This window comes from Streptomyces sp. NPDC052043, assembly GCF_044548235.1.
Lineage (GTDB): Bacteria > Actinomycetota > Actinomycetes > Streptomycetales > Streptomycetaceae > Streptomyces.
Genome location: NZ_JBIUBT010000015.1, coordinates 54,940 through 109,445 on the forward strand (window position 1 = coordinate 54,940; position 54,506 = coordinate 109,445).

General features: G+C 70.8%; 55 protein-coding genes and 1 tRNA gene (2 of these 56 only partly in view). 32 read left to right on the forward strand and 24 right to left on the reverse strand.

The features are described from left to right. The 6 genes from ACIHCX_RS31070 to ACIHCX_RS31095 form a co-directional block, all read left to right on the forward strand. Positions 1–10, forward strand: the 3' end of a protein-coding gene (locus tag ACIHCX_RS31070) for a winged helix-turn-helix domain-containing protein (protein ID WP_400035347.1). The gene continues 866 nt to the left of window position 1, outside the view; only the last 10 of its 876 coding nucleotides appear in the window; the start codon falls outside the window, past its left edge; its stop codon occupies positions 8–10. A 316-nt stretch (positions 11–326) separates the two neighbouring features. Next, on the forward strand, positions 327–2,444 hold the full coding sequence (locus tag ACIHCX_RS31075) for a phosphotransferase family protein (protein WP_400035348.1): 2,118 nt from the start codon (positions 327–329) through the stop codon (positions 2,442–2,444). 102 nt (positions 2,445–2,546) lie between these two features. Further along, positions 2,547–3,431 carry a hypothetical protein gene (locus ACIHCX_RS31080; protein WP_400035350.1) on the forward strand — a complete coding sequence of 295 codons (885 nt, stop codon included), beginning with the start codon at positions 2,547–2,549 and terminating at the stop codon, positions 3,429–3,431. 87 nt (positions 3,432–3,518) lie between these two features. Then, complete coding sequence (locus ACIHCX_RS31085; protein ID WP_400035353.1) at positions 3,519–4,043, forward strand: helix-turn-helix domain-containing protein; 525 nt, start codon at positions 3,519–3,521, stop codon at positions 4,041–4,043. Positions 4,044–4,139: 96 nt separating this feature from the next. Then, entirely contained in the window at positions 4,140–4,820 is a 681-nt protein-coding gene (locus ACIHCX_RS31090) for a hypothetical protein (RefSeq protein ID WP_400035356.1), read from the forward strand. 172 nt (positions 4,821–4,992) lie between these two features. After that, positions 4,993–5,337 carry a DUF2516 family protein gene (locus ACIHCX_RS31095; RefSeq protein WP_400035586.1) on the forward strand — a complete coding sequence of 115 codons (345 nt, stop codon included), beginning with the start codon at positions 4,993–4,995 and terminating at the stop codon, positions 5,335–5,337. Between the two features lie 17 nt (positions 5,338–5,354). Here ACIHCX_RS31095 and ACIHCX_RS31100 read toward each other — a convergent pair whose 3' ends face one another. The 3 genes from ACIHCX_RS31100 to ACIHCX_RS31110 all read right to left on the reverse strand — a co-directional run bounded on the left by ACIHCX_RS31100 (position 5,355) and on the right by ACIHCX_RS31110 (position 9,102). Beyond that, a complete protein-coding gene (locus ACIHCX_RS31100) occupies positions 5,355–6,683 on the reverse strand; it encodes a PP2C family protein-serine/threonine phosphatase (protein ID WP_400035358.1) in 1,329 nt (442 codons plus the stop codon). A 328-nt stretch (positions 6,684–7,011) separates the two neighbouring features. After that, positions 7,012–8,124 carry a C40 family peptidase gene (locus ACIHCX_RS31105; protein ID WP_400035360.1) on the reverse strand — a complete coding sequence of 371 codons (1,113 nt, stop codon included), beginning with the start codon at positions 8,122–8,124 and terminating at the stop codon, positions 7,012–7,014. Positions 8,125–8,316: 192 nt separating this feature from the next. Continuing rightward, positions 8,317–9,102 carry a class I SAM-dependent methyltransferase gene (locus tag ACIHCX_RS31110; RefSeq protein WP_400035362.1) on the reverse strand — a complete coding sequence of 262 codons (786 nt, stop codon included), beginning with the start codon at positions 9,100–9,102 and terminating at the stop codon, positions 8,317–8,319. 388 nt (positions 9,103–9,490) lie between these two features. On the opposite strand from ACIHCX_RS31110, the gene mshA reads away from it, so the two are divergent. Both mshA and ACIHCX_RS31120 read left to right on the forward strand, forming a co-directional pair. Next, positions 9,491–10,828 carry a D-inositol-3-phosphate glycosyltransferase gene (gene mshA / locus ACIHCX_RS31115; protein ID WP_400035364.1) on the forward strand — a complete coding sequence of 446 codons (1,338 nt, stop codon included), beginning with the start codon at positions 9,491–9,493 and terminating at the stop codon, positions 10,826–10,828. Beyond that, positions 10,821–11,348, forward strand: a complete 528-nt coding sequence (locus ACIHCX_RS31120) for a YbjN domain-containing protein (RefSeq protein ID WP_400035367.1) — start codon at positions 10,821–10,823, stop codon at positions 11,346–11,348. The genes mshA and ACIHCX_RS31120 overlap by 8 nt, the downstream gene beginning before the upstream one ends. 12 nt (positions 11,349–11,360) lie before the next feature. Here the strand turns inward: ACIHCX_RS31120 and ACIHCX_RS31125 are convergent, their stop codons facing one another. Continuing rightward, positions 11,361–12,152, reverse strand: coding sequence for a helix-turn-helix domain-containing protein (locus tag ACIHCX_RS31125; RefSeq protein WP_400035368.1), 792 nt, complete (start codon positions 12,150–12,152; stop codon positions 11,361–11,363). Between the two features lie 49 nt (positions 12,153–12,201). On the opposite strand from ACIHCX_RS31125, the gene ACIHCX_RS31130 reads away from it, so the two are divergent. After that, a complete protein-coding gene (locus tag ACIHCX_RS31130) occupies positions 12,202–12,678 on the forward strand; it encodes a DUF2000 family protein (RefSeq protein ID WP_400035370.1) in 477 nt (158 codons plus the stop codon). 59 nt (positions 12,679–12,737) lie between these two features. On the opposite strand, the gene ACIHCX_RS31135 is transcribed toward ACIHCX_RS31130, so the two are convergent. Next, the gene (locus ACIHCX_RS31135) at positions 12,738–14,003 is read right to left on the reverse strand and encodes an MDR family MFS transporter (RefSeq protein ID WP_400035373.1); all 1,266 of its coding nucleotides are present in this window, start codon (positions 14,001–14,003) and stop codon (positions 12,738–12,740) included. A gap of 176 nt (positions 14,004–14,179) precedes the next feature. Between ACIHCX_RS31135 and ACIHCX_RS31140 the strand changes: the two genes are divergently transcribed. Next, positions 14,180–14,941, forward strand: a complete 762-nt coding sequence (locus tag ACIHCX_RS31140) for a phosphoglyceromutase (RefSeq protein WP_400035375.1) — start codon at positions 14,180–14,182, stop codon at positions 14,939–14,941. 78 nt (positions 14,942–15,019) lie between these two features. On the opposite strand, the gene ACIHCX_RS31145 is transcribed toward ACIHCX_RS31140, so the two are convergent. The 8 genes from ACIHCX_RS31145 to ACIHCX_RS31180 form a co-directional block, all read right to left on the reverse strand. Further along, complete coding sequence (locus tag ACIHCX_RS31145; protein WP_400035377.1) at positions 15,020–16,255, reverse strand: tyrosine-type recombinase/integrase; 1,236 nt, start codon at positions 16,253–16,255, stop codon at positions 15,020–15,022. Between the two features lie 76 nt (positions 16,256–16,331). Next, positions 16,332–16,577 carry a helix-turn-helix domain-containing protein gene (locus ACIHCX_RS31150; protein WP_400035379.1) on the reverse strand — a complete coding sequence of 82 codons (246 nt, stop codon included), beginning with the start codon at positions 16,575–16,577 and terminating at the stop codon, positions 16,332–16,334. Between the two features lie 459 nt (positions 16,578–17,036). Continuing rightward, positions 17,037–18,512 carry an ATP-binding protein gene (locus ACIHCX_RS31155; protein ID WP_400035381.1) on the reverse strand — a complete coding sequence of 492 codons (1,476 nt, stop codon included), beginning with the start codon at positions 18,510–18,512 and terminating at the stop codon, positions 17,037–17,039. A gap of 2 nt (positions 18,513–18,514) precedes the next feature. Further along, on the reverse strand, positions 18,515–19,375 hold the full coding sequence (locus ACIHCX_RS31160) for a bifunctional DNA primase/polymerase (protein ID WP_400035383.1): 861 nt from the start codon (positions 19,373–19,375) through the stop codon (positions 18,515–18,517). A 95-nt stretch (positions 19,376–19,470) separates the two neighbouring features. Continuing rightward, complete coding sequence (locus tag ACIHCX_RS31165) at positions 19,471–21,258, reverse strand: MarR family transcriptional regulator (protein WP_400035385.1); 1,788 nt, start codon at positions 21,256–21,258, stop codon at positions 19,471–19,473. Positions 21,259–21,508: 250 nt separating this feature from the next. After that, positions 21,509–21,874: a DUF6251 family protein gene (locus ACIHCX_RS31170; RefSeq protein WP_400035387.1), complete on the reverse strand. Its 366-nt coding sequence runs from the start codon at positions 21,872–21,874 to the stop codon at positions 21,509–21,511. Continuing rightward, a complete protein-coding gene (locus ACIHCX_RS31175; protein ID WP_400035389.1) occupies positions 21,844–22,215 on the reverse strand; it encodes an RRQRL motif-containing zinc-binding protein in 372 nt (123 codons plus the stop codon). Before ACIHCX_RS31175 ends, ACIHCX_RS31170 begins: the two co-directional genes overlap by 31 nt. Then, the gene (locus tag ACIHCX_RS31180; protein WP_400035391.1) at positions 22,215–22,565 is read right to left on the reverse strand and encodes a hypothetical protein; all 351 of its coding nucleotides are present in this window, start codon (positions 22,563–22,565) and stop codon (positions 22,215–22,217) included. The genes ACIHCX_RS31175 and ACIHCX_RS31180 overlap by 1 nt, the downstream gene beginning before the upstream one ends. A gap of 1,015 nt (positions 22,566–23,580) precedes the next feature. Between ACIHCX_RS31180 and ACIHCX_RS31185 the strand changes: the two genes are divergently transcribed. Both ACIHCX_RS31185 and ACIHCX_RS31190 read left to right on the forward strand, forming a co-directional pair. After that, positions 23,581–23,865 (forward strand): hypothetical protein, encoded by a 285-nt coding sequence (locus ACIHCX_RS31185; protein ID WP_400035393.1) that lies wholly within the window; start codon positions 23,581–23,583, stop codon positions 23,863–23,865. Between the two features lie 277 nt (positions 23,866–24,142). Next, positions 24,143–24,520 (forward strand): hypothetical protein, encoded by a 378-nt coding sequence (locus ACIHCX_RS31190; protein ID WP_400035395.1) that lies wholly within the window; start codon positions 24,143–24,145, stop codon positions 24,518–24,520. A gap of 105 nt (positions 24,521–24,625) precedes the next feature. Here ACIHCX_RS31190 and ACIHCX_RS31195 read toward each other — a convergent pair whose 3' ends face one another. Both ACIHCX_RS31195 and ACIHCX_RS31200 read right to left on the reverse strand, forming a co-directional pair. Beyond that, complete coding sequence (locus tag ACIHCX_RS31195; protein ID WP_400035397.1) at positions 24,626–24,796, reverse strand: hypothetical protein; 171 nt, start codon at positions 24,794–24,796, stop codon at positions 24,626–24,628. A 1,947-nt stretch (positions 24,797–26,743) separates the two neighbouring features. After that, positions 26,744–27,427, reverse strand: coding sequence for a hypothetical protein (locus ACIHCX_RS31200; RefSeq protein ID WP_400035399.1), 684 nt, complete (start codon positions 27,425–27,427; stop codon positions 26,744–26,746). 584 nt (positions 27,428–28,011) lie between these two features. Between ACIHCX_RS31200 and ACIHCX_RS31205 the strand changes: the two genes are divergently transcribed. The 3 genes from ACIHCX_RS31205 (at position 28,012) to ACIHCX_RS31215 (ending at position 30,632) form a co-directional block, all read left to right on the forward strand. Further along, entirely contained in the window at positions 28,012–28,521 is a 510-nt protein-coding gene (locus ACIHCX_RS31205) for a hypothetical protein (RefSeq protein ID WP_400035401.1), read from the forward strand. A gap of 207 nt (positions 28,522–28,728) precedes the next feature. Continuing rightward, positions 28,729–30,180, forward strand: a complete 1,452-nt coding sequence (locus ACIHCX_RS31210; protein ID WP_400035403.1) for a flotillin family protein — start codon at positions 28,729–28,731, stop codon at positions 30,178–30,180. A gap of 185 nt (positions 30,181–30,365) precedes the next feature. Then, entirely contained in the window at positions 30,366–30,632 is a 267-nt protein-coding gene (locus tag ACIHCX_RS31215; protein ID WP_400035405.1) for a hypothetical protein, read from the forward strand. 20 nt (positions 30,633–30,652) lie between these two features. On the opposite strand, the gene ACIHCX_RS31220 is transcribed toward ACIHCX_RS31215, so the two are convergent. From ACIHCX_RS31220 to phoU, 3 genes are all read right to left on the reverse strand, one after another. Further along, on the reverse strand, positions 30,653–31,153 hold the full coding sequence (locus ACIHCX_RS31220) for a lamin tail domain-containing protein (protein ID WP_400035407.1): 501 nt from the start codon (positions 31,151–31,153) through the stop codon (positions 30,653–30,655). A gap of 428 nt (positions 31,154–31,581) precedes the next feature. Beyond that, on the reverse strand, positions 31,582–31,737 hold the full coding sequence (locus ACIHCX_RS31225; protein WP_199836638.1) for a hypothetical protein: 156 nt from the start codon (positions 31,735–31,737) through the stop codon (positions 31,582–31,584). A 175-nt stretch (positions 31,738–31,912) separates the two neighbouring features. Beyond that, positions 31,913–32,602, reverse strand: a complete 690-nt coding sequence (gene phoU / locus ACIHCX_RS31230; RefSeq protein WP_400035410.1) for a phosphate signaling complex protein PhoU — start codon at positions 32,600–32,602, stop codon at positions 31,913–31,915. Positions 32,603–32,837: 235 nt separating this feature from the next. Here phoU and ACIHCX_RS31235 point away from each other — a divergent pair, with 235 nt between their 5' ends. Next, positions 32,838–34,103 carry a sensor histidine kinase gene (locus ACIHCX_RS31235; protein ID WP_400035412.1) on the forward strand — a complete coding sequence of 422 codons (1,266 nt, stop codon included), beginning with the start codon at positions 32,838–32,840 and terminating at the stop codon, positions 34,101–34,103. Next, positions 34,100–34,780 (forward strand): response regulator transcription factor, encoded by a 681-nt coding sequence (locus ACIHCX_RS31240; protein WP_030342036.1) that lies wholly within the window; start codon positions 34,100–34,102, stop codon positions 34,778–34,780. Before ACIHCX_RS31235 ends, ACIHCX_RS31240 begins: the two co-directional genes overlap by 4 nt. A 118-nt stretch (positions 34,781–34,898) precedes the next feature. Here ACIHCX_RS31240 and ACIHCX_RS31245 read toward each other — a convergent pair whose 3' ends face one another. Further along, on the reverse strand, positions 34,899–35,447 hold the full coding sequence (locus tag ACIHCX_RS31245; protein ID WP_400035414.1) for a copper chaperone PCu(A)C: 549 nt from the start codon (positions 35,445–35,447) through the stop codon (positions 34,899–34,901). A gap of 691 nt (positions 35,448–36,138) precedes the next feature. Here ACIHCX_RS31245 and ACIHCX_RS31250 point away from each other — a divergent pair. The 7 genes from ACIHCX_RS31250 to ACIHCX_RS31280 all read left to right on the forward strand — a co-directional run bounded on the left by ACIHCX_RS31250 (position 36,139) and on the right by ACIHCX_RS31280 (position 43,125). Then, positions 36,139–36,621, forward strand: a complete 483-nt coding sequence (locus ACIHCX_RS31250; RefSeq protein WP_003953493.1) for a CarD family transcriptional regulator — start codon at positions 36,139–36,141, stop codon at positions 36,619–36,621. A gap of 307 nt (positions 36,622–36,928) precedes the next feature. Further along, positions 36,929–37,693, forward strand: coding sequence for a 2-C-methyl-D-erythritol 4-phosphate cytidylyltransferase (gene ispD / locus ACIHCX_RS31255; RefSeq protein WP_400035416.1), 765 nt, complete (start codon positions 36,929–36,931; stop codon positions 37,691–37,693). Then, positions 37,683–38,177 carry a 2-C-methyl-D-erythritol 2,4-cyclodiphosphate synthase gene (gene ispF / locus ACIHCX_RS31260; protein ID WP_400035418.1) on the forward strand — a complete coding sequence of 165 codons (495 nt, stop codon included), beginning with the start codon at positions 37,683–37,685 and terminating at the stop codon, positions 38,175–38,177. Before ispD ends, ispF begins: the two co-directional genes overlap by 11 nt. A 90-nt stretch (positions 38,178–38,267) precedes the next feature. Further along, the gene (locus tag ACIHCX_RS31265; RefSeq protein WP_400035420.1) at positions 38,268–38,672 is read left to right on the forward strand and encodes a PPOX class F420-dependent oxidoreductase; all 405 of its coding nucleotides are present in this window, start codon (positions 38,268–38,270) and stop codon (positions 38,670–38,672) included. An 85-nt stretch (positions 38,673–38,757) separates the two neighbouring features. Further along, entirely contained in the window at positions 38,758–40,158 is a 1,401-nt protein-coding gene (gene cysS, locus ACIHCX_RS31270) for a cysteine--tRNA ligase (protein WP_400035422.1), read from the forward strand. A gap of 97 nt (positions 40,159–40,255) precedes the next feature. Continuing rightward, positions 40,256–41,197, forward strand: coding sequence for a 23S rRNA (guanosine(2251)-2'-O)-methyltransferase RlmB (rlmB, locus tag ACIHCX_RS31275; protein WP_400035425.1), 942 nt, complete (start codon positions 40,256–40,258; stop codon positions 41,195–41,197). A 149-nt stretch (positions 41,198–41,346) separates the two neighbouring features. Then, a complete protein-coding gene (locus tag ACIHCX_RS31280) occupies positions 41,347–43,125 on the forward strand; it encodes a DoxX family protein (protein WP_400035427.1) in 1,779 nt (592 codons plus the stop codon). A 45-nt stretch (positions 43,126–43,170) separates the two neighbouring features. Here ACIHCX_RS31280 and ACIHCX_RS31285 read toward each other — a convergent pair whose 3' ends face one another. The 3 genes from ACIHCX_RS31285 to msiK all read right to left on the reverse strand — a co-directional run bounded on the left by ACIHCX_RS31285 (position 43,171) and on the right by msiK (position 46,030). Continuing rightward, entirely contained in the window at positions 43,171–43,902 is a 732-nt protein-coding gene (locus ACIHCX_RS31285) for an NDP-sugar synthase (protein ID WP_400035429.1), read from the reverse strand. A gap of 291 nt (positions 43,903–44,193) precedes the next feature. After that, positions 44,194–44,649, reverse strand: a complete 456-nt coding sequence (locus tag ACIHCX_RS31290) for a hypothetical protein (protein WP_400035431.1) — start codon at positions 44,647–44,649, stop codon at positions 44,194–44,196. A gap of 244 nt (positions 44,650–44,893) precedes the next feature. Continuing rightward, positions 44,894–46,030, reverse strand: a complete 1,137-nt coding sequence (msiK, locus tag ACIHCX_RS31295; RefSeq protein ID WP_400035433.1) for a diacetylchitobiose ABC transporter ATP-binding protein MsiK — start codon at positions 46,028–46,030, stop codon at positions 44,894–44,896. Positions 46,031–46,263: 233 nt separating this feature from the next. Between msiK and ACIHCX_RS31300 the strand changes: the two genes are divergently transcribed. Then, a tRNA-Thr gene (locus tag ACIHCX_RS31300) sits at positions 46,264–46,341 on the forward strand. Between the two features lie 50 nt (positions 46,342–46,391). Here ACIHCX_RS31300 and ACIHCX_RS31305 read toward each other — a convergent pair. Beyond that, positions 46,392–48,038: an FAD-dependent oxidoreductase gene (locus ACIHCX_RS31305; RefSeq protein ID WP_400035435.1), complete on the reverse strand. Its 1,647-nt coding sequence runs from the start codon at positions 48,036–48,038 to the stop codon at positions 46,392–46,394. Positions 48,039–48,278: 240 nt separating this feature from the next. Between ACIHCX_RS31305 and ACIHCX_RS31310 the strand changes: the two genes are divergently transcribed. From ACIHCX_RS31310 to ACIHCX_RS31340, 7 genes are read left to right on the forward strand one after another with little or no spacing between them, the layout of a single operon-like run. Beyond that, positions 48,279–49,421 carry a SchA/CurD-like domain-containing protein gene (locus ACIHCX_RS31310; protein WP_400035437.1) on the forward strand — a complete coding sequence of 381 codons (1,143 nt, stop codon included), beginning with the start codon at positions 48,279–48,281 and terminating at the stop codon, positions 49,419–49,421. 42 nt (positions 49,422–49,463) lie between these two features. Continuing rightward, positions 49,464–49,889, forward strand: coding sequence for a cupin domain-containing protein (locus ACIHCX_RS31315; protein WP_400035439.1), 426 nt, complete (start codon positions 49,464–49,466; stop codon positions 49,887–49,889). Beyond that, positions 49,886–51,154, forward strand: coding sequence for a beta-ketoacyl-[acyl-carrier-protein] synthase family protein (locus tag ACIHCX_RS31320; protein ID WP_400035441.1), 1,269 nt, complete (start codon positions 49,886–49,888; stop codon positions 51,152–51,154). The genes ACIHCX_RS31315 and ACIHCX_RS31320 overlap by 4 nt, the downstream gene beginning before the upstream one ends. Further along, positions 51,151–52,401 (forward strand): ketosynthase chain-length factor, encoded by a 1,251-nt coding sequence (locus tag ACIHCX_RS31325; RefSeq protein WP_400035443.1) that lies wholly within the window; start codon positions 51,151–51,153, stop codon positions 52,399–52,401. Before ACIHCX_RS31320 ends, ACIHCX_RS31325 begins: the two co-directional genes overlap by 4 nt. A 55-nt stretch (positions 52,402–52,456) precedes the next feature. Continuing rightward, complete coding sequence (locus ACIHCX_RS31330; protein ID WP_400035445.1) at positions 52,457–52,714, forward strand: acyl carrier protein; 258 nt, start codon at positions 52,457–52,459, stop codon at positions 52,712–52,714. Between the two features lie 2 nt (positions 52,715–52,716). Continuing rightward, positions 52,717–53,199, forward strand: coding sequence for an SRPBCC family protein (locus ACIHCX_RS31335; RefSeq protein ID WP_400035447.1), 483 nt, complete (start codon positions 52,717–52,719; stop codon positions 53,197–53,199). Between the two features lie 19 nt (positions 53,200–53,218). Further along, complete coding sequence (locus ACIHCX_RS31340; RefSeq protein ID WP_400035449.1) at positions 53,219–53,542, forward strand: TcmI family type II polyketide cyclase; 324 nt, start codon at positions 53,219–53,221, stop codon at positions 53,540–53,542. Positions 53,543–53,674: 132 nt separating this feature from the next. On the opposite strand, the gene ACIHCX_RS31345 is transcribed toward ACIHCX_RS31340, so the two are convergent. Then, on the reverse strand, positions 53,675–54,506 hold the 3' portion of the coding sequence (locus ACIHCX_RS31345; protein WP_400035451.1) for a methyltransferase. 197 nt of this gene lie beyond the right edge of the window; 832 of the gene's 1,029 nt are visible here — the last part of the coding sequence; its start codon lies off the right edge, out of view; its stop codon occupies positions 53,675–53,677.

Consider the following 54,506-nt stretch of genomic DNA (forward strand, 5'->3'; position numbering starts at 1 on the left):
GTCCGAGTGACTGCGGGCCGCCCCAGTGCCGTGCTGTAGCATGCCCGCACCTGGTGAGCAACAGCTCCGTTTCACAGGTGGAGCACGCAAGAGGTGGCGCGCAAGGCGACCTCGACGGTGCGACGCAGGCCGGACGCACTGGTAGGGGCACACCACCCGTTGTGCCGACGGCAGGCGTACTTCGGTCGTGTCTGATTTGACGTTTAGCGTACCTTTTGTCATACCGATGTTCTCGCCTGAGCACTTGAGCAACTGGAGCGGCCGTGGCTGCACCTCCTCCTCGTCCCCCCCTTGGGGAACGCGCCCTCCGTGACGTTCGAGCATTCGTGCGGCTTGCCGCCGAACTGGGCGAGTACAGCAGCGGCTACCACAACCAAAACCATGTGCTCCCCCTGACGGACCACATGGCGCGGCTACTGCGCACGAAGGCCGGCACGTCCGTGACCGTTCGGATCCGCCGTGCCCAGGCGCTGCCCGTGGTGATCAGAACTTGGGAGAACGAGGCCGCGATCCTCGACGCCGTCAGAGGGGCGCTGCCCAACGTTCCCGAGTGCCTGGTCAAGCAGGACTCCTTCGCGATCCACAGATACGTCGAGGGTGTGCCCCTCTCCAGCGTCTGCGGCAACGGCAAGCCGGTCGACAGCCTGCTGGTCAAGGCGCTGGCGGGCCTGCTTGCCCGGATGACGCAGGTCCGTAGGGAGGCGTTGCCGCCGCTCCCCCCGCAGTGGCCGCGCAACGACAAGGACAGCCAGGCGTTTCTGCAGACGCTGGCGAGGCTTGCGGATCGGCAGATCAGGCAGCCCAATTGGTATGCCTTCGGTGGCCTGTTCGTCGCCTTAGGCATCCCCGATGACGCCCTGACCCAGCTGGCTGCGCGCGTGCCCGCCATGGCAAGGCGGCCGTACAGCCTGCTCCACGCGGACCTGCACCGCGACAACCTGATCATGGCGTCCGGCGACGATCCGGCCCTCTTCTGCGTCGACTGGGAACTGGCGACCTACGGCGACCCGCTGCACGATCTGGCCACGCACCTCGTCCGTATGCGCTACCCCCGACATCAGTGGGCCGAAGTGATCGATGCCTGGGCCGGAGCCATGGACCGGATCCGTCCCGCGGCCGTCAATGGCCTGGCCAGGGATCTGCGGCACTACGTCGCCTTCGAGCGGGCACAGTCCGTCTACCCGGACGTGATGCGGGCGGCGCAGGCCCTGGAGGACGGGCCCGACCAGGAGAGCCTGGACGAGGCGACGACGAGTGTGCGCCGGGCACTGGAGGCGGGTGCCGAACCACTCGGGCTCAGAAACGTTCCGGACACCGCGGAGATCGAGCGTGTCCTGTTCCGATGGCGGGCCCCCCGGGCGGCGGTGCGCAGCGGTGGCGCGGTCCGGGCGGGCGGGGCGATCTCGTGGTCGGCGGACCCGCGCCTCCCGGAGCGGCGCGATTTCCCCGCCTCCGCCATCGATCACGCCCTGCTCGCCGAGGGGATGGCCTTGGCCAGCCGGGTGTTCAAGGGCACCGCACACCTCAACTCGGTGGTACGAGTGCCGGGGTTCGACTCCCCGGTCGTGGTGCGCCGCAAGCTGGCAAACGTCTGCCGCCGCGAGCCCAGATTCCTCAGCGAGCACGCTGTACTGCGGGCCATCGAGCAGTCGGGCGTTGCGGTGGAGGCACCGAAGGTCCTCGCCCTGGGCCGCAGCCACCAGGGCGAGCAGTACGCCATCCACACGTATGTCGGCCCCGAGGACACCGACCGTCCGCCCAGCCACCCGGAGCTCGGCCTGCGGCCACACGAGGCGGACGCGCTCGTCGACCAGTTGTGCGCGTTGACGCGTGTGGGCTACGGAGAGCTCGACCCGGTGGCGGGCGAGGGGACCTTCTTCAACTGGCTGTGCGACCAGTTGGTGCTCATGGTGGGCAAACTGCCCAAGGAATCGCGGCAGCTGGCCCGGTTTCTCGGCTTGCCCGACGCCCCCCGGCTCCAGCAGATCCTCACCCGGTACTGGATCAGCCCCCGCCGTCCGGCGCTCCTGCACGGCGACCTGAACCCGTGGAATCTCGTCCGACGTGACGACGCCCGCGCTCTCACCATCATCGACTGGGAGATGGCCCTGATCGGTGACCCGTTGTACGACCTGGTCCGGCACATGCATCTCACGCCGACCCGTCCGGAGATCCGCGAACGCATGTTCAACCGTTGGGAGCGCCGTCTGCCCGCCGAGTACACGACCGGCTGGCAGCAGGACTGGCGCGTGTACCACCGGCTCGAGACCGTCCGCTCCGCCTACGTCGACCTGGACCGCCTGGTGACGGGCGCGAGCCTGGACGCCCCCAACGTCCGCCGCGCCGTCGAGTCGTACGCGATGACCCTCGCGGCGGCCATCGGGTCACTCGGACTCACCGTCCGCGCCGCGGCGAACCCCTATCTTGCCCGCGCTCTGGCTTGACGAGACCATGGCAGGACGGGAGGACGGGACCGGGAGCCGGTCTGTCCGCGGTCGTGCGGCGCCCGGTCGGGCCGGTCGACGCGGGGCGGGGGAGGGTTGCGGATGGCCGCAGGGACCAGACCACCGGACGAGGGCGGCGTCGGACGGCTGCGCCGACTGCAGGAGCGCTACGAACCGCTGATCACGCGCGTCCTGCTGCTCGGCATCTTCGCCACCGGCCTGATCGCCCAGTTCGTCAAGCCCGTCGGAGACGCCCTGGAGGACAAGGCCTACCTGGGCGGCGCGCTGCTCAGCCTCGTCGGCTACGTGCTCTACGACCAGATCAAGGAGTTGAGCGCGGCGGTCAAGGTGCCGGCTCGCGTACTGGTGAACTCCAGTGAACTGGGGACCTTCGTCGGTGAGGCCTTCCGGGCCCGCAAGGTCGAGATCAGCTTCCTCGGTTACACGGGCGAGACGCTCTACAACGCGCTCTACCACCGTCTGGAGGACCTCTTCGACGACCCCGGACCCATCCGGCGCGTCTCCATCCGGATGCTGGTGCCCGACTTCGGCCTGCCGATGACGGTGCCGTCCCGGGTCGGCGTGGGCGACACGCCGGAGGACGACGCCGACTTCCGCAGGCGCATGGAGGAACGCTGCCGCGAGTACGACGGCATCCTGTCCGAGCTGTCCGAACGGCTCACCGCGACCAGCAGGGTGCTCGTCGAGTGCGAGTACCGTCTCTACCCCGGCATCCCGCGGGACAAGATCTGCATCTTCAACCGGCAGCGCGTCCTGCACGGCCTGTACGACCTCTCCGCGCGGATGCGGCTTCAGCACTTGGGCCCGGAGTTCTACGACCCCAAGGGCTTCAAGACCGACCTCAACGTCTGGTCGCGCGAGGGCACGACCGCGGCCGAGGTGGCCGTCGCCACCTGGAACAAGCACTTCGACGACCTGTGGGCCCTCGCCAAGGTCCCGCCCTGGCGCCGGCAGCCGCCCCGCTGACCCGGAAGCCCGGCTCCCGGGCGGTGGAGCTCGCTCTTGCAAGCGGGTTGCTTGCAATTGTTAGCAGGGGTGGTGCAAGGTGGAGGCATGGCATCGCTCAACGTCGGCAATCTCGGTGAGTACCTGCGCGAGCAGCGGCGCAACGCGCAGTTGTCGCTGCGGCAGCTCGCCGACGCCGCCGGGGTGTCCAATCCGTACCTGAGCCAGATCGAGCGCGGCCTGCGCAAGCCGAGCGCGGAGGTGCTCCAGCAGGTCGCCAAGGCGCTGCGGATCTCCGCCGAGACGCTGTACGTGCGGGCCGGGATCCTCGACGCCGAGCGGGACCGGGACGACGTGGAGACGCGCGCCGTCATCCTCGCCGACCCGTCGCTGAACGAGCGGCAGAAGCAGGTGCTGCTCCAGATCTACGAGTCCTTCCGCAAGGAGAACGGGTTCGGGACCTCCGAGACGGACGGTCCCCGTGAGCGGGCGGCCCAGGACGGCGGCACCGACGGCGGCTCCATACCCGTCCGGCCCGCCGCCGAGGCGGACGGCGGCCGGCCCGCCCCCGCCGAGCGGGGCCGTACCCGCACGTCCGGCGGTGACGCCGATCCGCGGGAGGCGGCGGGCTGATCCCAGCGAGCGCACGGTCAACGGGCCGGGCGCCCGGCCCGACCACCGCGGAAACCCACAACCCTCAGCCACAAGCGACCCGGGAGGACCCACACCATGGCCATCACCGACGACTTGCGCAAGACCTTCAGCGACCCCACGCCGCTCTACTTCGCCGCGGGCACCGCGGACCTGGCCCTCCAGCAGGCCAAGAAGGTGCCCGCCCTGATGGAGCAGCTGCGCGCCGAGGCCCCGGCCCGTATCGACGCGGTGCGCAACACCGACCCGAAGGTCGTCCAGGCACGGGCCACCGCCCGCGCCAGGGAGGCCGGTGTCCGGGTCAAGGAGACGCAGGAGACCCTCCAGACCAAGGTCACCGACTTCCTGACCTACCTCGACACCGACCTGAAGAAGCTCAGCACGAACCTCGACGCCGACCTGAAGAAGCTCGGCGAGAGTGCCCAGGACCTCGCCCTGCGCGGCGTCGGCGTCGCCGCCGAGTACGCCGTCAAGGCCCGCGAGACCTACGAGAAGGTCGCCGAGCACGGCGAGCAGACCGTGAAGACCTGGCGCGGCCAGGCCGCCGAGGGCATCGAGGACTTCGCCGGTGGGGTCGAGGAACTCGCCGTCGCCGTCGAGCCGCAGCCCGAGTCGAGGACGGAGCCGGTCGTGGTCAACGAGGACGGCCCCGAGGCCGGAGCCACGCCCATCACGGCCAAGAAGAACCAGTCGAAGAAGGGTCCGGCCGTGCGCAAGACCCCGCCCACGGCGAAGAAGCCCACCCCGCCCGCCCCGTAGGCGGCGCCGGGCAGGTGGCCTCCTGCGGGTGGCGTCGGGCAGGCGCCGACACGCCGGATCGCCTCACCCGAACGGGCGACGGGCACCCGGGCCGGGCACCCTTGGGGTGTCCGGCCCGTTCTACGGGTACGGTGGCGGCGTAGGAATCGGGAGAGAACGGGCGGTGGGCAACATGCTGATGCTGGGCTTCCAGGGGCTCCTGGGGATTCTGAAGATCGTCCTGATGGGCTTGGCCGCGTTCGGGCTGTTCGACGCCGCGTTCCGGCGCGAGGACGCCTTCCGCGCGGCCGACAAGCAGAACAAGATGTTCTGGCTGATCATCCTGGGCATCGCGCTCGCCGTGAGCTACCTGTTCTCGATCTTCTCGTTCCTGCCGATCATCGGCGTCATCGCGAGCATCGTCTACATCGTCGACGTGCGGCCCGCGCTCAAGCAGGCCTCCGGCGGGAACGGATGGGGACGCCGCCGCGGCAGCAGCAGCGACGGCCCGTACGGGCCCTACAACGGCGGCCGGTGACCCCCGACTCCCGTCGGCTACGGCTCCCGGTCCAGCAGGACCACCGCCACGTCGTCGGTGAGCTCGCCGCCGTTGAGTCCGCGCACCTCGTTCACCGTCGCCCGCAGCAGCCCCTCCCCGCGCAGACCCTGGTCGAGCTGGTGGCGGACCACCTCGACCATGCCGTCCTGGCCCAGCCGCTCGCCGTCCTCCCCGACCCGGCCCTCGATCAGGCCGTCGGTGTAGAGCATCAGGCTCCACGCGGCGCCCAGCTCCACCTGCATCCGGGGCCAGCGGGCGCCGGACAGCAGGCCGAGTGCGGGGCCGTTGTTCTCGTACGGCAGCAGCCGGGCGGGCCTGCCGGGAGTGATCACCAGCGGTGACGGGTGGCCGGCCAGGCACAGTCCCGCCTGGCGCCCGTCGGGCGCTATGTCCACCGCGCACAGGGTCGCGAAGATCTCCTCGTCGGAACGCTCGTGCTCCAGCACCTGCTGGAGCGTGCCCAGCAGCTCGTCCCCGCACAGCCCCGCCAGGGTCAGCGCCCGCCAGGCGATCCGCAGCTCCACGCCCAGCGCCGCCTCGTCGGGGCCGTGCCCGGAGACGTCGCCGATCATCGCGTGCACGGTGCCGTCGGGGGTGCGGACGGCGTCGTAGAAGTCGCCGCCGAGCAGCGCGCGCGAGCGGCCGGGGCGGTAGCGGGAGGCGAACCGCAGCGTGGACCCGTCCAGCAGCGGGGTCGGCAGCAGGCCGCGCTCCAGGCGGCGGTTCTCCTGCGCGCGCAGCCTGCCCTCGGCGAGCCTGCGCTCGGCCGTGTCGGAGCGCTTGCGCTCCACCGCGTAGCGGATCGCACGGCTCAGCAGCCGCCCGTCCAACTCGTCCCGGAACAGGTAGTCCTGGGCGCCGACCCGCACCGCCTGGGCGGCGCGTTCCGCGTCACCGGAGGAGGTGAGCGCGAGGACGGCGTGCCGGGGCGCGAGTTCGAGCACGTGCCGCAGCACGGCGAGCTCGTCGTCGTCGCCCGCGGACCGGCCCGGCGCGGGCAGCGCGAGGTCCAGCAGGATGCAGTGCACGTCATCGGTGAGCAGCCGCTCGGCCTCGGTGAGGTTGCGGGCCCGGCGCACGCGGATCGGCCTGCCGGACGAGTCGAGCAGTTCGGGCACCATCGGCGAGCCGACCGGGTCGTCCTCGATCAGCAGCAGCGTGAGCTGGGCGCTGTGGGCCTGGGCGCCGGCGCGGTTGTCCTTCTCGACGGTTGCTTCCTTACGCGGAGCCTGTGCTGCGGAGGTGTCGTCGCCGTGGGACGCGGTCTGTGCCTGGTCGCACTCCGCGGCCGGGACTGTCCTCTGCCGCGGTACGGGCACGGGCATTGTCCTGGGTTCCTTCCCTCCCCCCGAGGGCATGGCGGGTACGAGGGACCTCGGCCCGCCGACGGGACACTAGCGGTAGTCGGCGCCGCGGGGGAATGGTGTGAGGCGCGTCGCTCCGGCTTTCGCCTCTGTCATATGCCGCGATCCCTACCGGAGTTGGACACGGAGACCCGGGGGCCGGAATGACGAAGCTCACGTCCCCGGGGGGTTTGGCGGCGACCCGGGGGTGCGATCGGTCACGTGGCCGGGGTCACCGGAGGCCGGCCGGGCCGTGGAGTGCGGGGCCGTGTCCCGCCGTCGCCTCGGCCCCTGGCCCGCCGTGGGAACCTCAGTCCGTGTCGGGCCGTACGACACCCAGGATCGGCATCGAGCCCGCCCCGGCGAGCGTCACCGTCCGCCCAGGCCGCGGGGCGTGCACGATCGTGCCGTCGCCGACGTACATCCCGACATGGCTGGCGTCACCGAAGTAGATGATCAGGTCGCCGGGCCGCATGTCGTTGATGTCCACGTGCCGCAGCCGCTTCCACTGCTGCTGCGAGGTGCGCGGGACGGGACGGCCGGCCGCCGCCCAGGCCTGGGAGGTGAGCCCCGAGCAGTCGTACGTCCCGGGGCCCTCGGCGCCCCACTCGTACGGCTTGCCGAGCTGGGCCGTCGCGAACTCGACCGCCCTCCTGCCGGCCGCGGACGCCTTCCCGTCGAGCTCGTCGAGGATCCCGGTGCCCAGCCAGGCCGACTGCGCCCGGTCGGAGGCCTGCCGTTCCAGTTCGGCGAGGCGCTCGCGCTGCCGCTTCTCCAGCCTGGCCTCGAGCTGCTCGGCCTCCTTGATCCGCTCCTTGATCCGCTTCTTCGCCGCGGCCTTGGCCTTGCGGCCCGCCTCCAGCAGGTGCAGGTGGTCGGCGGCGTCGTCCGCGTACAGCTTCAAGTCCTGCTGGGCGCGGGCCGTTTCCTCGATCAGGCTCTTGGTCGCCCGCTGGCTCTGGAGCACCCGGCCGGCCCCCTCGAAGAAGTCCTGCGGGTCGTTGCCCAGCATCAGCTGGACCTCGGGCGGCAGGCCGCCCGTGCGGTACTGGGCGCGGGCCGCGGCGCCGGCGCGGTCCCTCAGCCCGTCGAGTGTGAGCTGTCCCTCGGCGATCTTTTGGTTCAGGTCCGTGATCTCGGCGGACTGCTTCTTCGTCTTCTCCGCGGCCAGGTTGTAGGCGTCGGTGGCGACGGCCGCGTCGTGGTACAGCTTGTCCAGCTTGGCGCGGACGGCCTGGAGATCCTTGTCCGGCGGGAGCGTGACGGAGGGGGAGGCCGAGGGCGAGGCCGAAGGAGCGGGCGCGGCCGGCGGCGTCGGTTCCGGCAGCGCGCGTGCGAAGGCGGTGCCCGGTGCGCCCAGCAGCGTGACCGCGCAGACCACGGTCACAGCCGCCGCGAGCACGCTGTGCCTGCTCCGTCCCATACTCGCCCCCCGGCTGGTTAACCGTCAGTAACATGCAGACGCTCGGGCGATCGTGCCACGACTCGGCGCAAAGCGACAGAGGTGTGGCGATCCCCCGGCGATCTCCCCGTCTGTGTGACGAACGCACCGCAAAGATCGTTCCCCGCTGGTCACGGCGGATACGCGCGCCGCCGCGCGGCAGGCTGTCACCGGTCAGGCGCGCGGCGCCAACGCCCGCCATGTGAGGGTCACTTCGCCCTGCCGCCACCGCCCAGGACCGTCCGTCACCGGCCAGTCGGCCGCCAGGTCGCGCACCGCGCGGATCCAGCGCTGGCGGGCGCCGTAGGCGGCGTACGGCGCGGCGCTCGCCCAGGCCCGGTCGAAGTCGCGCAGGAAGGCGTGCACCGGCTCACCGCGTACGTTGCGGTGGATGAGTGCCTTCGGGAGGCGTTCGGCCAGGTCGGACGGGCGGTCCAGGGAGCCGAGCCGGGTGGCGAAGGTCACCGTGCGGGGGCCTTCCGGGCCGAGCGCGACCCACACGTGCCGGCGCCCGATCTCGTCGCACGTGCCCTCCACCAGCAGGCCTCCGCGCGAGTGCCCGCCCGCCGGGGCGAGCCGCGTGCGCAACCGCTCCCAGACGGCGGCGACCTCTGCCTCGTCGTACTGCCGCAGCACGTTGGCCGCGCGGATGAGGTGCGGACGCTGCGGGACGGGGACCTCGAAGCCGCCGTGCCGGAAGACGAGTCCGTCGCGCTCGTACGGCTTCGCGGCCGCGACCCGGGCCGGTTCGATCTCCACGCCCACCACACGCGCGCGTGGAGCGGCGGTGCGCAGCCGGTGCAGCAGCTCGACCGCCGTCCAGGGGGCGGCGCCGTAGCCGAGGTCGACGGCCACCGGATCGGCGGCGCGGCGCAGTTCGGCGCCGTGCACGGCCGCGATCCAACGGTCCATGCGGCGGAGCCGGTTGGGGTTGGTCGTCCCGCGCGTCACCGTTCCCACGACGGGGGTCCCCCGGCTCGGGCGAAGCCGAGTGTGGGGGAGGGGCGCTGCGCGGGATGTCATGCGTACGAGGGTATGGCTCGTGCGGGCGGTGCCGTGCGGGCGGTGTCGTGCGGTGGTCGTGCCGGGTTGCGCGCGTGTGCGTGACGCGCTGCTCCCGAGGTACCCGCAGTGCGTCCGGGCGCCGGTCGCGCGTGAGCGCCGGACCGTTCCCGTACGCGGTCGCGCGCGAGCGCCACGCCCCCCGATGTCGAACGGTTGAGCGAGCGCCGGTAATGATTGGGCAAAGGACCCGGTAGCGGAAATGGAGTCAGGTCCTCCGGCGTTGGGTCATGAAGGGCGCTCGGCGCCCTTCGTACGGCATGCCCGCAACGAGGAGGAACGCCACGTGAGCCAGTACGTCAGCAGGCTCGGGCGCCGTTCCCCGACGGTGCCCCCGCGGCTGCGACTGCACCGACGGCCCCGGCGCGTCGCCATGCTCTCCGTGCACACCTCACCGCTCCACCAGCCCGGCACGGGCGACGCCGGCGGCATGAACGTCTACATCGTGGAGCTCGCCCAGCGGCTGGCCGCCCAGGGCGTCGAGGTCGAGGTCTTCACCCGGTCCACCGCGGGGGACCTGCCGCCCGCCGTCGAACTCGCCCCGGGCGTTCTCGTCCGGCACGTCGACGCCGGCCCCTACGAGGGCCTGGCCAAGGAGGAGCTGCCCGCCCAGCTGTGCGCCTTCACGCACGGCGTGATGCAGGCCTGGGCCGGCCACCGCCCCGGCCACTACGACCTCGTCCACTCCCACTACTGGCTCTCCGGTCACGTCGGCTGGCTCGCCGCCCAGCGCTGGGGCGTCCCCCTGGTGCACGCCATGCACACCATGGCCAAGGTCAAGAACGCCAGCCTGGCCGAGGGCGACACCCCCGAGCCCGCCGCCCGCGTCATCGGCGAGACCCAGATCGTCGCCGCCGCCGACCGGCTGATCGCCAACACCGACGAGGAGGCCGGCGAACTCGTACGGCACTACGGCGCCGACCCCGCCAAGGTCGCCGTCGTGCACCCCGGAGTGAACCTCACCCGCTTCCGCCCCGCCGACGGCCGCGCCGCCGCCCGCGCCCGCCTCGGCCTGCCGCAGGACGCCCTGGTCCCGCTGTTCGCCGGCCGGATACAGCCGCTCAAGGCCCCCGACGTGCTGCTGAGGGCCGTGGGCGTCCTCCTCGACCGGCGGCCCGAGCTGCGCTCCCGCATCGTCGTACCCGTCGTCGGCGGCCCGAGCGGCAGCGGCCTCGCCAAGCCGGAGGGCCTGCAGAAACTGGCCGCCCGGCTCGGCATCGCCGACGTCGTACGGTTCTGCCCGCCGGTCGGGCAGGACCGGCTCGCCGACTGGTTCCGGGCCGCGTCCGTCCTGGTCATGCCCTCCTACAGCGAGTCCTTCGGCCTGGTCGCCATAGAGGCGCAGGCGGCCGGCACCCCGGTCCTGGCCGCCTCCGTCGGCGGACTGCCGGTGGCCGTGCGCGACGGCGAGACCGGATTCCTGGTCCAGGGCCACGACCCGGCCGACTACGCCCACGCGCTGGGCCGCTTCGCCGACGACCCGCGCCTCGCCGACCGGATGGGCGCCGCCGCCGCCCGGCACGCGGGGTTCTTCGGCTGGGACGCGTCGGCGGCGGCCACGGCCGACGTGTACACGGCCGCGTTGCAGGCCCACCGGCGTCGCGTACGCTCGCCCCATGGGTAGCGCCACGGGTGCCACGGGTGAGGCGGAGCAGCAGCGCGCGACGCGGGTCGTCGAGGACGTCCTCAAGGACGCGGAACTGGAGTGGGAGAGCCCGCGGACCGGCACCTACGTCGTGAAGCTCCCCGGCACCCGCAAGCTGTCGACCACCCTGTCGATGATCGTCGGCCGGCACTCGCTGTCCCTGAACGCGTTCGTCGTTCGCCACCCCGACGAGAACGAGTCCGCCGTCCACCGCTGGCTGCTGGAGCGCAACCTCAAGCTGTACGGCGTGAGTTACGCCGTCGACCAGCTCGGTGACGTCTATCTCACCGGCCGGCTGCCGCTGGCCGCCGTGACCGCCGACGAGGTCGACCGGCTGCTCGGGCAGGTCCTGGAGGCGGCCGACGGCAGCTTCAACACCCTGCTGGAGCTCGGCTTCGCCTCGGCGATCCGCCGCGAGTACGCCTGGCGCGTCTCGCGCGGCGAACCGACCCGCAACCTAGAGGCGTTCGCACACCTGACACAACGTCCGGCCGACTGAGCCACGCCCGCCTCACGGAGCCACGTGCCGTCCCGGAGTCACCCCCACGAGTTTCCTGAAGTGCCGGGTGAGATGGGCCTGGTCGTAGAAGCCGGTCTCGGCGGCCACCTCGGCCGGTTTCCGCCCCGCCAGCAGCAGCCGGCGGGCGCGGTCCACCCGGCGGGACATCAGGTACTGGTGCGGGGCGATGCCGTACGCGCCGCTGAACGCCCGTACCAGATGGGCGGGATGGGCCTGTACGAGGGCGGACGCCTCGCCGAGGGTGACACCCTGCGGCACCCGCTCGTCGAGCAGTTCGCGCAGTCGGCGGGCGAGGGCGGGGTCGCGGCGCGGGGCCCCGACGGCGAGCCGGGGCCGCAGATGCGTGCGCAACCGCTCGCCGATGAGTGTCAGCCGGCTCTCCGCCTCCAGCTCGTCACCGGGCAGGGCGAGCGCGGTGTGCACCTGCCCGACCCGCCGCCGCAGCACCGGATCGCGCAGGTCGGGACCGTCCACGGCCGCCCCGATGAGCTCGTCGCCGAGATGGCTGGTGTCCAGGTACAGCACCCGCTTGCGGAAGCCGCTCGGGCCGACGGGGGAGCCGTTGTGCGGGACGTGCGGCGGCAGCAGGGACACGGTGTCGTGCGGGGTGCCGTGCTCGTGCCGGTCCAGGTCGTACCGTACGGCGCCGTCGTCCACGATCAGCAGCGTCCACGCCTCGTGCACGTGCATCGGGTAGGCGTACGCGGTGAAGTGCGCGTGGAACACCTCCACGACGCCCGGGACACGCGGGCGCCAGGCGGAGACGTTCCGCTGCGGGGCCATGCAAAGAACGTACAAGACGGCGCGGCAGGACGTTCGGGAGTCTCGTCCCATGAACAACGAGCAGTCGAACGACGAGCGGGACGAGCTGAACGACGAGCAGAACGACGGGCAGCCCGTCCGTTTCGACACCAAGATCGCCGTGCTGCTGCGCGAGGACCTGGAGCCCTGGCAGCGGCTGAACGTCACCGCGTTCCTGGTCAGCGGCCTCGGCACGACACTCCCGGAGGTGATCGGGGAGCCGTACGAGGACGCCGACGAGGTGCCGTACCTGCCGATGTTCCGCCAGCCGGTGCTGGTCTTCCAGGGCACCAAGGAGACGCTGACCGCCGCGCACGGGCGGGCCCTGGTCCGGGCTCTGCCGCGCGCCGTCTTCACCTCCGACCTGTTCACCACGGGCAACGACCGCGACAACCGGGCCGCGGTCCGGGCGGTGCCGACCGGCGACTTGGACCTGGTGGGTCTGGCGGTGTACGGCCCGAGGAACGCGGTGGACAAGGCGTTGAAGGGGGCGCGGATGCATCCGTAGGCCTGCGGGCGAACCGGTGTCTGCGCTTGCCGACGTCTGCGCCCGCTCCTGCGCCTGCCTTACGCCGTGCCGACCTCGGTGCGAGGCTCGGTGCGGGTCTCCACGCGGGTGGCCGGCTCGGCCTTCGGCAGGTGGCGCATCAGGGCCCAGTAGCCGAGGGCGGCGGCCGTGCCGACCACCGCGCACATGCCCCACAGCCACTCGGCGCCGAGCCGGTCGATGACGGCACCGGACATCAGGGGCGCCACCAGCGCGGCCACCGACCAGGACAGGGTGTAGACGCCCTGGTAGCGCCCGCGCCCCTGCACCGGGGAGAGCCGGACGACCAGCCCGGTCTGGGTGGGCGCGTTGATCATCTCGCCGAGGGTCCACACGCAGACCGTGAGCGCGAACACGCCGACCGACCCGGCGAACGCCGTGAGCCCGAAGCCGTACCCGGCGAGCAGGGCGGAGACGATCAGCAGCCGCCCGGGGTCCCGGTGCTCGATGAAACGGGTGACCGGGATCTGAAGGGCGACGATCAGGATTCCGTTGATGGCGATGGCCATGCCGTAGTCGGCGGGCGTGAACCCGGCCCGGCCCATGGCGACCGGCAGTCCCACCGACCCCTGCTGGAAGATGACGGCGATCAGGAAGGACGCCCCGACGACACCCATGAACCGCCCGTCCCGCAGGACGGTCCCCAGCCGGACGGCGTCGCCGCCCTCGTGGCCCACCTGCGCGTCCAGGCCCGGCCGGGACTCGGGCACCTTCAGGAAGACGACGATCGCGCAGGCCAGCGTCATCCCGGCCTCGATCAGGAAGCCCGCGAGGTAGCTGAACTCGGCGATGAAGCCGGCCGCCATGGAGGAGACGGCGAAGCCGAGGTTGATCGCCCAGTAGTTGAGGGAGAAGGCGCGGACGCGGTCCTCGGGACGCACGATGTCGGCCATCATCGCCTGCACGGCGGGCCGGGAGGCGTTGCTGGCCATGCCGACCAGGAAGGCGACGGCGGCGATGGCGACCGGCTCCCGGACGAATCCGAGCGCCGCGACGGACACGGCGGTGGAGGTCTGGGCGATGAGCAGGGTCGGCCGCCGTCCGAGCCGGTCGGCCATCACGCCCCCGGCGAGCGAGGAGACGACCCCGCCGAGGCCGTGCAGCGCGGCGACCAGACCGGCGTACGAGGCGGAGTAGCCGCGGCCGAGGGTCAGGTACAGCGCCATGAAGGTGGCGACGAAGGCGCCCAGCCGGTTGACGAGGGTGCTGATCCACAGCCACCAGAACTCACGGGGGAGCCCGGAGACGGTCTCGCGGGCGGCGCGTCTCAGACTGGCGACGGACATGGAGCGACCCCCGTGGATGTAAGCGGCTGATGCGGCGAGCACAACTTACGAGGAGGGGGATGCGCAGGACCACTCAATTAGCAGAAGCCGTCAACTGTCGGACGCCGCGGCGGTGCGGCCGTCCGCCTGCCGGGCGCCGGGACAGGGGGCCGAATGCGTGGATTACGCTCTGAGGCATGGCCGACGCACCGTACAAGCTGATCCTGCTCCGCCACGGCGAGAGCGAGTGGAACGCGAAGAACCTGTTCACCGGCTGGGTGGACGTCAACCTCAACGAGAAGGGCGAGAAGGAGGCCGTCCGCGGCGGTGAGCTGCTGAAGGACGCCGGCCTGCTGCCCGACGTCGTCCACACTTCCGTCCAGAAGCGCGCGATCCGCACGGCCCAGCTCGCACTGGAGGCCGCCGACCGCCACTGGATCCCGGTCCACCGCTCCTGGCGCCTGAACGAGCGCCACTACGGTGCCCTCCAGGGCAAGGACAAGGCCCAGACCCTTCAGGAGTTCGGCGAGGAGCAGTTCATGCTGTGGCGCCGCTCCTACGACACCCCGCCGCCGCCGCTGGACCGCGACGCCGAGTACTCCCAGTTCTCCGACCCGCGCTACGCGGCCCTCCCGCCGGAGCTGCGCCCGCAGACGGAGTGCCTGAAGGACGTCGTCGCCCGCATGCTCCCGTACTGGTTCGACTCGGTCGTCCCCGACCTCCTGTGCGGCCGCACGGTCCTGATCGCCGCCCACGGCAACAGCCTGCGGGCCCTGGTCAAGCACCTCGACCAGATCTCGGGCGCCGACATCGCGGGCCTCAACATCCCCACCGGCATCCCCCTCTCCTACGAACTCGACGCCGACTTCCGCCCCGTGACCCCCGGCGGCAAGTACCTCGACCCGGAGGCCGCGGCAGCCGCCATCGAGGCGGTCAAGAACCAGGGCAAGAAGAAGTAAGTTTCGTGATCATGCCCCTGAGCTGCGCAGACGGCGCGACTCAGGGGCATTTTCACGGCTTGGGCCCTCTCTGGGCCCTCAGGCCCCCGGGCTCTGCGGCCGGAGCGCTCGCCCGAGAGCCTTCCGGGCCCGCTCCCGGCTGCTCGGCATGAGGTGCGCGTACACCTTCAACGTCAGCCCCGGATCGGAGTGCCCGAGGTACTCAGCGAGGGCCTTGATGCTCTCTCCGGCGTCCAGGAGGACGGACGCGTAGAAGTGCCGCAGGGCGTGCATTCCGTGCTCGCGGGCGGCGGCGTGCTCGCGGCTCTTGGCCTTCGGGATGACGCCGGCCTTCGCAAGAGCGGGCTTCCAGTGGTCTTCGTTCAGCGAGGTCCGCCAGATGTGCCCACCGTTGGGCCCCGTGAAGATGAGCCGCCGGGTCACCGGCTGGCCGTTCGCTCGCATCCACGGGAGTTTGATCTCTACCGGCGGGAATCGCTTCATGTGCTCCTGTAGCGCCTCTGCCACCGGATCGGGCAGAGGGACGTCACGGAGCTTGCCGCCCTTCGGGGGTGCGAACACGGCCTTGCTCAGGCTCAGCTTGAGTTGCTGCACTACGTGCAGAGTGCCGCTGTCGAAGTCGATGTCATCGACGGACAGCCCGAGGATCTCCCCTTGCCGCAGGCCGCATCCGGCGCCCACGTCGACCATGGGCCGGAAGCGCTCGACCATGGCGGCGCGCACGTCGAAAACGCGCCTCGGCTCCCAGGGGACGACGCGGCGCGCACCCATGGCCGGCGGGGTCACCGTGCGCGAGTTGCAGGGGTTCCGGCGAAGGCATCCATCTTCTACGGCGGCGGAGAGCACAGCGCGGACGTTGGAGAAGATGACGCGTGCGTACGCGCCGGACATGCCGGATGCTTCGAGCTGCGTCACGAACTCTCGGATGTGGCTCGGCTGGAACGACCCGAGCTGACGCGCCCCGATGCGCGGGAAGGCGTGCAGTCTGAGCTGAGACTCCATCGACGCCCGAGTGTTCGGGTCGCCGCTCTGGCTCGCGAGCCACTTCTCTGCGAACTCCTGAAACGTGGTGCGGGACGCGTTCGGGTCGATGAAGTCGCCGCGGGCTACGTCTGCCTGCATGGCACTCAGCCACTGCTCGGCCTGGCGTTTCTGCCCGTCGGGGAAGGACTTCTCCTTACGCTTCCCCTCGGGCGTGAAGTAGCGGGCGCGGTAGCGCATGCCCTTGCCGTGGCGGTCGGTCCTGACACGGACGGTCTTGCTGTCGGTGCCGGTCGTGGTCGTGAACCAGCGGTCGTGGATGTGGCCTGCCATGAGGAGCGGAGTCCTTTCCCAGCATGGAGCAGGGGCGGCCGCTCAGCGGCCGCCCCTGACGGTGTGTAAGGCTGCGTCAGGCCGCGACGCGGTCGACGTCCTTGAGCTGAGTGACGTAGGCCCCCACTTCGGCGGGGTCGTAGCGAACGTGCTTACCGACGCGGAAGCCGGGAGGGCCGGTGCGCTTCCTGCGCCACTGGTAGACGGTTTCGAGGGGAACGCCGAAGATCTCGGCGATGTCGTCGGGAGTGAGGTACCGGTCGGGGAGACCGCTGCGGAGGGTGGCGCGGGGGTCGGGTTGAGCGGGACGGGTTCGGCTCATGTGGTCCTCAGAGGTTGAGTCGCGTTGGCTTCGGGGGTTTCCCGGACTCCGCGCGTGTCCGAGGTGCGAATTTCTGCGTCATTGCGTCATCAGCGTCATTCAGGCTTCTGACCTGCGGCTTCGTGTGACGCAGTGGTTTGGGGGTGCGTCATCGGTGCGTCATGGGCTGCGTCATCGCATGACGCAGATGACGCAGGATGATGCAGGCTCCGCCGTCTGCGTCATGGCTGTAGCAGCAGGTCAGGGGCCGTTTTCCGGCCTGCATGACGCAGATGACGCAGCGTCTTCCCTCTTAGGACAAAAGAGGGGGTGTCTGTTGTAGTTCGGTGCGCCTTACAGCGTGAAGAAGGAGCCGCTGCGCGGCACGACCTTGGGGCGGCGTTCCGCCGAACAGCAAGAGGAGCACGCACGGCCGCTGGTGCTCCTCTTGCTTGTCTGGGCGAGCGCGCGGATCGCGGGTCAGAACACCCGCTTCTGCTCGTGTGGGGGTGGGGTGGCCGGGCGGGTCATTTCGAGGTAGCGGCCCTCGCTGGTGCGACCGGAGTCGATGAGGACACCGCGCGCGGCAAGGGTGGGCTGGAGGCGCTTGAGTCGGTCGGAGAGGACTTTGCCCGTGGTCGGCCAGCCCTTGGGCAGGGGGCGCAGTTCGTCGTCGCTGTAGAGGCGACTGAGGCAGTGCAGCCATTCAGTGGAGGTCATCCGCTGCACCGAGCCCGGCTCAATGGTGTCGGCATGCTTGAGGACGGTCTGGGCGAGGAGATCGCCCTCGATCACGTCGTCGTTGAGGTCGTCCAGGCTGGCCCGGTAGGCGGTGAGCGCTCCGAGGCCGGTCGCGGCGTCGAGCTGCGCGCACAGGTGCGCGAAGTCGGCCATCCGCAGGTCGGTGGGGGTCTCCGCTGCGACCGCGCGGACCTTCACCGTGAGGTCCAGGAGGGAGCCGAGGACGACGGGCAGAACCTCCGCGTACTCCGCCCATAGTTCCGCCTCGGTGCGCCGGACGCGGGGCCGCTCCAAACGCAGCGGCAGGAGCCGTTCCGCGAGGTCGGGCCGGATGACTCCCACGTCGATACCGGTCAGGAGCAGGGGCCGGCGGTAGCCGACGCGGAAGACGTCCCCGTCGGTGAACAGGGCGCGCTTGACGTTCTCGGCGCCGGTCACGATGCAGCACATGGCGTCGGACAGGTCCGGGGTCATGTGGGACAGGTTGTCCAGGGCGGTGACCCATCCGGCGGCGACGGCCGCGATCAGGTTCTCCTCGTCCTTCGGGGCGCGGCGCAGGTCGCCGCTCATGCCCTCGATGATCCGTACGAGCATCCGCCCCCCGGTGGACTTGCCCGCGCCCTGCGGACCGGTGAGGAAGGGGGCAGGGACCGGTACGGACGGTCCGAGGCAGCCGATCAGCCAGGCGATGGCCAGGCATTCGGCCTCCGCGGTGGCGAAGTTGCACAGCCTGAGCAGGAGGTCGATGCCCTTGCCGTCAGTGTCCTTGGCCGGCAGGGGCAGTTCCCCGGTGAGCTGGGTGCGCCGCCAGCACACCTCGCGCGGGTCGGGGATGGCGATGTCCCAACCGGTGGGGTGGATACGGACGGACTGCCCGTCATCGCGGCCCAGGTCCAGCCACGTCGCGCCGTCGAATCCGGGCGCGACGCGGATGTGGACGGGCTGCACGTCCTCGGTCAGCGCGAGGGCTTCAATCAGGTCCAGCGCCTCCTTGAGCGCGGTCCCGTTGAACACGCCCAGCCCGTCCCTGAACAGCCCGACCATGAGTTCCTGTCGGTGGCTGCCCGTCGTGCCCTGGGAGCGGATCGGACGGGCCACGGGGTGGCCGTTCTTCTGCGCGTACACGGTCCCGTCGGCGGTGCGGAAGTACCGGAAGCGCTCTTGCGCGTAGTCCGCGATGACCTCGCGGGCAGGAGTCTTTTCGTCCTCGGACATGGCTACAGTCCCAACCTGGTGCGGGCGTTGGTCCACGCGTCGGTGCAGTGCCGGGGGGATTCACCCTTGGCCTGCGCGGCGGTGAACAGCCGCGCGATGTGGCTGTCGGTGAGGCAGCCGCACCGGCCGTGCGTCGACAGCACGGCCAGGAAGGTGCGGTAGACGGTGCTGTGCACGCCGCTGGTGGCCTCGGTGATGCGCTGCTCCGCCATGGCAATGCCACGCTCCAGATAGGCGGGCGTGCGATGGCGGCACTCCTCGCCCCAGGCCGGTGCGGGCACGGTGATGGCCTGCGGTGCGGGCCGGGTCGGGGAGGGCCTGCTCACGGCCAGCGCACGCACAGCATCCGGCAGCGCGGTCATGGTGCCGGTACCGAACCCGAGCCAGCGGGCGTAGGCCATCGTGGACTTGATGTCGACGCCGTCACGGACGCCGTTCACAGACCGCATGGTGCCCCGGTAGATCCAGTGCTCTCCGCGCGTGGTGGCCACGGTCTGGGTAGACGGCAGGGTCCGACTCGCCCAGGCGATGGCGTGCGGGTTGTCGAGGTCCACGACGGTAAGGCCAGCGCCGCCGGGGTGGTAGGCAACCGCTGCCGCGGCGCTCCACGCGCGATCCCATGTCGGCGAGTTGCAGACGCGGGGGTCGGTGGTGGCGGCGGCCCAGCCGTGGCAGGGCGCCGGGCAGGTGCAGGGGCCGGGGGTCTTCATGTTCGGTCGGCCGCCGCACGCGTTGTCGGCGCAGCGGCGGCAGTTGCCGAAGGGCACCTTCCCGGCTCGTAACGGCAGTACTGGCACGCCGGAGGCTGCCAGGGAGAGAGCAGCACGCAGGTGCTCTCCTCGAATGTCGGTCGGTTGCGTCATGCTGGGAGACCTCCACAGGTCTGTTGATGGCAGGTGGACAGGCGGCGGCCCCGGTTCTTGGTCGGATGGGGGCCGCCGCCGTCTTCGCTGGTGGTTCAGGCGGCGGCGGTGTCGTCGCCGCGTGTGGCGGTCAGTCGGCCGTCCAGGGCGCGGACGACCGTGCCGCCGGTGGTGAGGGTCTTCACGGCCTTGGACACGGCGCCCTTGGACAGGCCCGTGAGCGTGACCAGGTCCTTCTGGCGGACCGATCCGTCGGCGGTCTCGATGGCCTTCAGGACGCGGGCGACGGCGCCGTCCGTGGCCGGCGCCTCCTCGGGCGCGGTGTCCTTGACGAGGGTGAGCGTCGGGGCGCCCGCGGCTTCCACCGTGGGAGCGACGGAGCGGGACCAGGGGGTGCGGTCGGGCAGGGCGATGACGACGGCCTTGTCCATGTAGCGGACCTTGACGGGGTCGGGTTTGCGCTTGCCGTCGCGGACCAGCGCCACACCAGGAACGGGGAGTTCGTCGGCGTTCCAGCCCTTGGCCTGAGCGTCCTCACCGAGGACCACGCGGGCCTCGGCGGGGGTACGCACGGCCAGGCAGATGGAGACGCCGATCTGCGGGGCGATCTGCTTGGGGATGTCGTCGCCGATGGTGGGCTTCTGCGTCATCCACCACAGGTCGATGCACGCTGCGCGGCCCATCCGGGCGATGGACTCCAGGCCCGGAAGCGCGGAGCGGTTCACGCTGCGGGTCTTGCCGTCGCTGGTCTCGGTCTCGTACGGGACTTTGTCGGCGGCCGTCATGACCTCGGCGCCCTCGTCGACGACGACCGTGATGCGCGGCCGGTCGGCGGTGGGGGTCCAGGTGTCCTGTCCCTTGGGCAGGATGCTGAGCCGGTCCAGCATCTCCGTCTCCAGTTCGTCGACCACGTCGACGACTTCGTGCGGGGTGGAGGCGACGCGGGCGCGGTGGTCCCACAGGCGGCCTTCCACGCGCTTGAGGTCGATGATGACGAGCGCGTTCGACTCGCCCTCGGACGCGTCGTACAGCAGTGGCCGGGAGGCCACCGACTTGCCCGCGCCGGACCGACCGGCGATCAGCAGCCGTTCCTCGAGCGGCACGGTCACGGACTCGCCGGTGACGGTGTCGACGCCGAGCGAGCGCCGTTCGGGCGTCCACGTCAGGTCGTCGCCGTCGGCAGCGCTGCAGGTGCGCAGGATGAGTTCGGCCCAGCCGCCTTGCTTGCCCGCCTTGATCTGCATGCGCAGGCTCGTACGGGCGCCGAGCAGGGCGCGGATGTGGTCCTCGGCTGCGCGGAGCTTGGTCGCCGTCCACGTGCCGTCGAGGCGGACGGCGCACACGATGCCCGCCTCGGTCAGCTTGGGCCGGCCGGTCAGCGTGCCCGCGAGGCCGCGCTGTTCGGCGTGTTCCTTCCAGTGCTGCGGCTGCAACCGCTTCAGCAGCGCCGACTCTTCAGCGGTGGGCTTCAACCCGGTGGTGTCGCGCTCGCGCACGGCCACCCACACCGTCAGCGCAGTCACGGCGGCGACGACGGCCACGGCCGACCACACCCACACGCGGGCGGAGACGAGCGGCAGCCACACGTATCCGGCGACGCCGAGGACGGCGGCGGTCTTGGTGGCGAACAGCCACATCGGATCGGGCACGCGCCGCTTGGCGGTGCGCAGTTCGCGTTCGGCGCGGTGGCGGATGGGGGTGATGCCCTCGGGGTCGATGGCGCGGGCGGTGGCGAGCGCGCGGCGGGCATCGCGCACGAGCGGCTTGCGTTCGGCGCGCAGGGCACGGCGGCGGTCGGCTTCCTTGCGCCAGTGGTCGGCCGTCCAGCGCGCGGCGGTGGCTGCGTACTGGCGGTGGGTCCGCCAGACTTGAGACTGGCTCACGGGTTCCTCTTCTCTCCGTGGGTCGGACGGTGGCGGGCCCTGACCTGGCCCGCCACCGTCACGTTGAGTAGCTGGTTTCCTGGATTCTTGGTTTCCGAGGGGCCCTCTACTCGTGCGCGCGCGAGGGCGGAAACTTCCGTCACCCTGCGTCGCTACGGGGCTTCTGGCAGCCGATCAGCCTTCCGGGGGTCAAACCCCACCTGGAAGGCCTCTCGGGCGCCCTGTGGGCCGCCTACGGCCTCACGGTGTTTCAGCGGGCCTTCCGACCGGTCCTGCCGGTGTTCTTGGTGCCGGTGGTGACCGAGCGGACCACGGTGACCACGGCCCAGCCGAGCACGAGCGCGATGAAGGCGAGCATCGCGAGGTTTGCGGCGATGGCGGTGAGGGCGCCGACGAGCAGCGGGCCGAAGTAGACGCCGGCCGCGACCGCACCGGCACCGACACCCGAGCCGAGCGCGACGCGCTGCACCGTGCGGTCCGGCGGCGCCTGGTGGATGTGCACCACCTGCGGCCCGGTGGGCTGTTGGACGGGCAGAGAGGCAGGGTCGGCGTAGACGTGGCTGCCGTCCGGGAGCTGCACGACCGTCAACGGACGGTGTGCGGGGAGCTGTTCCATGACGCACCTTCCGGGGCGTTGTCGGGGAAAGCGCAGGTCGAGCACATGCCGAGCGAGGGCGGGATGACGTAGCCGGCGTCGTGGCGGCACTCGGGGCAGGTGCGGCGGGCGGCGTTGGCCTTGGCCAGGGCCTCCCAGCGGGCCGGGGTCATCGGACGCACCGGCTTGGCGCGGTCGATGCGATAGAGGTAGGCGACCAGCAGCCCGCGACGGCGCCGGGGCCGCTCCACCTGCGCCGCCACCCCCTGACCACCCGGACGGAGACCGAGGACGCGGAGTTGGCGGTAGGTCGCGTAGCCGTCCGGAGCGAGCCGCCACCGATAGACGGGCAGCGCGGCCATCACGCGACCTGAACGCCGCGTTCGGCACGCAGGGTGTCGCGCAGGGCGCGGGCGTTCGCCGGCGAGGTGCGGACCTCACGGCGGATGCCCTCAGCGGTCAGCCTGGCGTCCGGCCAATCGGCCGTCGCCTTCCGAGCGTCGGCCAGCAACTCATCCGGGGTGCGCTTCGGGCGCGGGGTCCGGGCCACCTCGGGCACGCGGCCCGTGGCCCGGCGCGGACGGGTCGACTCGGCAGCCACCGCACGCCGCTCGACCGGCGTCACGGTCGGCTGCTCGATCGCCTGGACCGGCTTGGCCGTCACGGTCGACTTGAGGAAGCCGACGGCCACCGGTCGGGGTAGCGGCCTCACGTTCGGCGTGATCGGCGCCGGGGTCGATTCCACGAGGTCAGAACTAGACTGATTCCTCTCGGTATTGGTCGATTCCTCCGCATTCGCGGTCGGGGCTGTAATTCGGAGTCACTCGGCGGAGCTGGCAAAGGTGCAAAATGAGTCCCAGTATTCGGCCATCGAGGATTCCCTAACCAGAGGATTCGTTAATGCGCTCTCTGGTGACACGGAGGCTCTGCTAGCGAACGCTCCAGAGTTGTCACGATCTTCTAGAATTGCAAGAATCGCCCGGCACTGCACACCTGCAGCAATCATGGTTGCATTTGCTTTGATGATTCCCGTTCTGCCTGGAGTTGGTGAGGCGACTGGGGCTTCTGTCCGAGTATTTCTGCTAGCGGCGGCCGCTCTGGCCCTAATTCCTGGATCGGGGGCGGCGAAAGCCACTGTTGAAGGAGCCTTGACGAAGGTTCTGCCCGATCAATCGAAGTCGTAGACGATGGAGCGGGTCAGGTAAGCCCCTCGGTGGACTCCCGGAACCTTCCGCGAACAAGGCAGGCATCGACAGCGTGTGACGTAGGCCTGTGGCGATGTTGAGCGCCTTCAGGACGAAGAGTCATGGCCTCAGTCGTGGTCTCGATCGCTGTTCGTTCCGGGGAGATCCGCTCACGTCCGTCGAAGCCCGGTAGTCCCTCTGACCAGGGGCGCAAGCAGCACGACGAACAGCGGTGGACGCCCCCGGACCAAGATCGGACAACTCGTAATGCGTAAGTCTCGGGTTCGAATCCCGAAAGCGGCTCATCTCAAACCCCAGGTCGGAAACGCCTCCGACCTGGGGTTTTCTCGTTCAGCGGACGCCACGGCGGCGCCGGGAGCGGCTCGCACGCCTCCATTCTGGGCATGGCTCGGGGCACCGAAGCCGAGCAGGAGAGCGCCTTGATCATCCGGACGGCGGTAGCGCAGCGTGAACGGTATGTGTGAATTTATGACGGTACGTAGCGTCGTTCCTGTGGGAACGGGACCGGGAAAAGGAGACATTATGCGCAAGGCGCACAGGCTCGCCGTCGTGATGCTCGCCGCCGCGGGCATGATCGGAGCCTCGGCTTCGATGGCCGCAGCGGACGGCAGCGCCGTCACCAGTAGTAATTTCAAGTTTGCCCCGAGTGGCGTCACCGCCCTCGATCAGTGCGACGACGACGACGATGATGATGAAGATGAGGGTTCTTCCGCGGCTTCGGCTGCGGCTTCGGCTGCGGCTTCGTCCTCGGACGGCAGTTCGGCCGCCGCCGCGGCTGCCGCCGCCTCGGCCGCCAGCGGTTCCTGACCCTGCGCCCAAGGCCCCGGATCTCGGCGGGGCCACTGAATCAAACCTCAGGTCGGAAACACTTCCGACCTGGGGTTTTCTCGTTCAGCGGACGCGACGGCGACGCCGGGAGCGGCTCACACGCCTCCATGCTGGGCACGGCTTGGGGCACCGAAGCCGAGTAGGAGAGCGTCTTGATCATCCGGACGGCGGTAGCGCGATGCGCACGGTGCGTGATGAGTTCATGATGGTATGTAGCGTCGTTCCTGTGGGAACAGGACCGGGAAAAGGAGACGTAATGCGGAAGACGCACAGGCTCGCCGTCGTGATGCTCGCCGCCGCGGGCATGATCGGAGCCTCGGCTTCGATGGCCGCAGCGGACGACGGTGGCCTCACCGTCACCGGTAGTAATTGCAAGTTTGCCCGGGGTGACGTCGTCGTCCTCTATCAGGGCGGCTGCTCGGCCGTCAGCAGCGGTGGCTCCCTCGGTGCCGTGACCGTCTCCGACGGCAGCGAGAAGAACGCGACCCTGAAGGCCGATGGCACCAAGCCTGACGGCACTGAAGCTGACGATTCTTCTGCGGCTTCGGCTGCGGCTTCGGCTGCGGCTTCGTCCTCGGACGGCAGTTCGGCGGCAGCCGCGGCTGCCGCCGCCTCGGCCGCCAGCGGTTCCTGACCCCGGCGTCCAAGGCCCCGGATCTCGGCGGGGCCACTGAGTGGAGGGCGAGGGCGCGCACCCGTCGACGGAAGCGGGCTCGTCTGAGCGGGGAGTCGGCGGCGATCACGGTCGCGCTCCCGGGTCGGCGGTGCGTACCCCGCTGCGCAGGAGGCGGACGTAGCGGCCCAGCACGACGTCCAGTACGTCAGCCGGCCCGGCGCCCCAGCCTTCGACGCCCAGAAGTTCTTCATCGAGCACGGACGCGCTGGCGTCCAGCTGATCTGATCCAGGCACCTGAGAGCGGACGCCTCCGGGACGGCTCCCATGGGCCGAAGAGTAGCCAGCAGAGCTGGCGACACCGCTGGCCGCCGTCCGGCGCGAGACGCTGGGAGAAACCTGGGAGAAGGTCTTCTCCCCGCACCTCCCGTGGGCCATGCGAGACCAACTCATGCCAAGCCCCTGACCTGTGCAGATAGCTTCGTCATCAGGTCTCGATCTCGTCCTAACCTTATTCGGGACGAAGAGGTCGTGGGTTCAAACCCCCGCCACCCCGACAGAGAAACACCAGGTCAGGCCCGGTTTCCAGAGATGGAAACCGGGCCTGATGTGTTCTTGGGGGCGCGGCGAGATCAGCGGCCAGTCTCAGTTGCAGTCTCATTTGCCTCCCGATCCGGCACTGTCCACTGACGTCCGTTGAGGTTCGCGAACCTGCTCTGACCGGCAGTGGAGCCTGTTACACGGACGTCTACAGACGCCCCCGGACCAAGATCGGACAACTCGTAATGCGTCGTTTTCGCAGGAGACCCGAGCAGCGTTGCCTCCGGAGGCCAAGGGCGTCGCGTCCACCATGTGTTCCCCGGACGGCTCGGTAGAGGGTGAAGTGCCTGCACGGGTGGAGGCTGCTCCTCTTCGTAGATGAGGGTCCGGGGCGACACCGCCGGGCCCTCTCTGGGCCCTCCGAGGACGACAAACAACGGTCAACAACGACCAACCATGACCACTCGATCGCAGGTCAGCGGGAGTTTGTGTCCTGCTGACCTGGTCAAAAGAACAGGCCCGCCAGAGCCAGGGCAAGAAGAAGTAAGCCCGGACGATTGAGCCCCCTGCCTGCGGGTCTCCCGTGGGCAGGGGGCTTCTTCGCGGGCCGGGGCCGTCCGTGGGCCGTGGGACTACGGACGCTGGTGGCGCCAGGGGTCGTGATCACTCACGCCAAAGCAGTTCCCGGCCAAAGTCGCTACGCCGCCCGCGTACTAGCCCGCGGGCCATGACCACGCCCGCGCAGCATGACGGTCTTCTGCCTGACCTGGAATGCGACCAGTTCCGTGCGCTTTTGCGTCGGTACTGTGCGCATGAACTCGATGGGCACGCTCGTACTCATCGTGCCAAGCAGTCATCGTGAAGATCAGTGCGATGGCCGCTATGAGCAGTTGGACCGCTCCTGCGAACGGATGCGCCGAGTACAGGAAGACCACGGCGATCACGAGCACGCCCAGTGTGAACCCGCCTAGCCAGAGGACCGGGACCCAGTCCATCGTGGGTGTCCCGGTTTGTTCGTCTGCAGGGCCCCATCCACCACGGAGGACCAACGTCAGCTCCAGCAGAAGGGCGACTGGGATCTCGATGAGCAGCACGATCAGACTTATGCAGCCACCCGCGAACCCGTCGCCTCGCGAGTCTGAAGGCTTCCCAGGCCGGCGATCGGTCCCCGGCAAGCGCGGTACACGCGAACTCGGCTCGAAGGGCATGGCCACATGCTCGTACGTCACACCGTGCGCTGCATCGCGGTTCACCAGGCCGAGACCGAGTCGTGTCTGAGCGAGAGATCTTTGCCGCCCGCCTGGAACTGTCCCTCCCCCGTTGGGACTCGCGATCAGCGGAAGCGTGATCGCACATGCTGAGCAAGCGTGGGTGGCCGACGCCAAAAGGCCCCAGACCGAGGAGGGTTCCTGGTGACCGCGTGGATAAGAGTCCGACTGCTGTCCAGCACAGCCGAGAGCGCCGTCTACACATGGGCCGATGACGAGGAACGCGCAGGCTGGCTGATCTTCACCCCGACAGACAGCAGCTTCCATGTCTGCGACAGCACGGGGAATCCGCCCCTGGGCGCGATGAGTGTAGGGGCGATTCGCTGCCGTTGGGTCGCCGTCTCTGGGCCGTCAGGTGCTGGACGGAGAGGGCCGGGCCGTGTCGAAGACGGCAGCGAAGCCCCTGCGTACAGCTGATGCTCAGGTTGACCTCTGCTTAGATCTTGTGCCCCGCGAGCGAGGCTGTGACCCTTCCTCCCCGTTGAGCCTGCTGAATCCGCTCCGCCTGCAAGCGAGCCAGGGCAAGCATGTCTTGAGGGTCGGCCTTCTGCTCATGGGTGTATGCCATAGTGGCGACGACTGTGCCGACCCGCATCACGACGGAGACGAAAGGCTGGCCGGAGTACTCGTTGAATCCGGTGCGTGCCATGCTTACGTTGCCCACGGTGGGCATGGAGATGGCGCGGTCCTGCTGGCCGGCGTACGACTTACGATGCTTCTCGTATCCCGACCGAGCGCTTTGCGTGTCGTCGTAGGCGTAGAGGTCGATATAGACATTTCCTGTGCTGTCCGCGTTGTCGTATTGCAGCTCAGCATGGCTGGTCAGTCCTGCACACACGTTTGCGCGGCAGGGTGCGCTCTTCGGATAGTCGCGTCCGCGCAGTTCCGTTCTGCCGACTTTCCAGCCGACGGGCATGCTCTGCAGATCCGGGACCGTCTGCTTGAGCCGAGCGTAGCTAAGGGGAGTCGGCAGATCGGGAGTTGGGACGGCCGGCGTACGAGTGCCGCGCTCCGTGCCGCCGGCAACTGTCTCGCTGCCCTGGCATCCGGCCGCCGTCAGCACCACAACGGCTAGCGCCGCCAGTGTCCATCCCCTTGTCACTGACAGTCTGCGTCCCATCCGCGAGCCCCTCCCCCGTGTGTGACTTCGCAGAGGATAACGGTGGGTTGATCACCTGTACGGCTAAGGCGCCGCCTTGGCGCTCTTCGGCACAGACGCGGGCAACCCGTCGGTCTGCACGGCTGTCAGCCCACCAGGGTGTGCAGCCCGACTGCCAGAAGAACTACTCCCGCGATCCCGAATTGGATCCGCATGGTGGTAGGGCTCAGCCAGGGCGTTCCATACCGTGTCCGCCGCGTGGCCACCACGTCCGCCCAATCCCACACCCACACGTCGACACCGCGGTAGCCGCATGCCACCGCCATGAACGCGCTGCCCGCGAGTAGTGCGAGCACTCCACGAAAGATCAACGCCGTTCCCTCGACCCACTCCATGACCAACGCCACTCCGCGGCATTGTCGCAGGGGACGCCGAGGACGGCCTGATCCGCCAACAACTGCGGCGCAGGGCGGATGTCCGGGCGAAGGCGGGAGCAAGGCGGCATCAAGCGTGCATAAAGATTGCCGAGGGCAGGCAATGTATTGTCACCCGGTCGCATGGCACTATGCAGGCGGGGGAGATCGCCGAGTGGAAGCGGGGCCCGAATGAACTGGTTTGTGGGTCTCGGCGTCGCCGGACTGGTCCTGCTGGTGCTCTCGCTGATCTTCGACGGGCTCCTGGAAGGCGTGTTCGGCGGGGTGCTGGACGGGCTGTTCGACGGGCTGCTGTCGCTGCCGGTCATCGCCGGATTCGTGTCCATGCTCGGCTTCGGCGGAGCGATCGCGCTCGGCACCACCGGTCTGGGGGTCACGGGGGCGACGGCGATCGGCGTGGTGGCGGGCGTCGCCACGGGCTGGTTGACGTGGAAACTCAGCCGCGTGCTGATGCGGGAGCAGGGCGCCGCCGCTCCACGAGGCGGCGATCTCGTCGGCAGCTCGGGGTCCGTGGTGACCGCCATTCCGGCCGAGGGGTACGGCGAGGTACTGGTACGTCTTGCCGGGCAGCCGCTGAAGCTGGCCGCGAAGTGTTCGGTGCCCGTGGCGCGGGGTGCCGAGGTCTGGGTGGAGTCGGTACTCTCTGCGACCTCGGTCGCGGTCCGGCCGGTCGAAGACTGACCGTCGGAGCGGCGTGCCACGCCGCGAGGCCCGCACCTCCGCTCCTTCATCTTCCTTCCGCGCCCGTTCTGATTCGTTCCTGATCCACTCCTGATCCGTTCAGATCAGTTCAGATCAGTTCAGTTCGGATCCGATCTGATCCGAACTGATTCGATCTGATTCGTTCCAATTCGCCGTCCCCCGGGGAGGGCTGAGGGGATTCCACATATGAGCCCTGTACTGATTGCCGTGATAGGAGTCGTCGTACTCCTGGTCCTGCTGGCCCTCGTGGTCGTCACCCGTTACAAGGTCGCGGGTCCCAGCGAGGCGTTCATCGTGACCGGCCGGCGCGGCAAGAAGTCCACCGATCCCGAGACCGGCCAGGTCTTCACCGACAACAGCGGCCAGAAGGTCGTGGTCGGCGGCGGTGTCTTCGTCGTGCCCTTCGTCCAGCAGAAGTTCACCCTCGACCTGTCCAGCCGGCACATTCCGGTGGCCGTCCGGGGCGCGGTCACGCTGCGTGGGGTGAAGGCCCACCTCGAGGGCGTCGCCATCGTCAAGGTCGGCGGCACCGAGGACTCGATCCGCGCCGCGGCCCAGCGCTTCCTCCAGCAGCAGGAGGGCATCGTCGGGTTCACCCAGGAGGTGCTGTCCGGCGCGCTGCGCTCCATCGTCGGGCGGATGTCCGTCGAGGACATCATCCGGGACCGGGCCGCCTTCGCCGGACAGGTCGCGGAGGAGGCCGAGGCCAGCCTGTCCGGGCAGGGTCTTGTGCTGGACGCCTTCCAGATCCAGGACATCACCACCGAGGGCTCCTACCTGGAGGACCTCGGCCGGCCCGAGGCCGCCCGCGCCAAGCAGGAGGCCGACATCGCCGAGGCCGTCGCCCGGCGCGCCTCCGAACAGGCCCGCCTCAAGGCGGAGGAGGAGATCGCGGTCGCCCAGCGCACCTACGCCCTGAAGCAGGCCGAGATCAAGGCCGAGACGGACGAGGCCGCCGCCCGCGCCAACGCCGCCGGCCCGCTCGCCGAGGCCGCCCGGCGGCAGGAGGTCCTGCAGGAGCAGGAGAAGGTCGCCGCCCGGCAGGCCGCGCTGACCGACCGCGAACTGGACACCCAGGTCCGCAAGCCCGCCGACGCCGCCCGTTACCGGGCCGAGCAGGAGGCGGAGGCCCACCGCATCGCCCTGGTCAAGGAGGCCGAGGCGGCCGCCGAGCGGGCACGGCTCACCGGTGAGGGCGAGAAGGCCCAGCGTGCGGCGCTCGCCCAGGCCGTTCGTATCGAGGGTGAGGCCGAAGCGGCCGCGATCGCCGCCAAGGGCACGGCGGAGGCCGACGCCATGCACAAGAAGGCCGACGCCTTCGAGCGGTACGGCGACGCGGCGGTGCTCCAGATGCTGGTCGAGGTGCTGCCGCAGGTCGTCGGCAAGGCGTCCGAGCCGCTGTCGGCCGTGGACAAGCTGACCGTCATCTCCACGGACGGCGCGGGCCAAATCCCGCGGACCGTCGCCAACAACGTCGCCCAGGGCATGGAACTCCTCAGCTCCACCACGGGCGTCGACCTCGCCCAGCTCCTCCAGGGCATCGCCGGGCGCGGCACGACGAAGACCCCGGCGCAGGTCGAGTCGTCGACTCCGGCACCGGCCGAGCCCTCTCACGACAAGATCGACATCACCGAGTAGAACCGAACAGGGAACAGAGCGGGTGACACCGCCGACCACGGAGCCCGGACGCCCGAACGGCGCCCGGGCTCCGCTGTCTTCTGGTCCCTCCTACCTGGCCGGCGGTGTCGCAATCGAGCCGTCCGTCACCTCCGGGAGCCCTAGGGTGCTGCGCGAAGCCTGCGACCCTGACGACCGGGAGAACTGTGAGACTCGCACCGATAGCCGCCGTGGCCCTTCTCTCCTCTGCCGCCCTGCTCACGGCGTGTGCTCAGGAGGAGGAGTTGCGTCCCCCCAGGTCGGCGGGGGAGGGCGCCTGGTACTCGAGTAGCAAGGAGGAGCGCCAGGGGTACTGCGCGGCTTACCGTGCGCATGATCCACAGCACCCCGTCCACATCCCCACCTACGCGTCGGAGGAGTCGGAGGACGAGTTCGCCGACGACTTCTACGACGTGCTCAAGGAGAAGTGCTGAGCAGTAGGGCGTACCCGGGGTCAGCGGCGGCCGCTGTGGTGGCCGCGGTCGTTGCGGAGGTTGCTGTTCCAGCTCTTGGTGTCCACCAGGTGGCGGCGCTCGTTGCGCAGGGTGGCGGAGTCACGGCGGTCCCAGATCTGGTTGTGGCGGTCCTGGAACAGGTCGGTGCGGGTGTCGCGGCCCACGCCGGTGTGGACCCGGACCGTGGCGTGGCCGTTGAGCCGGAAGTGGCGGAAGGTGTAGGTGTGGCCGTGCCGGTCGGACAGCGTCCAGCCGCTCAGGTTGACGTTCTGGCGGCTGGTGTTCGTGATCGCCACCCACTCCTGGTTCACGGCGCGGTTGGAGCGGTGGTCGCGGCCCTCGGAGCCGAGGTGCACGTTGCTGATCACCACGTTCTGGCGGTGCGCGCGGGGGGCGTGGCCGGCCGCGGACGCCGGCAGCGCCACCGTGCCGACCAGTGCTCCGGCGGCGGCGACGGTGGCGGCCAGACGACGAGCGGTCACAGAAACGGAAACGGACACGGTCTCTCCCTGCTTGGTGCGAGCACACTCCGCCCGCGGGGACGGGCCGCGCGGGAAGGTGTGCGCTGTGCGGTGGCGGCCGGCCGGCCGCGCCCTCACACCTTGTCCGCCGATTCCGGGACATGCGGGTAATTCCCGACTGGTGTTACAGAGTGCCCATATTTCCGTGACGGTTGGCTGTAGGGCTCATTCAGCCGCCGAACGCGGGCGGTTGACGGGCCGTCGGCGGGGGAGGCCCTTGCGGGCACTGAGCCGCCGCGCGCGTACGCCATGACGCGCCACCCCGGACGCGGCACGGCTGTCACTCCCCCGTGGGTAACAGCCGGTGCAAACGGCGCGGGGCCCCGGTGGAGTACCGGGGCCCCGCGACCACCGCGGCGACGTGCGCCGCGGTGCGGTGGTGGACGAACGTGGTGGGCGGCGGCCCGTCAGCCGCACTGGCAGGGGCCGCCCGACTGGCACCCGCAGCCGCAGCCCGAGCCGCAGCCGCAGGCGCCGAAGAGCGGGAGGCTTTTGATCTCGGCGGGCTGCTCGGTCTCGCGCTCCTGCGTGGGGTCGGGTGTGGTGCTGGGGGATTCGGCCATGGGTCCCTCCTCGAGACTGGTGCCTTCACCCATTCCATGCCCGCTGCCCTGGGCGCATCAACGGCGCACGGTGGCTCGTGCACGCCCGGCGCCTCAGGCGCCCCGGCCGTGCGCCGCCGCCCCCGGCGCCCCGCCTCGGGCTCCCGCTTCGCACCGCCGCCTCCGCCCGCGGTCGTCAGGCGCCCTCCACTCCCGTCACCGGCTGGATGTCCTGCTGGAGTTCGTCCGCGTGCTCGCCGGTGACCAGGTACACCACCCGCTTGGCGACCGCGACCGCGTGGTCGGCGTACCGCTCGTAGTAGCGGCCGAGCAGGGTGACGTCCACGGCCGTCTCGATGCCGTGCTTCCAGCGGTCGTCGATGAGGTGCTGGAACAGGGTGCGGTGCAGCAGGTCCATCTCGTCGTCGTCCTGCTCCAGCTGGAGGGCCAGGTCGACGTCCTTGGTCACGATGACCTCGGCCGACTTCGCCATCAGGCGCTGGGCCAGCTGCCCCATCTCCAGGATGGTGGCGTGCAGGTCCTGCGGGACCGCGCGCTGCGGGAAGCGCAGCCGGGCGAGCTTGGCCACGTGCTGGGCCAGGTCGCCCGAACGCTCCAGGTCGGCGGACATCCGCAGGGACGTGACGACGATCCTGAGGTCCGTGGCCACCGGCTGCTGCCGGGCCAGCAGGGCTATCGCCCGGGCCTCCAGGTCGTGCTGGAGCTCGTCGACCCTCTGGTCGGCCTCGATCACGCTCTCGGCCAGCTTCAGGTCGGCGTCCAGGATGGCGGTCGTGGCGCGCCCGATCGCCGACCCGGCCAGCCGCGCCATCTCCACCAGACCGTCGCCGATCGAGTCAAGTTCCTCGTGGTACGCGTCCCGCATCAGGGTTCCCTCTCGTGCGTCGTCGTTCGGGGGTTCGTAGGGGGTTTTCCGGGGCCGGGACCGCGGAAGAGCCGACGGTGCGAACCCCACGCTCCCACGGTCCGGGGCCCACGCGTCCGTTTCCGTCACCCCAAATGAACCATCACTGGCTCCAAGGTGAACTCTGGGCGACGAGTGTCCGAGGTCGCACCTCGGCGGCTGTGGTCCGGTCCCGTCCCGTGCCTAACCTGGACGCATGGACGTGAACGCGGCGGTCGCCGCAGCGGCAGCGATCGCCGGAGTGCTCACCGGCGTCATCGCCATGCTGGCGTTCCGCTGGAGCGAGCGCGAGCAGAGGCGCCCGACCCGTACTTCCCTGCACACCGACCCGGTCCTGCCGCCGGGTGTGGACACCGTCCTCTCCGTTCTGCGCTCCTCAGCGGTCGTCCTCGACGAGGCCGACGCCGTGGTCAAGGCCAGCTCCGCAGCGTACGCCCTCGGGCTGGTCCGCGGCGGCAAGCTGGCCGTGGAGCCGATGCTCCAGATGGCCCGGGACACCAGGAGGGACGGAGAGATACGGCAGGTCGAGCTGGACCTGCCGCGGCGCGGCACCGGACGCGGGGAGGCCCTCGCCGTCTCCGCGCGCGTCGCGCCGCTGGGCTCCCGGCTGGTCCTGCTCCTGGTGGAGGACCTCACCGAGGCCCGCCGGATCGAGGCCGTACGACGCGACTTCGTCGCCAATGTGAGCCACGAGCTGAAGACGCCGGTCGGCGCGCTGTCCCTGCTGTCCGAGGCCGTCATGGACGCCTCCGACGACCCGGAGGCCGTGGAGCGCTTCGCCGGGCGCATGCAGATCGAGGCGACCCGGCTCACCAACCTGGTGCAGGAGCTCATCGACCTCTCCCGGGTGCAGAACGACGATCCGCTGGAGGACGCCGAGCCCGTCCGGGTGGACGAGCTGGTGGCCGAGGCCGTCGACCGCTGCCGCCATCAGGCCGGCACCAAGCAGATCACCATGGCGGCCGGTGGCACCGCCGACCTGCGGGTGTGGGGCAACCGCGGCCAGCTCGCCGCCGCCCTCGGTAACCTCGTGGAGAACGCCGTCAACTACTCCCCGTCCCGTACCCGCGTCGGCATCGCCGCCCGCCGGGTCGACGTCCCCGGCGGGGACCTCATCGAGATCGCCGTCACCGACCAGGGCATCGGCATCTCGGACAAGGACAAGGAGCGCATCTTCGAGCGCTTCTACCGCGTCGACCCGGCCCGGTCGCGTGCCACGGGTGGCACCGGCCTGGGTCTGGCGATCGTGAAGCACGTGGTTGCCTCGCACGGCGGGGAGATCACCCTGTGGAGCGCTGAGGGACAGGGCTCCACCTTCACCCTGCGGCTGCCGGAGGCGGCCGCGGCCCGAGAGGCCCGCGACCGCGCGCAGCAGCACCCCGCCCTCGACGAGGAGGCCGGGCAGCCAGTTCTCCAACCCACCCCTTACGAACCGCTTCCTGCCCCGGAGGTCCTTCCGTGACCCGAGTGCTCGTCGTCGAGGACGAGGAGTCCTTCTCCGACGCCCTGTCGTACATGCTCCGCAAGGAGGGCTTCGAGGTCGCCGTCGCGGCCACCGGGCCCGACGGACTCGACGAGTTCGAGCGCAACGGCGCCGATCTCGTCCTCCTCGACCTGATGCTGCCGGGCCTACCCGGCACGGAGGTCTGCCGCCAGCTGCGCGGCCGCTCCAACGTCCCCGTGATCATGGTGACCGCCAAGGACAGCGAGATCGACAAGGTCGTCGGCCTGGAGATAGGCGCGGACGACTACGTCACCAAGCCGTTCTCCTCCCGCGAGCTGGTCGCCCGCATCCGCGCGGTGCTGCGCCGGCGCGGCGAGCCGGAGGAGGTCACCCCGGCGGCCCTGGAGGCCGGGCCGGTCCGTATGGACGTCGACCGGCACGTCGTCACCGTCGCCGGCTCCAAGGTCGACCTGCCCCTCAAGGAGTTCGACCTGCTGGAGATGCTGCTGCGCAACGCCGGCCGGGTCCTGACCCGGATGCAGCTCATCGACCGCGTCTGGGGTGCCGACTACGTCGGCGACACCAAGACGCTGGACGTCCACGTCAAGCGGCTGCGCGCGAAGATCGAGCCCGATCCCGGCGCCCCGCGCTATCTGGTGACGGTCCGGGGGCTCGGTTACAAGTTCGAGCCGTAGGCCGGTGCGGGCCGCGCCGCGCGCACCGTCCGTTGCCCACCCCCCACGTCAAGGGCGGCACCCTCCTGGAGAGGGAGCCGCCCTTGACGTGTCGGTGGTGCTGGTCGCCGAGCGGGTCTCAGTTGCCGGCGGCCGGCTCGCCGGGCGCCGCCGGGATGTTGCTCGGGCCCCACTTGTCGAAGTAGCCCTCGGCCGGGACCACGAAGGGGCGCAGGCTCACGTCACCGGTCTTGCTGAAGGTGAAGGTGACCTTCTGCGCGTTGCCGTCCTTGAGCACCGGGCCGGGGTTGGTCAGCGCGGCGGAGGCGTTGCCCTTGCCGCCGAGGATCACGGAGCCGTGCGCGGGGATGGTCACCTTGCCGCTGCCCTGCGCCGGGGTGATCTGGGCGGAGCCGTCGCCGTCGACGCGGATCGCGTCCAGGGTCTGGTCGGTCGTGCCGCTGTTGAAGAGCGTCGCGATGATCACGGCCGGGCCCTTGGTCTGGACGCCGGGCTGGGTGACGATCACCGCGTTCTGGATCTTGATCGGGCCGACCGTCGTGGCCGCGTTGTCGGGGCGGATCTGGAGCGTCTGGGCGTCGTTGCCGGCGCCGCAAGCGGCGAGCGAGGCGATCGAGAACGCGATGGCGGCGGCGGCAAGGGCGCCGCGTCGAAGGCTGCTGCTCACGGCGGCGGCAACTCCTTTTAACGTGGGCGGAACAGGGCGGCTCCTTTATAAAGCCGTCCTAAGCGTCTGTCAGCGGCCATAGGTTACCGAGCCGTTCCCGCGGGCCTGCACCCGACCCGCCCCCTGGGCCTCCCGCCGCGTCTCGCACCCCCGCGGCGCGGCCGTCCCGGCGTCCGCGAATCCGATCCCGCGGCCGGGTCGGTACGGGTGCCCGCGCATTGGCCGTGCGGTCGTCCGCCTTTCCCATAAGCGCACCCCGCATAGTCCGCTCATACTCCGTCATCGGCCTGCTGGGGATTTCCGGTGAAGGAATGCGCGCCGGGGGCGGGAATTGATCACGGCGGTCCGTCCGGTGGATGGGACGAACGGCGTGATCAATTCCGGATTCGTCTTGGAGGCGGCTCCTAGGCACCGAACGGAGTAGCGGAAGTCGCGCGCTTGGAACCAGACAAAACGGGATGTTCGGCCGTTTGGATGGGGCGCCGGATGTGTGTAACGTACGCGTTTCACCCCGTGTGTAGAGCCCCTCCGACCTGCGAATACCTGCTTCCCCTTGACCCCCGTGACCCTTCCGAAGCACGTCCCTGTCGCTGTTGTCAAGCCCCGAGATATGCTCTGACCTGCGAAAACGCCATTCAGAAGACGCCGTATCCGTGTTACCCTGGATAGCCACGGAAGGGGTACCTGTCACATGACGTTCAAGGTTGGCGACACCGTGGTCTATCCCCATCACGGGGCCGCGCTGATCGAGGCTATCGAAACTCGCCAGATCAAAGGCGTGGACAAGACCTACTTGGTGCTGAAGGTCGCCCAGGGTGACCTGACGGTGCGTGTGCCAGCGGACAATGCGGAGTTCGTCGGCGTGCGTGATGTGGTCGGTCAGGACGGGCTGGACCGGGTGTTCGAGGTCCTGCGTGCTCCGTACGCCGAGGAGCCCACGAACTGGTCGCGTCGCTACAAGGCAAATCTGGAGAAGCTCGCCTCCGGCGATGTCATCAAGGTCGCGGAAGTCGTGCGTGACCTGTGGCGTCGCGAGCGCGAGCGCGGACTCTCCGCCGGTGAGAAGCGCATGCTCGCCAAGGCCCGCCAGATCCTGGTGAGCGAGCTCGCCCTCGCGGAGAACACCAACGAGGACAAGGCCGAGGCCCTGCTCGACGAGGTTCTCGCGTCCTGACGCGAGGCGACCGTCACACCCGCCTCAGTTCAGCACAGAAAATGCCGCGGTGCCCGATGGCGCGTTTCACGTCGCCGGGCGCTGCGGCATGTTCGTACCCGCGCGCGCCCGTGCGGGTGTCCTCCACGCCGTACGTCGGGGAGGGACCCCCGATACTGTGTGCCGGGCCCGCACGTCGGCTCGACCAGGGTCACGGAAGGGTCCGGTCGGGGCCGCGCGTCCGGCACTCCCCCCGCGCTCTGGGAGCAGGGGGGCGCTCCTCCAGGCCATACCCACGCCGGGCCGCCACACAAACCTGACAGGAACCATGTCTGACGATTCGCGTCCCTCACCCACGAGCGGTCGGCCGGGAGCCCTCGTCGCCGCCGTGATTCCGGCCGCCGGCCGGGGCGTACGCCTCGGCCCGGGCGCCCCCAAGGCGCTGCGCACGCTGAACGGCACGCCCATGCTCATCCACGCCGTGCGGGCCCTGGCCGCCTCCAGGGCGGTCGCGCTCGTCGTCGTCGTGGCCCCGCCCGACGGCGCCGCCGAGGTCAAGTCGCTCCTCGACGCGCACGCGCTGCCCGAGCGCGCGGACTTCGTCGTCGTGCCGGGCGGCGAGAGCCGCCAGGAGTCGGTCAGGCTCGGCCTGGACGCGCTGCCGCCGGGCCACGACATCGTCCTCGTGCACGACGCGGCCCGCCCGCTGGTGCCCGTGGACACCGTGGACGCGGTCATCGAGGCCGTGCGGGCCGGGGCGCCCGCCGTCGTGCCGGCGCTGCCGCTCGCCGACACCGTCAAGCAGGTCGAGCCCGCGGCGGTGCCCGGCGGGCCCGAGCCGGTGGTGGCCACGCCCGACCGGTCGCGGCTGCGGGCCGTGCAGACCCCGCAGGGCTTCGACCGGACGACGCTGGTCCGAGCCCACGAGACGGTCACCGACGACGTCACCGACGACGCGAGCATGGTCGAGCAGCTCGGCGAGCAGGTCGTGGCCGTGCCCGGCCACGAGGAGGCCTTCAAGGTCACCCGCCCGCTGGACCTGGTCCTCGCGGAGGCGGTCCTGGCCCGGCGGAGGCTCACCGATGGCTTCTGACGCGCCCCTGCTGCCCCAGGTCGGCATCGGCACCGACATCCACGCCTTCGAGGAGGGCCGCGAGCTGTGGTGCGCGGGCCTGAAGTGGGAGGGCGAGGGCCCGGGCCTTGCCGGGCACTCCGACGCCGACGTCGTCGCGCACGCCGCGTGCAACGCGCTGTTCTCGGCCGCCGGCCTCGGCGACCTCGGTCAGCACTTCGGCACCGGGCGCCCCGAGTGGTCCGGCGCCTCCGGGGTCACCCTGCTGGCGGAGGCCGCGCGGATCGTCCGCGCGGCGGGCTTCCGGATCGGGAACGTCGCGGTGCAGGTCGTCGGCCCCCGGCCGAAGATCGGCAAGCGCCGGGACGAGGCCCAGAAGATCCTGTCCGAGGCGGCCGGAGCGCCGGTCACCGTCTCCGGGGCGACCACCGACGGGCTCGGCTTCCCCGGCCGCGGCGAGGGGCTGATGGCGGTGGCCACGGCGCTCGTGGTGCGAGTGGACTGACGGCGTGCGAGGGTACCCGCGTACGCCCCGACGTGTACGCCCGGCCCCCACGCGGGTACCCACGCGCGATCAGGTTCACGGAGGTCCCCCATGCCCGCCGCCCTGCCCGACCGGCTCAAGTCACTGCTCGACGGTCCCGTCTTCGTCATCCTCGGCACGATCCAGCCCGACGGCAGCCCGCAGCTGTCCCCGGTGTGGGCGAAGCGGGACGGTGACGACGTCCTCGTCTCCACCACGGTCGACCGGCGCAAGAAGAAGAACCTCGACCGCGACGCGCGCGTGAGCGTCGTCGTCCAGGATCCCCGGTCGCCGTACGAGTACGCCGAGATCCGCGGCACCGCCGAGACGACCACCGCGGGCGGCCCACAGCTCATCGACGAGCTGTCCCTGAAGTACACCGGCAAGAAGTACGCCGAGTTCAACCCCTCCTCGGCGCAGGACGCCGAGCGCGTGGTCGTGCGGGTCAGGCCGCACAAGGTCGTCGGGATCCTGTGACCGCGGCCCTCCCGCGCGGCGCACGTGCGGGACCCGTGCCGAAAAGGCAGCCGAGGCACTGCGCGCCGCCCACTACCCTGTAGGCGTGACTATTCGCCTGTACGACACCAGTGCCCGGCAGATCCGTGACTTCACCCCGCTCGAGCCGGGTTGCGTCTCGATCTACCTGTGCGGCGCCACCGTGCAGGCAGCCCCGCACATCGGGCACATCCGCTCGGGGCTGAACTTCGACATCATGCGCCGCTGGTTCGCCTACCGCGGCTACGAGGTGACGTTCATCCGCAACGTCACCGACATCGACGACAAGATCATCGCCAAGGAGCGCGAGCAGCACCGCCCGTGGTGGGCGATCGGCTACGCCAACGAGCGCGCGTTCGACGACGGCTACACCGCGCTCGGCTGCCTGCCGCCCACCTACGAGCCCCGTGCCACCGGCCATGTGCCGGAGATGATCGAGATGATGCGGGGGCTCATCGAGCGCGGTCACGCCTACGCCGCCGACGGCAACGTCTACTTCGACGTGCGCTCCTTCCCCGGCTACCTGGAGCTGTCGCGGCAGGAGCTGGACAACCTGCTCCAGCCCTCCGGCGAGGGCGAGACCGGCAAGCGCGACCCGCGCGACTTCGCCATGTGGAAGGCGGCCAAGCCGGGCGAGCCGACCTGGGACACCCCGTGGGGTCCCGGCCGTCCGGGCTGGCACCTGGAGTGCTCGGCGATGGCGCACAAGTACCTCGGCAGCGCCTTCGACATCCACGGCGGCGGTCTCGACCTGATCTTCCCGCACCACGAGAACGAGATCGCCCAGGCCAAGGCCTACGGCGACGAGTTCGCCCGGTACTGGGTGCACAACGCCTGGGTGACCATGGCCGGCGACAAGATGTCCAAGTCGCTGGGCAACAGCGTGCTGGTCTCCGAGATGGTCAGGCAGTGGCGGCCCATCGTGCTGCGGTACTACCTGGGCACCCCGCACTACCGCTCGATGATCGAGTACAGCGAGGAGGCGCTGCGCGAGGCCGAGTCCGCGTTCGCCCGCATCGAGGGCTTCATCCAGCGCGTGATGGAGAAGGCCGGCCCGGTCGAGCCGGCCGAGCAGGTGCCGCCCGCGTTCGCCGAGGCGATGGACGACGACCTGGGCGTGCCGCAGGCGCTCGCGGTGGTGCACACCACCGTCCGCCAGGGCAACAGCGCGCTCGCCGCGGACGACAAGGAGGCCGCCGTGGCCCGGCTCGCCGAGGTGCGCGCCATGCTCGGCGTCCTCGGCCTCGACCCGCTGGACCCGCACTGGGCCGGAGGGAGCGAGCAGCGCGGCGAGGACCTGCACGGCGTGGTCGACACCCTGGTCCGCATGGTCCTCGACCAGCGCGAGGCGGCCCGCGCCCGCAAGGACTGGGCGAGTGCCGACGCCCTGCGCGACCAGCTGAACCAGTCGGGCCTGGTCATCGAGGACAGCCCGCAGGGACCGCGCTGGAGCCTGGGCGCGCGCTGAGCCCGCCCACCAGCACGGAAGATCGATTGTGCCGCCCGGCCTCCCGGGCGGCACACTGCATAGACGTACGTACGACGCTTCAACAGACAGGTAGGTCATGGCCGGGAACAACCGCCGCATGTCCGGCAAGAAGGGCGCGCAGGTCGGCAGTGGCGGCCAGCGGCGCCGGGGGCTCGAGGGCAAGGGGCCGACGCCCCCCGCCGAGATGCGCAAGGGGCACGCCAAGCAGCGCGCCGCCCAGGCGAAGGTGCGCCGTGCCCAGGGCCGTCCGCAGCAGCGGCGCGGCTCGGGCCGGTCGGCCTCCGAGCTCGTCGTCGGCCGCAACCCGGTCGTCGAGGCGCTGCGCGAGGGCGTGCCCGCCACCACGCTCTACGTCCAGCAGTTCATCGACAACGACGAGCGGGTCCGTGAGGCGCTCCAGCTCGCGGCCGAGCGCGGCGGGATCAACCTCATGGAGGCCCCGCGCCCCGAGCTCGACCGGATGACGAACGGGCTCAACCACCAGGGTCTGGTCCTCCAGGTGCCGCCGTACGAGTACGCGCACCCCGAGGACCTCGCCGACGCCGCCTACGACGAGGGCGAGGACCCGCTGATCGTCGCCCTCGACGGGGTCACCGACCCGCGCAACCTCGGCGCGGTCGTCCGCTCCGTCTCCGCCTTCGGCGGGCACGGCGTGGTCGTCCCGGAGCGGCGCGCGGCCGGGATGACCGCGGGCGCCTGGAAGACCTCGGCCGGCGCGGCCGCCCGTACGCCGGTGGCCCGCGCCACCAACCTGACCCGGGCCCTGGAGACGTATCAGAAGGCGGGCATCACGGTGGTCGGCCTCGCGGCGGACGGCGAGGCGGAACTCGGCGACCTGGAGGCCCTGGAGGGTCCCGTCGTCATCGTCGTCGGCAGCGAGGGCAAGGGCCTGTCCCGGCTGGTCGGCGAGACCTGCGACCTGCGGGTGCGGATCCCGATGCCGGGTGGCGCGGAGTCGCTGAACGCCGGTGTCGCGGCCGGGATCGTGCTCTACGAGGCGGCGCGCAGGCGCGCCTGACCGGTCGTCCGAAGCCGGGCGCGGGTGGTCGAACGGTCGTCCGTTCGGTCATCCGCCCGGGTGAAACCGGGCGATCCGCACAACCTTGACGCGGTCCGGACAGATCCGACGCGTCACGGCAGTGTCCTAACTCCTCGTCACTCGGTTAGATGAGTGTGGACACCAGAACACCCCGCACACCCACGGGGGACCGCTCGTCGGGGTACGACGACGCTCCCGCGCTGAGCATGGTGAAGGTGCCGAGCGATCCGGCGCAGGTCATCGTCAACCACGCGAGTTTCCGCGTGCAGTTGGGCGCCACCTCGCGGCGCGCCCCGTCCCGGCGGATCGCCCGGCACCCCGGCGGCACCGAGTACACCGGCGGCGTGCCCTTCGCCGCGGGGCGGGCCGGGACCGCGACCCACCGCCGCCCGGTCGTCTGGAGCGGCCGGTCCTCCCCGGACGACACCGGCGCCCACCGCCTGCTCCAGGCCGTGCGGAGCGGAAGCGCGGGGTACGTCGACGAGTCGTCCGTGAACGCCGGGGCCACGCAGTTCATCCCGCGCGTCGGCGGCATGCCGGGCCACGACCCCTACGACCTGGAGCAGACGGTCGAGACCCCCGTCGTCGGCGCCCAGCGCACGCCCCGGCCCGGCGAGACCCGGCTGCTGCCGCACATGCGGACCCCGGGCAGTGCCTACGAGGAGACCGCCCACGGCGGCGCCGGGTACGGCCAGAGCGGGTACGGCACCTCGGCGTACGGCCAACCGCGCTACGACGACGGCGGCTTCGCGGACGACACGTACGGCGGGTACGACGAGCACGACGAGTACGGCGTGCAGGACGAGTACGGCGAGCCGGAGGGGCACCGGCAGGGCAGGCGCCACGCCGACGACCCGTCCCGGCACGCGTACTACCCGGGCCGGCGCATGAACCTCGGCGTCGTGCTGCTCCCGCTGCGCATCTTCCTCGGGTTCATCTCCCTCTACGCCGGCATGGGCAAGCTGTGCGACCCGCTCTACTTCGACGGCGGCAAGCGCGGCTCCATGGTCAAGTGGCTCAACACCCTGCACCCCTGGGAAGTCGCCGAGCCGCTGCGCCAGTTCGCGCTTCAGCACCCCGTCGGCTCCGGGCTCGTCATCGCCTTCCTCCAGGTCATCGTGGGCATCCTCACGGTCCTGGGCTGCTGGCAGCGGGTCGCCGCGGCGATGGGCGCGCTGCTGTCGGCCGCGCTGATCGTGACGGTCAGCTGGAAGACCGCGCCCGTCTACGACGCGCCGGACATCATCTACCTCGCGGCCTGGTCCCCGCTGGTCATCGCCGGCGCGCCCGTGTACTCCGTGGACGGGCGCCTGGCCGCCTCCGCCTGGCGCCGGCTCGGACCGCGCTCCGACATCTGGGAGCTGCGCCGGTTCGTGCTGCGCCGTGGCGCGCTGGTCACGGTGGTCGTCACCGGTCTGATGCTGCTCGTCGGCTCGCTGCTGGGCGGCGCCGTCCGCGACGCCGGCCGGGTGGTCGTGCCCGGGCCGGGCGAGGCCCCGCGCAACGAGCTGCCCGGTTCGCCGTTGCCGAAGGAGTCGGGCGAGCGGCAGCAGCAGCCGCCGTCGGCGTCGACCTCGCCGGCCACCCGGCAGGGCTCCTCGGCGAGTCCGTCCTCCAGGCCCGCGAGCACGCCGGGCGCGGACCGCGAGGCGTCCCGTGAGAGCGGTACCGCGACCGGCGGCGTGCCCAGTGAGACCCAGGGCACCGGCCAGACCCCGCCGCGGTACTCCGCCCCGGCGCAGCAGGCGCCCAGCACCAGCTCGGGTCCGACCTCCGGCGGTACCGCGACCGGCGGCAGCACCGGATCGACCGGTGGCTCAGGGGGGCCCGGTTCCAGCAGCGGCGGTTCCAGCGGCGGCGGCTCGTCCTCGGGCGAGCCCGGGCTGGTCGGCGGACTGCTGGGATAGCAGCCCTGCCCCCCGCAGCGCCGCACGGGGTGCGGCGCTGCGGGTTCACCTCCCCAGCGTCGCCAGCTCCTTCGCGGCCTCCGTGAGGTCCTTCGCGGTGTCGATGGCACGCCAGTAGGCGCCCTGCGGGATCGGGAAGCCGGCGAGCCTGCGTTCGCGGGCGAGGTGCGGGAAGGTGGTGCGCTCGTGGTCGCCGCGCTCCGGGAGGAGGGCGGCGAACTCGGGTGAGAACACGTAGACGCCCGCGTTGATCTCGAAGGTCGAGGGCGGGGCCTCGATGAAGTCCGTGATGTGACCGAAGCCGTCCGTCCGCACGGCGCCCCAGGGGATCCGCGGGCGGGCCAGCGCGAGCGTGGCGACCGCGTCGCGCTCGGTGTGGAAGTCCGCCATGTCGCGCAGGGAGAACCGGGTCCAGATGTCGCCGTTGGTGGCGTACCAGGGCTGGTCCGGGTGGGGTAGCTGGGCGGCGGCGAACTTCAGGCCGCCGCCGCGGCCGAGGGGCTCCGGTTCCACGACGGTGCAGACGCGGAGCGGCAGGTCCGCCGACTTCAGCCAGTTCTGGAGCACGTCGGCGAGGTGACCGCAGGACACCACCACGTCCGTCACACCCTCCTCGGCCAGCCAGGCGAGCTGGTGGCCGATGATCGGGGTGCCCGTGCCGGGGATCTCGACCATCGGCTTGGGCCGGTCGTCGGTGTAGGGCCGCAGCCGGGAGCCCTGGCCTCCGGCCAGGACGACGGCTTGGGTGGGGCGGGTCGCGGTGTTCGGATGGGTCATGCCCGCACTGTACGTCCCGCACTTCGATCTCCGGCCGCCACCAAGGAATTCCCTGCCCACGGCCACCGGCCACCGGCTCCCCGCCGTCCCGGGTCCTCCGGGCACGGCATGCGGTCGGCCCTTCGGACGGGGCACGCGGCTGGCCGGGGGTGGGCCGACCCGGCGGGCCCGGGGGCGCCGCAGGACGTTCTGTGGGCCCGTCCGGCCGTACGGAGGGCGGGCCCCCGCGCTGTGGGGTGGCCCGCCCTGGCCCTGAAGGCTTCGCTCGGTCGGCCGGAGGGCCGTGGGGCGTCAGGTGTGGGTGGACTGGATGCCGGAGGCGAAGGAGGTGTCGCAGACCGGGCGGGCGTAGGACTGGGCGCGGGTGGGGCCGTAGATGTGGACGGCGGCGCGGCCCAGGGTGCGGGCGATGGAGGAGCAGTGCCTGGCCAGTGACGGGCGGCCGTTCACCGCCTCCTGGAGGTGGGTGAGGACCACGCCCGGGTTCTTGTCCTGCAACTCGGTCAGCAACTGGTCGCGCAGCACGTCCTGCGGGGCGCGGGAGCGGGACTTCGCCGGGGCGCCGACGGCCACCGCGTCCGACGCGGTGAGGACCGAGTTCGCGGGGCTCCCCGACCAGTTGACCCGGGTGACCGCGAGGGTTCCGGAGAGCACCAGGACGACGGGCAGGACGAGGGCGAGGGAGCGGCCGATCCGGCGGGCGGGGCCCGGGCCGCGTCGCGTGGGGTGGTTGGTGGAGTGCTTCACGCGAGCGAGGGTAGCGCTCGGTGATGATTTGGCGACATTTAGTCACCCCTTCGGGGGATGGCCGGACGCTCCCTTCCGGGTGAGGTGTTGACGTACATCGCTCGAAATGTCCGGTGCGCGGGGGTGGTTCGCCGGCATGGAGAAGGGCCCCGTGGCCAGGTCACGGGGCCCTTCTCGTCAACTCGGGTGAATCCCCCGAGGGGTGTCCCGAGGTTTCAGCCGTAAGGTGTCAGCCGTGGACGCGTCAGTCCGACAGGCGCTCGCCCGTCGAGGTCGAGAAGACGTGCGTCTCGCCCGGCCGCGGCACGACGTGCACCGTGGAGCCCTTCTCCGGGACGGAGCGGCTGCTGACGCGGACGACGAGGTCCTTCTGCTCGCCGCCGACCTCGACCGAGCCGTAGACGTACCCGTCGGCGCCCGTCTCCTCCACCACGTTCACGGAGACGGCGAGGCCGGCCGGAGCGTCCTCGGCGTCCTTCGACAGCGAGGCCGCCGCGCCGCCGCCCAGCTCGACCACGTCGAAGTGCTCGGGGCGCACGCCCACCGTCACCGTGCGGTCGCCCTTGTCCGAGGCGGCCTTGAGGGCCTCGCGGCTGACCGGCACCACGCTGTTGCCGAACTTCACGCCGCCGTCAGTGATCGGCACCTCGATGAGGTTCATCGCGGGCGAGCCGATGAAGCCGGCGACGAACAGGTTCGCGGGCTTGTCGTACATGTTGCGCGGCGAGTCGACCTGCTGGAGCAGACCGTCCTTGAGCACCGCCACGCGGTCACCCATGGTCATGGCCTCGACCTGGTCGTGGGTGACGTAGACGGTGGTGATGCCGAGCCGGCGCTGGAGCGAGGCGATCTGCGTACGGGTGCTCACCCGGAGCTTGGCGTCCAGGTTGGACAGCGGCTCGTCCATGAGGAACACCTGCGGCTCGCGCACGATCGCGCGGCCCATGGCGACACGCTGGCGCTGACCGCCGGAGAGCGCCTTCGGCTTGCGGTCCAGGTACTCGGTCAGGTCGAGGATCTTCGCGGCCTCCTCGACCTTCTTGCGGATCTCCGCCTTGTTGACGCCGGCGATCTTGAGCGCGAAGCCCATGTTGTCGGCGACCGACATGTGCGGGTACAGCGCGTAGTTCTGGAACACCATGGCGATGTCCCGGTCCTTCGGCGGCAGGTGGGTGACGTCGCGGTCACCGATCCGGATGGCGCCGCCGTTGACGTCCTCCAGGCCCGCGAGCATCCGCAGGGAGGTGGACTTGCCGCAACCGGACGGGCCGACCAGGACGAGGAACTCCCCGTCCGCGATGTCGATCTCGAGTGCGTCGACGGCGGGCTTGTCGGAACCCGGGTAGATCCGGGTCGCCTTGTCGAACTGGACAGTGGCCATGGCGAATGGGCCCCCTTCTACCGGCAGGAACGTGCCGGACGATCCGTTGTAGGAAGGTGGTTGCCACTACGGGTGATTCCGTTGTGGTGGTGTAGTCCACAAGGGTGAACTGGCACAGGACGGTACCTGGCGTTCACCTGGTCTGTCAGCACTTGAGGCCGAGTGAACTTCACGGAAATTCCTGCCGGGCCGCTGTGGGGACCTGGGTACACTGCACGGACACACCCATACAGGCCTCCTTAGCTCAGCTGGTCCAGAGCGGCTGTCTTGTAAACAGCAGGTCGTCGGTTCGAATCCGACAGGGGGCTCCACAAAGGCCAGGTCAGACGCTTCTGACCTGGCCTTTTCTCGTTCTCGCAGGTCAGGCTGTGCTGAGCACGGTCCGTACGACCTGACGCAGCGTCGCCTCCGCGTCCGGCGAGGCCCCCGCCGACCGCCACGCCACGAACCCGTCCGGGCGGACCAGCACCGCCCCGTCGGCCGTCGTTCCGTGGGCCCGCGCCCAGTCGGGTGCCGCCGCGACCCCGCCGTCGCGTGGGTCGTGGGCGAGCTCGGCGCCGACGCGGTACGAGTCCAGGCGTACGCCGTCACTCTCGGCGACGCGCCGGGCCGCCGTGTGCCAGCCGGCCGTCGACCGGGCGTCGCTCAGCAGCACCAGGGAGCGCTCGTACAGGTCGAGCGTCGAGATCCGCTCCTCGCCGCGGCGCAGCCACAGGTGGGGCGCCCGGCTGCCCGGCTCGCCGGTCAGGCGCATCGCCTCGGGCACGACCTCCTGGACCGGGTCGGCGCCCACGACGGCGCCCTGCGGGTAGCGGTAGCCGAGGACGACGTTGAGGATGCCGCCGCGCCGGCCGCCGCCGACGCCCGGGGCCGGGGCGAAGCCGGGGTGGCTGTGCTCGACGGAGCGGGCGGAGGCGCGGGCGCTGGTCGCCGCGGCGACGGGGCGGCGCTCGGTGTCGTAGGTCTCCAGGAGGCCCGGGCCGGCCCAGCCGCCGAGCACGGCGGCCAGCTTCCAGACCAGGTTGTGCGCGTCCTGGATGCCGGTGTTGGAGCCGAAGGCGCCGGTGGGGGACATCTCGTGCGCACTGTCCCCGGCGAGGAACACCCGTCCGGCCGCGTACCGGTCCGCGACCCGTTCGGCGGCACGCCAGGACGCCTTGCCGGTGATCTCCACGTCCAGGTCGAAGATCCCGGTCGCGCGGCGGATGTGCCGCTGGAGCCGGTCCTCGGTGAACTCCTCCAGCTTCTCGCCGCGCTCCGGGTGCCAGGGCGCGTGGAAGACCCAGTGCTCCTGGTTGTCGATGGGCAGCAGGGCCCCGTCGGCGTCCTGGTCGGTGAGGTAGCAGCAGATGAAGCGGCGTTCGCCCACCACCTCGGCGAGCAGCTTGGAGCGGAAGGTGACGCTGACGTTGGCGAACAGGTCGCCCGGCCCGCTGTGCCCGATGCCGAGGCGGCGCCGGACGGGGCTGCGCGGGCCGTCGGCGGCGACCAGGTAGTCGGCGCGGACGGTGTACCGCTCGTCGGTGCCCCGGTCCCGGACCACCGCGGTCACGCCTTCGCCGTCCTGCTCGAAGGACTCCAGCTCGTGGGAGTAGCGCAGGTCGCCGCCGAGTCGGCGGGCGCCCTTCAGCAGTTCGGGCTCCAGGTCGTTCTGGCTGCACAGGCACCAGGTGGCGGGGCTGAACCTGGCGAGGTCGCCGCCCGGGTCGATGTGCCGGAACAGCCACTCGCCCGCCTCGCCGGCCAGGGTCGGCGTCTGGAGGATGCCGTGGTTGCCGGCGAGCAGTGAAGCCGCGGTCCTGATGTCCCGTTCGACGCCGGCCACCCGGAACAGCTCCATGGTACGCACGTTGTTGCCCCGCCCGCGGGGGTGGATGGAGGTGCCGGAGTGCCGTTCGACCAGCATGTGCGGTACGCCGTGGCGGCCCAGGAACAGGGAGGTGGACAGACCCACCAGGGAGCCGCCCACGACGAGGACGGGTACCCGGTGGTCGGCTTCTCGGCGCATCGGTGCCTCCAGGGGCGAGGGGGGCGGGTGCGGGGGTGCGGGCGCATCTGAATGTCCATGCCCTCCCGGAGGCCGTCATGCGTACATCCGCGGCATCAATCACCCGTGTGATCACCCGCGTGGTGCACACGAGTCGCGCACCGATCGGGCACGGCACAGGATCGAGATCACGCTGACGTCGCGTCACTCGCGGCCGGCGTTTCCTCTGCCCCGCCAAGCCCGCCAAGGAGACGTACGCAGATGACCGCCATTTCTGAGCGAGTTTCAGAACCGACCGAGCAGCAGGCCGTGAAACGTGTCTCCCAGTCCGTCTTCGACGGCTCCCGGCTCCGGGTCGTCCTGCTGGTGGACGTCTACGACGGCGCCCAGCAGCAGTTCCTGGAGGCGTACGAGGAGATGTACAAGCAGGTCGCGTCGGTCCCCGGGCACGTCAGCGACCAGTTGTGCCAGTCCATCGAGAACCCTTCCCAGTGGCTGATCACCAGCGAGTGGGAGAGCGCCCCGCCGTTCCTCGCCTGGGTGAACAGCGAGGAGCACGTACGGATGGTGCAGCCGATGCACAGCTGCATCCGGGACACCCGTTCGCTGCGCTTCCACATCGTCCGCGAGACCGGCCACACGGAGGCGGGCGCGCCGTCCGCCGAGCGGCGGCTCCAGGACTCGCCGCGGATCGGGGACGGGGTGATCCGGCACGCGCTGACCTTCACGGTGAAGCCGGGCAGCGAGCAGAAGGTGGCCCAGATCCTGGCCGGATACGAATCGCCCGAGGCGCAGGTGGACGGTGCCACCCGGCTGTGCCGCACCTCCCTGTTCATGCACGGCAACCGGGTCGTGCGGGCCATCGAGGTGCGCGGCGACCTGCTCGCGGCGCTGCGGCACGTGGCCCGGCAGCCGCAGATCCGGAAGGTCGAGGAGGCCATCAACCCCTACCTGGAGGAGGACCGCGACCTCGACGACCAGGAGTCCGCACGCGTGTTCTTCACCCGGGCGGCACTGCCCGCGGTGCACCACGTGACGGCCGACCAGGAGAGCCCGGAGGCGGAGCGGCACGCGCTGTGCTACCCGGCGCGGCCGGGCCTGGGCATGAAGCTGGCGGAGCTGCTGTCCCAGCAGGACGAGCGGGCCGCGGAGGACCCGCGCAGCCCGGTGCTGCGCAGCACGGTCTTCGAGCGGGACGACGTCGTCGTCCGGCTGATCGACATCCGTGGCGGCCTGGACGCCGACCCGGTCGCCGCGCTGGGTCTCGCGGACCCCGCGAAGGTGCCGGAGCTGACCACCCTGCTCGACGAGGGTGCCGGCCCGAAGGACGGCGACCTGGCCCGTCTGCTCACCCTCGCCTGTATGGAGCTCATCACCGACCGCCGGTCCGCGCCGGACGCCTGACCGCATCCCGAAGCGGACGTATCACACCACCGGAGGAACGACGTGATCAAACCCAGGCCCAGGATCGTGGAGCTCTGCGACACCGAACCCAACACGAAGCGCGGAGGCGATCTGCGCGCCATGCTCACCCCGGCCACGGTCGGTTCCACCAGCGGCTTCATGGGCGTGGCCATCGTGCAGCCCGGCGACCGCATCGGCGAGCACTACCACCCGTACTCCGAGGAGTTCGTGTACGTCGTCTGCGGGGAGCTCGAGGTGGACCTGGACGGCGAGCCGCACCCGCTCAGGCCGGAGCAGGGTCTGATGATCCCCGCCTACATGCGCCACCGCTTCCGCAACGTGGGCGACGTGGAGGCGCGGATCGTCTTCCACCTGGGACCGCTCGCCCCGCGCCCGCAGCTCGGCCACGTCGACACGGAGGGCGCCGAGTCGGCCCCGCCGGCCGGCGTGGCAGAGGTCCGATCATGACCAGGCGGGTGGCGGTCACCGGCATAGGCATCGTGGCGCCGGGCGGTATCGGCGCCTCCGCGTTCTGGGACCTGCTGACGAACGGGCGCACCGCGACGCGGGGCATCACGTTCTTCGACCCGTCAGGGCTGCGGTCCCGGATCGCGGCCGAGTGCGACTTCGATCCGGCGGCCTCGGGTCTGGATGAGGAGCAGATCGCGCGCTGCGACCGCTACATCCAGTTCGCGCTGGCCGCCGGTCAGGAGGCGGTCGCGGACTCGGGACTCGACCTCGCCGGGGAGAACCCCTGGCGGGTCGGGGTCTCGCTGGGCACCGCGGTCGGCGGCACCACGCGGCTGGAGAACGACTACGTCCTGGTCAGCCACCACGGCGACCGCTGGGACGTGGACCACGAGCGGGCCCGGCCGCATCTGGAGCGGGCCTTCACACCGAGCACGCTGGCCTCCACGGTGGCCGAGCGGTTCGGGGCCCGCGGGCCGGTGCAGACCGTCTCCACGGGCTGCACCTCCGGGCTCGACGCGGTCGGCTACGCGCTGCACACCGTGGAGGAGGGGAGGGCGGACATCTGCATAGCCGGGGCGTCGGACTCGCCGATATCACCGATCACCATGGCGTGCTTCGACGCGATCAAGGCCACGTCGCCGAACAACGACGACCCCGCCCACGCCTCCCGCCCCTTCGACAACGACCGTGACGGGTTCGTCATGGGAGAGGGCGGGGCGGTGCTCGTCCTGGAGGAGCTGGAGCACGCCAGGGCCCGCGGCGCCCACGTGTACTGCGAGCTGAGCGGCTACGCCACGTTCGGCAACGCCTACCACATGACCGGACTGACCAGCGAGGGCCTGGAGATGGCGCGAGCGATAGAGACCGCGCTGGACCACGCCCGCCTGGACGGCTCCGCGATCGACTACGTCAACGCGCACGGCTCCGGCACCCGGCAGAACGACCGGCACGAGACGGCCGCGGTGAAGCGGGCGCTGGGCCACCACGCCTACGACACCCCGATGAGCTCCATCAAGTCGATGGTGGGCCACTCGCTGGGGGCGATCGGGGCGATCGAGGTGGTGGCCTGCGTGCTGGCGCTGGCCCACCAGGCGGTCCCGCCGACCGCCAACTACCAGACCCCCGACCCCGAGTGCGACCTGGACTACGTCCCGCGGGTCGCCCGCGAGCGGAAGCTGGACAGCGTGCTCTCCGTGGGCAGCGGCTTCGGCGGCTTCCAGTCCGCGGTGATCCTGACCCGGCAGAGGGAGAGGACACGATGAGCGCACCGCGCAAGCGGCGGGCCGCCGTCACCGGCATCGGTGTCGTCGCGCCCGGCGGCACGAGCACCGAGACCTTCTGGAAGTCCACCCAGGAGGGCGCGAGCCTCCTGGACCGCGTGACGCGTGAGGGCTGCGAGCACCTGCCGCTGAAGGTGGCCGGCGAGGTGCGGGCCTTCGAACCCTCGGCGGCGGTGGAGGAGCGCTATCTCGTCCAGACCGACCGCTTCACGCACTTCGCGATGGCCGCGGCCGACGCGGCCCTTCAGGACGCCCGGCTGGGTCGGGCCGACACCGACGCGGCCCCGTTCTGCGCGGGCGTGGTCACCGCGGCCGGGTCCGGCGGCGGCGAGTTCGGCCAGCGGGAACTTCAGAAGCTGTGGAGCAAGGGCAGCCGCTATGTCGGCCCGTGGCAGTCCATCGCCTGGTTCTACGCGGCCAGCACGGGCCAGATCTCCATCCGGCGCGGCTTCAAGGGCCCCTGTTCGGTGGTCGCCGCCGACGAGGCGGGCGGTCTGGACGCCCTGGCGCACGCGGCACGGGCGGTCGAGCGCGGCACCGACCTGATCGTGGCCGGTTCGACGGAGGCGCCGCTGGCCCCGTACTCGATGGTCTGCCAGCTCGGTTACCGGGAGCTGAGCCCGGTGGCCGACCCGGAGCGCGCCTACCGCCCGTTCACCGAGGACGCCTGCGGGTTCGTGCCGGCCGAGGGCGGCGCGATGCTCACCGTGGAGGCGGCCGAGTCGGCGCGGGAGCGGGGCGTGCCCGTACGGGCCGTCCTGGCCGGGCACGCGTCGACCTTCACCGGCCCCTCCCGCTGGGAGCTGTCCGGACAGGGGCTGGCCGAGGCGATCCGCGGCGCGCTGGCCGACGCCGGGTGCGCACCCGAGGAGGTCGACGTCGTCTTCGCCGACGCCCTCGGCGTCCCCGAGGCGGACCGGGCGGAGGCACGCGCCCTCGCCGACGCGCTCGGCGCGCACGGCCGGCGGGTGCCGGTCACGGCGCCCAAGACCGGCACCGGCCGGGCGTACTGCGCGGCCCCGGTGCTGGACACGGCGGCGGCGGTGCTCGCGATGGAGCACGGCCTGATCCCGCCCACCCCGAACGTCTCCGACATCTGCCATGACCTCGACCTGGTGACCGGTCGTGCCCGTGCCGCCGAGGTGCGCACGGCGCTGGTCCTCAGCCGGGGGCTCATGGGCTCGAACTCGGCGCTGGTGCTGCGGCACGGTGCCGCCGGGGCCTCCTAGCGAGGCAGCCACGACCAACCGGGAGCAACCCGGGAGCAACAAGGAGAGGAACCGCATGAGTGACCGCATCACAGTGGAGGAACTGGCCGAACTCATGAAGAAGGCCGCCGGGATCACCGTCAGCCCGCAGGATCTGGCGGACCGGTCCGAGACCGGATTCGACGAGCTCGGTATCGACTCGCTCGGCCTGCTCGGCATCGTGGGCGAACTGGAGAACCGGCACGGCATGCCGATGCCCGCCGACGCGGAGCGCTGCAAGACGCCAAGGAAGTTCCTCGACCTCGTCAACAGCACCCTTCTCGCAGGAGCGTAGAAATGGCCGGACACACGGAGAACGAGATCACCATCGCGGCGCCGGTGGACCTCGTCTGGGACATGACCAACGACGTGGCGAACTGGCCGCGGCTGTTCAGCGAGTACGCCTCCGCCGAGATCCTGTCCCAGGAAGGCGACAAGTGCACCTTTCGGCTGACCATGCACCCGGACGAGAACGGCACCGTGTGGAGCTGGGTCTCCGAGCGCGAGCCCGACCGGGCCACGCTCACCGTCAGGGCCCGCCGGGTCGAGACGGGCCCGTTCGACCACATGAACATCCACTGGAGGTACGAGGAGGTCCCCGGGGGCACCCGGATGATCTGGACGCAGGACTTCGCGATGAAGCCGGAGGCGCCGGTCGACGACGACTGGATGACCGACAACATCAACAAGAACTCCAAGGTCCAGATGGCCCTGATCCGCGACAGGATCGAGAAGACCGCCGCCGGGCGCCGGGCCGAGCCGGCCCTGACCACCGACTGAGCCGGACGGAGGAAGCCTCGTGCACCAAGAACTGATCGTCGCCCGGATGGCCCCTGGTTCGGCCCCGGACATCGCCAGGATCTTCGAGGAGTCCGACCGCGGGGAGCTGCCGCACCTGGTCGGCGTCAACCGACGCAGCCTCTACCAGTTCGGCGATGTGTACATGCACCTGATCGATGCGGACCGGGACCCGGGACCCGCCATCGCCAAGGTGGTGGACCACCCCGAGTTCCGGGGCATCAGCGAGCGGCTGTCGGCGTACGTCAGCGCGTACGACCCGCAGACCTGGCGCTCGCCCAAGGACGCGATGGCCCACCGCTTCTACCTGTGGGAGCGTGACTGAGCCGCCGCACTGAGCCAACCTGACGAGCCGTCCGGTCCCTCACGGACGGCCACCGGCCGCCGGGCCCGCTGTGTCGCGGGCCCGGCGGCCGGTGTCCGAGGTGGTCGCGGCGGGGCCGCCGGCCGGGTCCGGTCAGCTCGGCACCGTGCAGTCGAAGGCGTGCAGGTAGGGGTTGACCGGGCTGATGTCGTCGATGACCAGGCCCGCCCCTTTCAGCCGGTCGGCCATGCTGGCGCCGGTGTGCTTGGCGCCGCCGACGTTCAGCAGCAGGAGCAGGTCCATGGCGGTGCTGAACCGCATCGAGGGCGTGTCGTCGACGAGGTTCTCGATGACCACGACCCGGGCTCCGGGACCGCCCGCCCCGATGACGTTGCGCAGGCAGCGGGCGGTGGAGTCGTCGTCCCACTCCAGGATGTTCTTGATGATGTAGACGTCGGCCCTGACCGGGATGGCCTCGCGGCAGTCGCCGGGCACGATCCGCACCCGGTCCGCCAGCGAGCCGCCCGCGCGCAGTCGGGGGTCGGCGTTGTCCACCACCCGCGGCAGGTCCAGCAGGGTGCCGTGCATCCGCGGGTACTTCTCCAGCAGGCTCGCCACCACGTGCCCCTGCCCGCCGCCGATGTCGGCGACCGAGGAGGCGCCGGACAGGTCGAGGAGCTCGGCGACGTCCCGCGCGGACTGCCTGCTGGAGGTCGTCATGGCCCGGTTGAAGACGTCCGCCGACTCGGGGGCGTCCTCGTTGAGGTGGACGAAGAACTCCTTGCCGTACAGGTCCTCCACCACGTTGCGGCCGGTGCGCACCGCCTCGTCCAGTTTCGGCCAGGCGTCCCAGGTCCACGGCTCGGTGCACCACAGGGTGATGTAGCGCAGGCTGCCCGGGTCGTCCTCGCGCAGCAGCCGGGACATGCCGGTGTGCGCGAACGTCCCGTCGGGCTGCTCGGTGAAGACGCCGTAGCAGGTCAGT

Bases quoted from the DNA above. Each gene is read 5' to 3' on its own strand.
- ACIHCX_RS31080 (WP_400035350.1), top strand. From the start codon at position 2,547: ATGGCCGCAGGGACCAGACCACCGGACGAGGGCGGCGTCGGACGGCTG.
- ACIHCX_RS31085 (WP_400035353.1), top strand. From the start codon at position 3,519: ATGGCATCGCTCAACGTCGGCAATCTCGGTGAGTACCTGCGCGAGCAG.
- ACIHCX_RS31090 (WP_400035356.1), top strand. From the start codon at position 4,140: ATGGCCATCACCGACGACTTGCGCAAGACCTTCAGCGACCCCACGCCG.
- ACIHCX_RS31095 (WP_400035586.1), top strand. From the start codon at position 4,993: ATGCTGATGCTGGGCTTCCAGGGGCTCCTGGGGATTCTGAAGATCGTC.
- ACIHCX_RS31100 (WP_400035358.1), bottom strand. From the start codon at position 6,683: ATGCCCGTGCCCGTACCGCGGCAGAGGACAGTCCCGGCCGCGGAGTGC.
- ACIHCX_RS31105 (WP_400035360.1), bottom strand. From the start codon at position 8,124: ATGGGACGGAGCAGGCACAGCGTGCTCGCGGCGGCTGTGACCGTGGTC.
- ACIHCX_RS31120 (WP_400035367.1), top strand. From the start codon at position 10,821: ATGGGTAGCGCCACGGGTGCCACGGGTGAGGCGGAGCAGCAGCGCGCG.
- ACIHCX_RS31125 (WP_400035368.1), bottom strand. From the start codon at position 12,152: ATGGCCCCGCAGCGGAACGTCTCCGCCTGGCGCCCGCGTGTCCCGGGC.
- ACIHCX_RS31130 (WP_400035370.1), top strand. From the start codon at position 12,202: ATGAACAACGAGCAGTCGAACGACGAGCGGGACGAGCTGAACGACGAG.
- ACIHCX_RS31135 (WP_400035373.1), bottom strand. From the start codon at position 14,003: ATGTCCGTCGCCAGTCTGAGACGCGCCGCCCGCGAGACCGTCTCCGGG.
- ACIHCX_RS31140 (WP_400035375.1), top strand. From the start codon at position 14,180: ATGGCCGACGCACCGTACAAGCTGATCCTGCTCCGCCACGGCGAGAGC.
- ACIHCX_RS31145 (WP_400035377.1), bottom strand. From the start codon at position 16,255: ATGGCAGGCCACATCCACGACCGCTGGTTCACGACCACGACCGGCACC.
- ACIHCX_RS31150 (WP_400035379.1), bottom strand. From the start codon at position 16,577: ATGAGCCGAACCCGTCCCGCTCAACCCGACCCCCGCGCCACCCTCCGC.
- ACIHCX_RS31155 (WP_400035381.1), bottom strand. From the start codon at position 18,512: ATGTCCGAGGACGAAAAGACTCCTGCCCGCGAGGTCATCGCGGACTAC.
- ACIHCX_RS31160 (WP_400035383.1), bottom strand. From the start codon at position 19,375: ATGACGCAACCGACCGACATTCGAGGAGAGCACCTGCGTGCTGCTCTC.
- ACIHCX_RS31170 (WP_400035387.1), bottom strand. From the start codon at position 21,874: ATGGAACAGCTCCCCGCACACCGTCCGTTGACGGTCGTGCAGCTCCCG.
- ACIHCX_RS31175 (WP_400035389.1), bottom strand. From the start codon at position 22,215: ATGGCCGCGCTGCCCGTCTATCGGTGGCGGCTCGCTCCGGACGGCTAC.
- ACIHCX_RS31185 (WP_400035393.1), top strand. From the start codon at position 23,581: ATGCGCAAGGCGCACAGGCTCGCCGTCGTGATGCTCGCCGCCGCGGGC.
- ACIHCX_RS31190 (WP_400035395.1), top strand. From the start codon at position 24,143: ATGCGGAAGACGCACAGGCTCGCCGTCGTGATGCTCGCCGCCGCGGGC.
- ACIHCX_RS31200 (WP_400035399.1), bottom strand. From the start codon at position 27,427: ATGGGACGCAGACTGTCAGTGACAAGGGGATGGACACTGGCGGCGCTA.
- ACIHCX_RS31205 (WP_400035401.1), top strand. From the start codon at position 28,012: ATGAACTGGTTTGTGGGTCTCGGCGTCGCCGGACTGGTCCTGCTGGTG.
- ACIHCX_RS31210 (WP_400035403.1), top strand. From the start codon at position 28,729: ATGAGCCCTGTACTGATTGCCGTGATAGGAGTCGTCGTACTCCTGGTC.
- ACIHCX_RS31225 (WP_199836638.1), bottom strand. From the start codon at position 31,737: ATGGCCGAATCCCCCAGCACCACACCCGACCCCACGCAGGAGCGCGAG.
- phoU (WP_400035410.1), bottom strand. From the start codon at position 32,602: ATGCGGGACGCGTACCACGAGGAACTTGACTCGATCGGCGACGGTCTG.
- ACIHCX_RS31235 (WP_400035412.1), top strand. From the start codon at position 32,838: ATGGACGTGAACGCGGCGGTCGCCGCAGCGGCAGCGATCGCCGGAGTG.
- ACIHCX_RS31250 (WP_003953493.1), top strand. From the start codon at position 36,139: ATGACGTTCAAGGTTGGCGACACCGTGGTCTATCCCCATCACGGGGCC.
- ispD (WP_400035416.1), top strand. From the start codon at position 36,929: ATGTCTGACGATTCGCGTCCCTCACCCACGAGCGGTCGGCCGGGAGCC.
- ispF (WP_400035418.1), top strand. From the start codon at position 37,683: ATGGCTTCTGACGCGCCCCTGCTGCCCCAGGTCGGCATCGGCACCGAC.
- ACIHCX_RS31265 (WP_400035420.1), top strand. From the start codon at position 38,268: ATGCCCGCCGCCCTGCCCGACCGGCTCAAGTCACTGCTCGACGGTCCC.
- rlmB (WP_400035425.1), top strand. From the start codon at position 40,256: ATGGCCGGGAACAACCGCCGCATGTCCGGCAAGAAGGGCGCGCAGGTC.
- ACIHCX_RS31280 (WP_400035427.1), top strand. From the start codon at position 41,347: ATGAGTGTGGACACCAGAACACCCCGCACACCCACGGGGGACCGCTCG.
- ACIHCX_RS31285 (WP_400035429.1), bottom strand. From the start codon at position 43,902: ATGACCCATCCGAACACCGCGACCCGCCCCACCCAAGCCGTCGTCCTG.
- msiK (WP_400035433.1), bottom strand. From the start codon at position 46,030: ATGGCCACTGTCCAGTTCGACAAGGCGACCCGGATCTACCCGGGTTCC.
- ACIHCX_RS31305 (WP_400035435.1), bottom strand. From the start codon at position 48,038: ATGCGCCGAGAAGCCGACCACCGGGTACCCGTCCTCGTCGTGGGCGGC.
- ACIHCX_RS31310 (WP_400035437.1), top strand. From the start codon at position 48,279: ATGACCGCCATTTCTGAGCGAGTTTCAGAACCGACCGAGCAGCAGGCC.
- ACIHCX_RS31320 (WP_400035441.1), top strand. From the start codon at position 49,886: ATGACCAGGCGGGTGGCGGTCACCGGCATAGGCATCGTGGCGCCGGGC.
- ACIHCX_RS31325 (WP_400035443.1), top strand. From the start codon at position 51,151: ATGAGCGCACCGCGCAAGCGGCGGGCCGCCGTCACCGGCATCGGTGTC.
- ACIHCX_RS31330 (WP_400035445.1), top strand. From the start codon at position 52,457: ATGAGTGACCGCATCACAGTGGAGGAACTGGCCGAACTCATGAAGAAG.
- ACIHCX_RS31335 (WP_400035447.1), top strand. From the start codon at position 52,717: ATGGCCGGACACACGGAGAACGAGATCACCATCGCGGCGCCGGTGGAC.